This is a genomic window from Pseudomonas putida group bacterium ESBL64 (genome assembly GCF_045277175.1).
In the GTDB taxonomy this organism is placed as follows: Bacteria; Pseudomonadota; Gammaproteobacteria; order Pseudomonadales; family Pseudomonadaceae; genus Aquipseudomonas; species Aquipseudomonas alloputida.
In genome coordinates this window covers 2,347,596-2,404,973 of sequence record NZ_CP145799.1, presented here as the reverse complement: position 1 = coordinate 2,404,973, position 57,378 = coordinate 2,347,596, and the positions used below count along the sequence as shown (strand labels likewise).

Here is a 57,378-nt window from a genome sequence, read left to right as displayed (position 1 = left end):
ACCACTGTCAAACTGGCTCCACGACCTGGCCGTCGCCTTGGGGCTGATTCCACCACCCTTGCAGCCGGTGCCGATCCCGACTGATGAAGAGCAGCGCAAACGTCAACCGCGTCGGCGCTGATTAACGACAAAGGCCGCTTCACCCGAGTGGGTGCAGCGGCCTTTTTGTGTCTGCTGATTGTCTATTGCGTGTACTGGCCCTTTCGCGCGTGCAAGCCCGCTACAAACGAAAGGGCCGGTACAGCAGTCAGGCCAGCTTCACCGCCGCCACCGACTTGCGCGACACCAGGCTCACGCCCACAAAGCTCACCAGCCCTACTGCCAGGCTGTAGTAGATCGGGGTATTGGCCTCCAGCCCGTCCAGGAACATGAACAGCAGGGCGGTGGCAAAGCCCAGCGACATGCTGGCAATCGCGCCTGCGGTGGTCGCACGCTTCCAGAAGATCGCCCCGATCAACGGGATCAGCATGCCGCCGACCAGCAGGTTATAAGCCAGGGTCAGGGCGTTGATCACATCATTCACCACCAGCGCGATGCCCAGCACCACCAGGCCGGTGAGCAGGGTGAACAGGCGGCTGGTGCCCAGGCTCGACTGCTTGCCGCCACGCAGCTTGGGCAGCAGGTCTTCGGTCACGGTGGTCGAGGCAGCCAGCAGACCGGCGCTGGCGGTGGACATCATGGCCGCCAGGGCCGCGGCCATCAGCAGGCCACGAATGCCATCGGGCAGGGTGCTCTTGATCATCTCGGCAAAGGCGTTGTTCGGGTTGGCCAGGTCGGGCATCAGCACATGCGCAGCCATGCCGATCGCCGCACAGGCCAGGCCATACAGCACGCAATACACACCGGCGGTGGTGCCGGCTCGCTGACAGACCTTTTCGTCACGGGCGGTGAACACTCGCTGCCAGATGTCCTGGCCGATGAGGATGCCGAAGAAGTAGATCAGGAAGTAAGTGATGATGGTGTCCCAGCCAATGGTAGTCAGCTGGAAGCTGGCCGCTGGCAGTTTGGCCACCAGGGTGTCCCAACCACCGGCCTTGTACAGGCACACTGGCAGCAGGATGAACATCAGGCCGACGGTCTTGATCACGAACTGGACGATATCGGTCAGGGTCAGCGACCACATGCCGCCGATGGTCGAGTACAGCACTACCACGCCGCCGCCGAGCATCAGCGAAGCCCAGAACGGCAGGTCCAGCAGCACCTGCAGGACGGTGGCCATGGCCAGGGTCGAGGTGACCCCGATCATCAGCGCGTAAGCCAGCATGATGACGGCGCTGGCCTGGCGTGCGGTGGGGTTGTAGCGCTGTTCCAGTACCTGGGTCACGGTGAAGATGCGCAGGCGCAGCAGCGGTTTGGCGAGGAACAGGTTGATGGCGATGATGCCCAGGCCCAGGGCTGCGCACAGCCAGAAGCCGGAAATGCCGTGGACGTAGCCCAGGCGCACGGTGCCGACGGTGGAAGCGCCACCGAGTACGGTGGTGGCCATGGTGCCCATGTACAGCACCGGGCCGAGGTTGCGCCCGGCTACCAGGTAGTCTTCATGGGTTTTCGCGCGGCGCATGCCATACCAGCCAAGCCCGAGCATGCCGGCGGTGTAGATCATTACAACAATGATGTCCAAGGCCATTGGGGGTCTCCCGATTATCTTTATTATGGCGAGATCGACCGCGCGGGCGTTTGCACGGCGCCCGGCGGTCTTTTCTTGTGTTGGCGGGCCTCAGTGGCCCTCCCTCATGGCTCCTGCCGGGGTAGAGCGGTATTAGCGACGCACCACGCCAGGTAGCACGCACAGCATCTCGAACAGCAGGTTGGCACCGAGCAGCGAGGTGTTGCCGGTGGTGTCGTAAGGCGGGGAGACTTCGACAAGGTCACAGCCGATCAGGTCCAGGCCGTGGCAGCCGCGAATGATCTCCATCGCCTGGATGGTGGTCAAGCCGCCGATCTCCGGGGTTCCGGTACCGGGTGCCCAGGCCGGGTCGATGCCATCGATGTCGAAAGACAGGTAAACCGGGCCACCGCCGACTTTTTCCCGCACTTCGGCCATCAGTGGCTCCAGTGACTTGTGCCAGCACTCTTCGGCCTGGACCACGCGGAAGCCCTGGCGACGGCTCCAGTTGAAGTCATCGGCGGTGTAGCCCTGGGCGCGCAGGCCGATCTGCACCACGCGGTCACAGTCGAGCAGGCCTTCTTCCACGGCGCGGCGGAAGGTGGTGCCGTGGGCGATCTTCTCGCCGAACATGTGGTCGTTGACGTCGGCGTGGGCATCGATGTGTACCAGGCCGATCTTGCCGTGTTTCTTGTGCAGCGCACGCAGGATCGGCAGGGTGATGGTGTGATCGCCCCCCAGGGTCATGGGGATGACGTTGTGCTCGACGATCTCGTCATACGCTTCTTCGATGATGCGCACGGCGTCCAGCAGATTGAAGGTGTTGATTGCCACATCGCCGATATCGGCGACCGACAGCGAGTCGAACGGGGCGGCACCGGTCGCCATGTTGTACGGGCGGATCATCACCGATTCGGCGCGGATCTGCCGCGGGCCGAAGCGGGTGCCGGAGCGTAGCGAGGTACCGATATCCAGCGGTACGCCAATGAAGGCGGCATCCAGGCCTTCGGCGCTTTGCAGGTGGGGGAGGCGGAGCATGGTGGCGATGCCGCCGAAACGCGGCATTTCGTTGCCGCCCAGTGGTTGGTGGAGAGTCTTGTCCACGGTGGGCCTCATCAGTCGGTCGATTGTTGTGTTTGTTCGAACCTGTGCCGCCGCGCGCCATTCACGTTTGGTTTGCCGGCGGGCAGGGACATTTCGGCCAAGTCTGCTCAAGGGAGTACCGGGGAAGAATCGCTACCGACAAATACTTAGTTCAGGATTTTCTGAACTAAAGGCGGGTAGAGCAGTTAGACTGCGCGCACATACCCTTGTGGAACCGTTGCACCATGGCCTCGACCTTGCCCGACCTGAAACTGCTGCGCATCTTCATCAGCGTGGTGCGCCACCAGGGCTTTGCCAACGCCCAGCGCGAGCTGAACCTGTCGACCTCGGCCATCAGTACCTACATGAGCCAGCTGGAGGGCGCGTTGGGTATCGTGTTGTGCCACCGGGGTCGGGGTGGCTTCAGCCTGACCAGCAAGGGCGAGCTGTTCCATCAGGAAACCCTGCGCCTGCTGGCCGAGCTGGACGGTTTCGAGCAGTATGCCGCCGCCCTCAAGGGCGAACTGCGTGGCACCCTCAACCTTGGCGTGATCGACTCCACGGTCGGTGACCGCGCCTTGCCGCTGGCCGAAGCCATCGGCGCCTACAGCCAGGAGCACCCGGCGGTGCACCTGCACCTGTCGGTGTCCAGCCCCTACGAGCTGCAACTGGGTGTGCAGGACAACCGCCTGGACCTGGCCATCGGCGCGTTTTCTTCGCGGATGAGCGGCCTGCTCTACCAGCCGTTGTACCGCGAACAGCACTGGCTGTACTGCAGCAGCCGCCACCCGTTGTATGCCGAGCGGCGCATTCCCGAGCAGGTGGTGACCCAGCAGCGCATGGTCGGCCGTGGTTATTGGAGCCAGGCCGAACTGGCCCGGCATGGCTTCAAGCACAGTGCGGCGACGGTTGAAAGCATGGAGGCGCAGCTGATCCTGATCCTTTCCGGGGCCTATATCGGCTACTTGCCTGAACACTACGCCCAGGCCTGGGTCGACAAAGGTGACTTGCGTGTACTGTCGCCGTCGACCTTTGGTTACCAGGCCCCGTTCTCGCTGATCATTCGCCGCGGGCGCAGCCGCGAACCGCTGATCCAGACCTTCCGTGACCTGCTGAAAAGCCAGCTCAACGTGGGCTGAGATGCGACGCATTCATGCATTCCGTCGGGAGCGGGTTAAATTCCGGTAAACGCTGGCCGCTAACCTGATAGCGCTCTGCTACATATCAACTTGCGCTGATGATTTCCCCTTATTTCATCCTGCAAGGATCGCCCAAGATGCGCATGAATTTGCCCGTCACTGAGCACGAAAGAACCTTCCCCGGCGATCAACGCCTTATTTCCACGACTGACCTCGGCAGCCGAATCACCTACTGCAACGACGCCTTTGTGGCAATCAGCGGCTTTACCTACGACGAGCTGGTCGGCCAACCGCACAACCTGGTGCGCCACCCGGACATGCCGCCGGCGGTGTTTGGCCACATGTGGGAGACCATCAAGCAGGGCAAACCTTGGATGGGCATCGTCAAGAACCGGGCGAAGAACGGCGATTACTATTGGGTAAGCGCCTATGTCACGGCGATATACGAACAAGGCCGGATCAGTGGCTACGAGTCGGTGCGCTCGGTGCCCACGCGCGAGCAGATCCGCCGTGCCGAGGCACTGTATGCGCGTTTGCGTGATGGCCGCGGCCCAGTGCCGTGGGCTGCTCGCCTGGGGCACGGCCTGGGCCATGGCTGGCCACTGATCGGCGCAGGCCTGCTGTCGGCGGCGGGTTACCTTTGGCTGCCCCCCTATGCGGCGCTCGCGGTGCTGATGGCAAGTCTGCTGCTGGCTTGGTACTGGGTCGAGCACCGTCAGAACCAGGCCATTCGCCGCACGTTGGCTGAGCATCCCAAGGCCTTTACCAGTCCGTTGGTGGCGCTGACCTACAGCGACAACCCAGGCCTGCAGGGCCAGCTCGACCTGGCCATCATCAGCGAAGAAGCCCGCCTGCAAACGGCCCTGACCCGGCTGGTGGATGCCGGTGTCGGGGTAAAGTCGCGGGCGGCGCAGTCTTCCGACCTGTCCGATGCCCAGGCGCAGATGCTCGACCGGCAGCGCAGCGAGACCGACCAGTCCGCCACGGCGATCGCGCAGATGGCGGCAACCATCCAGCAGGTCACCCACAACGTGCAGAGCACGGCACACGCGGCAGGTGATGCCGACCAACTGGCGCAGCAGGGCAGCGAGCTGGCCCTGAAGAGCCTGCAAGCCATGGGCAGCATGAGCGACGCGGTCAATGACATTGGTCAGGCGGTCAACGCCTTGGCCGAGCAGACCCAGTCGATTGGCAGCGTGGTCGACGTGATCACTTCGATTGCCGAGCAGACCAACCTGCTGGCGCTTAACGCCGCCATTGAAGCGGCGCGCGCCGGTGAGCAAGGGCGGGGGTTCGCAGTGGTGGCTGATGAGGTGCGGTCGTTGGCGCAGCGTACCCGCGCGTCGACCGAAGAGATCCACCATATCATTGCCTCGTTGAGGGCCGGGGCGGAGCGAGCGGTGAGCACTGCCAGCCGGGGCGAGCAGATTTCCCGGGACAGTGTGCACAGTGTCGAGGCGGTGCAGGCGGCACTGAGCGGGATTGCCGTGGCGGTCAGCCGCATCACTGGCATGAGCCAGCAGATGGCCACGGCATCGGAGCAACAGAGCCATGTGGCTGAAGACATCAACCAGCAGATCGTGAGAATTGCCCAGCTGTGCGACCAGAGTGCCGGGCAAGCCAGGCAAGGCGCGGAAATCAGCCAGGACCTCGAGCGCATGGCGGAGTACCTGCATAGCCTGGCGGAAAGGTTCAACCGTTGAAATCGCGGGGCCCGCAAAGCGGGCCCCGGTTATGTGGCAAACTGTCCCCGCCAAGGAGACCGCCATGCCCAGACCCCGCTGCGAGCGCTGCCAGCGCCCGCTCGACCATTGCCTATGCCCACTGATCCCCGCGCTCGACAGCCGCACCCGTGTGATCCTGCTGCAGCACCCCAGTGAAACTGCCCATGCCCTGAACACGGCGCGCCTGGCTGCCCTTGGCCTGAACAATGCCGAGTTGCGGATTGGAGAGGTGTTCGATGACCTGCATGACTTGCTCGCCACCCCCGGATACCACCCGGTGCTGCTGTTCCCGGGTGATGACGCCCAGGTGCTCACAGCTTATGGCGAGGCGGGCGACAAACCTTTGCTGCTCATCGTACCCGATGGTACCTGGCGCAAGGCGCGCAAGCTGCTGTACCTGAACCCGTTGCTGGGGGGGCTGCCACGGGTGACGCTGGGGCAGGTGGCCGCTTCACGCTATCGGTTGCGCAAAGCGCCGGAGGCGGGTGCATTGTCGACGATCGAGGCGGTGGTCGGGGCATTGAACACGCTGGAGCAACCGGCCTGCTTCGATGCACTGCTGGCGCCGTTCGAGGCGTTGATCGAGGGGCAGATCAGGGCCATGGGCGTAGAGACTTTTCAGCGTAATCATGGCCGCGAATGAGGGTTGGGGGCTGCTTTGCAGCCCATTCGCAGCACAAAGCAGCCCCGCTACCTAAAACCCGCTCAACGCATCTCAGGCAGACGCGCTTCGGTGCGGACTTCGGTGGTCGCCAGCGCCTCTGGTGGCAACGAAATATGCTGTTTGCTCAGCAATTCACCCATGGTCGCCAGTACGCGGTAGCGCGAGAACTCTTCGGTATAACGCACCTCGGTGTAGCGACGGTCTGCGTTGTACAGCTCGTTCTCACTGTCGAGGACGTCCAGCAGGGTGCGCTGGCCCAGGCCGAACTGGTCCTGGTAGGCCGCGCGCACACGTTTGGTGGTCTCGGCGTATTCGCGCGCGGTCGGCAGCTGCTTGCTGGCGTTGTTCATGGCGTTCCACGCCAGGCTCAGGTTCTCGGTCAACTCACGCAGGGCGTTGTTGCGAATGTCCAGTGCCTGGTTGATCTTGTGCGCGTCGGACTGCAGGCGAGCCTTGTCGCTGCCACCGCGGAACAGGTTGTAGTTCATCTCCACGCCAGCTTGCCAGTCGTTGTTGTTGTGGCCTTTCTCGCCGCCGGTGTTGTTGTTGGCACCGGTTGCCAGAATGGCGTCGAAGCGCGGGTAGAAGGTCGACTTGCCCACTTCGTACTGCCGCTCGGCGGCGTTGACGTCAGCCTGGGCAGACTTGATGTACGGGTTGTTCTGGCGCATGCCGTCGCGGGCTTCGTCGAGGGTGCCTGGCACCTCGCCCCTGATGCTCTGCGGGCTTTCCAGCTCGTCCGGGGCGCGACCGATCACGCTGAAGAAGTTGGCCTCGGCATCGGCCAGGTCGACTTCGGCGGTGTCCAGGTTGTTTTCCGCCAGGGCGCGACGTGCGCGGGACTGGTCGAGGTCGGCGGTGCTGCCGACGCCGCGCTCGTTGCGCAGGCCAATCTGGTCGTTGACGCGCAGGTGAGCTTGCAGGTTGTTCTTGGCCAGCGTCACCAGTTCACGGCGTTTGAGCACTTCCAGGTAGACCTCGACTGCACGCAGGGCGACATCCTGGGCAACGGCCTGGGTGTAATAGGCGCGCGAGGTAGAGACCGCCTCGGTGCGGCCTACTTCATTCGCGGTGTTGAAGCCGTCGAAGATCATCTGCCGCAGGCGCAGTTCGGACTGGGTGTAGTTGAGGGTTTCCTTGTTGTGGTTACCCTCGGCACGGGTCGTGGCGTTGTCCGAGCGCTGGCGGCCGTAACCGGCAACCAGGTCCACGGAAGGGTAGTAGCCACCACGCGCGAACTTCACGTCTTCATCGGCCGACAGCTTGCTGTTACGGTTGGAGCTGACTTGTGGGTGGTAGTCCACGGCGCTTTGGACAGCCTCGGTAATCGACATCGCCTGTACGTTGGCACTCGCCAGGGCCAACAGTAAAGCACTGGTGATGGGGTTCAAAACGCGCATGGTACATCTCCCTGATCCTGGAATTGATCCTGCTGTTCGCCAAAAAAATGACGATAAACGTATCGCGTATAGTGTTGCAGGTTTTTAACAACACAGCTAAGTACATTCAACGCGATAGATAAGAAGATTTATTCATATCAAATTGCCATATAAGATCGTTGTTGTCTAATAAGTGTGTATTCAAGGGCACGGAACGAAGGCGGGAAATGCCTTGAAAACCCATGGATACAAGGCCTATGCGCAGTTCCAGAACTAATTCGGATAAAGAGGGTGTTGATTAGGCGAAAGCGATATTTGGCGACAAAATATTGTCACTTTGGCTTGTGCAGGGTTTTCAGGCTGAGAATGTACAGGGTGACCAATGCGGCACTGGTCAACATGAAGGTGCGCGCCCAGAACAGCGGCACCAGGTAGCACGACAGGCCAATGCTGGCCCACATGAGGCCGATGGCGTAGACCTTGCCCTTGAGGGGGATGCCTTCACCACTGAGGTAGTCACGGATCCATGGCCCCAGCTTGGGATGATGGACCAGCCAGTGATGGAAGCGCGGCGAGCTGCGGGCAAAGCAGGCCGCCGCCAAAAGCAGGAATGGGGTGGTGGGCAATACCGGCAGGAATATCCCCAGCACCCCCAGCGCGACGCTGAGCCAGCCAGTGGCCAGCAGCAGGTAGCGCACAGGTAGCTCAGTGGTGGCGTGGCTTGAGCAGCGCCGGTTTTTCGTCAGGGGCGTGCAGCAGCAGGAACAGTGCGCTCAGTGCCTCGGGGATTTGCACGATCATGTCATCCTGCAGGTTGGCGTTGCTGGCGATGTCGGCGAACTCTGGTTGTTCGTCGAACAAGCCCGAACCCACCATGATCGGCAGCAGCATTTCGCTGACTTCTTCCTCGGCGTTTTCGAACCACGCCTCTTCCCGCAGGAACACGCCTTCCATGAAACCGATGCACCAGCCGCGCAGGTCGGAATCGTCCGGCTCATCGGTCAGGTCGAGGTCGCAGGGCAGGTCGAATTCTTCGTCGCTGGCCAGCTGGCGGGCAATGTGCGCCTTGAGCGCCACCAGGGTGGCCTCGATCTCGGTGCGCTGGGCTTCGCTGGCGTAGTGCGGCTCCTCGGCGAACAGGGCGTCGATCCACTCGCGCTCGGGCACGTCCTCGGCGTTGATCGAAAGAGCGGTGAGGTAGCCGTGTGCGGCGACATAGTCCAGCGCTTCTTCGTGCAGCTCGTCGGCGTCGAGGAAGGCTTGCAGGCGGGTCAGTTGCTCGGCGAAGGACATTACAGGGCTACCTTGGGGAATAAACGATAACGAATTCTAGCACCTTGCAGCGGCAGCGGGGCAAAGGGAACGTCTATCGCCGCGGTGCATGTGCAGCGCGGTGCTGCGGTATACTCCGCGATTTTTCATCCAGGGGCAGGTTTTAACGGCTGCCTGGCAAAAACCGCTTACGCATTTGGCGTGTGCGGGGCGGGTTTTTCGTCCAGCCTTTATCCAGGATGGTACGGCGATTTGGAGTTGCACATGCTCGAACAGGCTCAGCGCGTTCTCAAGGACATCTTCGGCTACGACAGTTTCCGTGGGCGCCAGGCAGCGATCATCGAATGCGTGGCCAATGGCGGCGATGCCTTGGTACTGATGCCCACCGGTGGCGGCAAATCGCTGTGTTTCCAGGTGCCGGGGCTGCTGCGCCCGGGCCTGACGGTGGTGGTATCGCCACTGATCGCGCTGATGGACGACCAGGTCGCCACCCTTGACGAGCTGGGTGTGTCTGCGGCCGCCCTGAACTCTACCCTGACGGCGGAGCAGCAGCGTGAACTGGCCGGGCGCCTGCGCCGTGGTGAAGTCAAGATGCTGTACCTGGCGCCGGAACGCCTGGTGCAGCCGCGCATGCTCGACTTCCTGCGCGATCTGGACATCTCGCTGTTCGCCATTGACGAGGCCCACTGCGTTTCGCAATGGGGGCACGATTTCCGCCCAGAGTACCTGCAGCTGGGCCAGCTGGCCGAACTGTTTCCGCATGTGCCGCGCATTGCGCTTACCGCTACGGCCGACATGCGAACCCGCGAGGAGATCGTTCAGCGCCTGCACCTGCAGGGCGCCGAGCGCTTTCTGTCGAGTTTCGACCGGCCCAACATCTTCTACCGCATCGTGCCCAAGGAGGCACCGCGCAAGCAGTTGATGGCCTTCCTCGGCGAACGTCGTGGCAACGCAGGCATCGTCTACTGCCTGTCGCGCAAGAAGGTCGACGAAACCGCCGCCTTCCTCTGCAGTCAGGGGTTCCCTGCGCTGCCGTATCACGCCGGCCTGGCCGCCGAGACACGTGCGGCCAACCAGCACCGCTTTCTCAACGAGGAAGGGCTGATCATGGTCGCTACCATTGCTTTCGGCATGGGTATCGACAAGCCCAACGTGCGCTTCGTTGCTCACCTCGACCTGCCCAAATCGCTTGAGGCCTACTACCAGGAAACCGGCCGGGCCGGCCGTGACGGCCTGCCCTCCGATGCCTGGATGGCCTACGGGCTGCAGGACATGGTGATGCTCAAGCAGATGCTGCAGAACTCCGAAGGCGACGAGCGCCACAAGCGTATCGAGCAGCACAAGCTGGACGCCATGCTGGCGCTGTGCGAAGAAACGCGCTGCCGCCGCCAGTCGCTGCTGGCCTACTTCGACGAGACCCTCGAACAACCGTGCGGGCACTGCGACAACTGTGTCGACAACATCCAGACCTGGGACGCTACCGAGCCGGCCCGCCAGGCGCTGTCGGCGGTGTTCCGCACCGGCCAGCGCTATGGTGTTGGCCACCTGGTCGATGTGCTGTTGGGCAAGGACACCGAGAAGGTGCGCAATTTCGGCCACGAGAAGCTGTCGGTATTCGGCGTTGGCAAAGGCTTGGCCGAGGTGGAGTGGCGTTCACTGTTCCGTCAGCTGGTGGCGCGCGGCCTGGTCGATATCGACCTGGAAGGCTACGGCGGTCTGCGCCTGTCCGACAGCTGTCGGCCGCTGCTGCGCGGCGAGGTGACCTTGCAACTGCGCCGTGATCTCAAACCGCAGACCACGGCCAAAACCTCGTCGTCCAGCGGCGGCAGCCCGGCCAGCCAGCTGGTGCGTGCCGAAGAGCGCGATCTGTGGGAAGCGCTGCGTACCCTGCGCCGCAAGCTGGCCGAAGAACACAGTGTGCCACCCTACGTCATCTTCCCCGACTCGACACTGCTGGAGATGCTGCGCAGCCAGCCGGTCAGCCTCAGCGACATGGCCCAGGTCAGCGGTGTGGGGGCGCGCAAGCTGGAGCGCTACGGCCAGGCGTTCCTCGAAGTGCTGAACAGCAGCGGTGGCACCGACGAGGCACCGAAAGTGGTGCTCGACCTGCGCCACGAACTGGTCAGCCTGGCCCGTGCCGGCATGACCCCGGCGCAGATCGCCGGGCAGCTCAACTGCAGCGAGAAGAATGTGTATAGCCTGCTGGCCGAGGCGCTGGGCCGCCAGGAGCTGAGTCTGGACCAGGCCATCGACTTGCCGGAAGACCTGATGATGGAGGTGCAGGACGCCTTTCTTGATGGCGAGGGTGAGCTGCCACCGGTGTCGGCCATTGCCCCGCAGTTCGGGGCGCGGGTGCCGGAGGGCGTACTTTATTGCGTGCGCGCAGCGCTGGCGGCGGAATTCGAATTGTAAACGCATGCAGGATCGAAGGCAGAAGCGCCATCTGCTGACCTTTGTCATGCTTTTTGACGATTATCGAACGCGTAACCATGGCCGAGCCTTGCCTCGTGGGGCAGGGCATGGTTAGCTGCCTAATAATTAGATCTACTCCAATGAGTTCCTTATGCCCCTGAACGACAACCAACACCGCTTTGGCATGCAACTGGCCCAGATGTCCCGAGGTTGGCGTGCCGAGCTGGACCGCCGCCTGGCCGGGCTCAACCTGTCCCAGGCGCGCTGGCTGGTGTTGCTGCACCTGGCGCGCTTCGAAGACGCCCCGACCCAGCGTGAGCTGGCCCAGAGCGTAGGTGTCGAGGGCCCGACCCTGGCGCGTCTGCTCGACAGCCTGGAAGCGCAAGGGCTGGTGCGCCGGCAGGCGGTGCTGGAGGATCGGCGGGCGAAGAAGATCGTGCTGTGCCCGCCGGCCAAGCCGTTGATCGATCAGATCGAGACCATCGCCAACCAGCTGCGGGTAGAGCTGTTTACCGGCGTGGACGAGGCGGACTTGCAGGTCTGCATGCGCGTGCATGCCAAGATCCTGGCCAACCTCGAAAAGTCCTGAGCTCCCCCCATCGTTGCAGGTGCAGTGCAAGCCTCAGAAGGTGTGCCCAAGGTTCAGGTACACCGCCTGCTCATGCGCACTGTTGGCGCCGTAGCTGAAGTTCAGCGGCCCTAGAGGCGTCTCCAGCCCCAGGAAGATGCTCGCCGCATTGATGTACCCACTGTCGAATTCGTTGTCATTGTTCCACGCCCGCCCACGCTCCAGCGAGCCGCCGATGTACAGCGGGAAGTCCAGCGGCACATAGGCCCGTGGCGTCAGCCGGCGGTAATAGACCATGCGCAGCAGGCTCACGTTCTGCCCCGATACCGAGTCCTGGCGGAAGCCTGACAGCTCTCGCGCCCCGCCCATCACAAAGCTCGACGTCACCACTTCGGTGTCGTCCAGCGTGCGCCCGTAGCGCCCACCCAGTACGAACGTGTTCGGCCCGCTGCTGATGGCCTTGTCCAGGGTGAACAGCCACTGCCGGTAATCCTGGTCGGAGTCCAGCGACTTGTCGTATTTGCGCAAGGTCAGGCCGATATCCTCGCCATGGTGCGGGAAGTACACGTTATCGAGGGTGTCGAACGAGTACTTCAGCTCGTAGAAACCTTCGTTGAAACTGACTTTGGGCAGGTCCTGGTCGCCGATGCGCACCTCGGCTTCGCCCCAGGCCTTGCCCACGCCCAGGCGCACTTCACCGCTGTTGCCGATCTGCCGGCCTACGTTCAGGCCAAAGCCATAGCGTTCCAGGCGATACTCGGCGACCGGGTCGTTGTCCAGGGTGGCTTCGATGTTCTGCGAGCCCAGGTCCAGGTACGGCGCGATGAAGTAGCGTGAGCCCACATCCAGGGGTTGGTAGAACTCGCTGTACAGCGCTTGCTGGTCACCGATCTGGCCGCGGGTCAGCCATTCGGCGCCAAGGCTGTTGATGCCGTTGACCCGGTAGCTGGCGCCCAGGTTGAAAGCGCTGTCGCCGCGCAGGTCATCGGACAGGTTCAGGCCCAGGCGCAGGTAGTCCGTGCCGCCGCGTCGGCCCCGGGCGTTGATCACCAGGGTATTGTCGTTGCCCTTGTGCACCACGCGGTACTGCACCCTGTCGAAGTAGTCCAGGCCATACAGCGTACCCATGTCGGTCTGCAGGCGGCCCAGTTCCAGCGGTGCGTCGATCGGCTGGCGGATGTACGAGCGGATTACATCATCGCTGACCTTGGAGTCGTTTTCGATCCGGATTGCGGTGATTACCGGCGTGCGCTGGCGCGGCGAGCGGGCCACGGCCAGGCTGGCGTCGCCCTCGAGCTGGCGCAGGGTGGCCAGGCGTGGGTCAAGCAGGCGAGTGGCGCGGTAACCGGCGTCGATCATGTCGCGGGCACGGCCGAAGTCAGTCACGCCGAAGGCGGTCAGCGATGGCTGGATGAGGATGTCGTCGCGGTGCAGACTGGCCAGTTGTTCTTCGGAGTTGCGCCGGGTCATCAAAGTGATCGACTGATTCAGCACGTCGACCACCGTCAGTAATTGCTTGCGATCGCGCAGCGGGGTGCCGATGTCGACCACGATGGCCAGGTCCACGCCCATTTCGCGGGCCACATCCACCGGAATGTTGTCGACCATCCCGCCGTCCACCAGCAGGCGGCCGTCCAGTTCGACCGGGGCGAACACGGCGGGGATCGACATGCTGGCGCGGATTACCTGGGGCAGGTGACCCCGGCGGAACACGACTTTTTCGCCACTGGCGATGTCGGTGGCCACGGCGCGGAAGGGGATGGGCAGCTTGTCGAAGTCGCGGGTGTCGGCGGTATGCGCCAGTTTGCTTTCCAGTAGCAGTGACAAGTTCTGGCCCTGAATCACACCCAGCGGCAGGCCCATGCTGCCGTCGTCGCGAAAGCTGAGCTTCTGCTTGACCAGGAAGTCACGGTCATCCTGCTTGCGCCGGAACGGCACATCCTTGCGCGGCGGGGCGTCGGAGAGCGCCTGTTGCCAGTCAAGGGTAGTCGCGAGTTTTTCCAGCTCTTCGACACTGTAGCCCGAGGCGTACAGGCCGCCGACCACCGCGCCCATGCTGGTGCCGGCGATGGCGTCGATGCGCACACCCTGTTCCTCCAGTGCTTTGAGCACGCCGATGTGGGCCAGGCCACGGGCAGCACCGCCAGACAACACCAGGCCGACCTTGGGCCTGGCGGGTTCCGCAGCGATTGCCGTAAGCGAGGTGAGTGCGAGCAGAAAACAGAACAGCAGACGGCGCATCGTGACTCTCAAACCGTGGGCTAAAGACCGCTAGTATAAGCGGCCCCTTACCTGGAGATGTTTCACCATGGCTGACAACAAGCCGGAAATCGTCATCACCTATTGCACCCAGTGCCAGTGGCTGCTGCGTGCGGCCTGGCTGGCTCAGGAACTGCTCAGCACCTTTGCCGACGACCTAGGCCGGGTTGCGCTGGAGCCGGGCACCGGGGGTGTCTTCCGCATCACCTGCAATGGCGTGCAGATCTGGGAGCGCAAGGCCGACGGCGGTTTCCCCGAGGCGAAGGCACTGAAGCAGCGGGTGCGCGACCTGGTCGACCCGCAGCGTGACCTTGGTCACAACGACCGCTGATCAGGCGCCCTCGGTCAGTGGCCGCTGCCTGGGCGGCTGCTCGGCAGCCAGGCGGCTGGACAGCACGATGGCGAAGATGATCAGCGCGCCGCCCAGCAGCATGCGCACGGTAGGGGTTTCGGCGAACACTGCCCAGGCCACGGCAATGCCGTAGACCGGCTCCATGCCGAACACGACCGCAGCGGTGCGCGCCTTGATCACTGCCAGGCTGGCGACGAACAGGCTGTGCGCCACCCCCGTGCAGAAAATGCCGAGCAGGGCGATCCACAGCCAGTCCAGGGTCGCAACGTCGGCCAGGCCGGGCGCCGCGAACGGTAGCAGGCACAGGCCCACCACCAGGTTTTGCCACAGTGCGGCCTGCACTGCAGGCAAACGTCCGGAGCCGGCCCGGTTGGTCAGTGACAGCAGCGAGAACAGCAGGCCCGAGAGCAGTGCCCAGAGCAGGCCGCCGGTGGCTTCGCTGGCCAGGTCGAATGCCGGTGTAACCAGTATCAGGCCGATGCTGACCAGCACGACCAAGACGGCTTCGTTACGGTGGATACGCTCGCGGAACAGCAGGCTTTCGAGGATCACCGTAAAGGCCGGGAAGCTGGCGAAGCCGAGGGTGGCGATGGCTACGCCGCCCACTTTGACGGCGATGAAGAAGCTGACCCAGTGGCCGGCCAGCAGCACACCACCGAGCAGCAGGCGGCGCGTATCCTGGCGGCTCACGCGTTGCCAGCCCGGGCCGGCCAGGCTGGCGAACAGGGCCAGGGCGAGTACGGCGAAGGCGGCGCGACCGAAGACAATGATCGCCGGGCTGGCGCTGGCGGCCAGTTTGCCGAAGACGCCGGTAAGGCCGAAGAATAGCGCGCCAATGTGCAGTGCGCCGAGGGCGGTGCGGTGGTTCATGATGGGTCCTTGATGAAGATCTCTACAGGCAGTGCCGGCCCTTTCGCGGGTAAACCCGCTCCTACAGGTTGTGCCGGCCCTTTCGCGGGTAAACCCGCTCCTACAGGTTTTGCACAACCTTCAGGCGGGGGCATCCTGTAGGAGCGGGTTTACCCGCGAAAGGGCCGGTAAAGGCAAAGTGTAAAGCCTCAGGCAAACACATTCTGTCGCAAGACTGCTGTCAGTTATCGCCAGACTCTCGCCGCAAAGCCAAAGGTGTACACCCGAACGCCCGTAGCATCGCCGCTGAAAAGGCACTTTGCGAGCTATACCCCACCTGCGCCGCAATTTCGCCCATCGGCAGCACGGTCTGCACGATTAGCCGCCGCGCCTTGAGCAAACGCCGCTGGCGAATGTAGTCCATCGGAGTCATCCCGCACTCAGTGGTAAAGCGCGCATGCAGCCGGGCACTGGACAGCCCGGCGATGCGCGCCAGGTCAGCTACCTGCAGCGGGTAAGCCGCATGTTGCTCGATATGCGCATCGAAGGCGCTGTAGGGCAGGCGCTGGCTGGCGTGCACGCTGGCTGCCGCCGTGGCGTTGAGGCTGGCCAGCAGCAGTGCCGCGCCTTGACGGGCAATCAGTGGGTCGTGCACGGGGCTGGTCGCCAGCCAGTCCACCAGTTGCTGCTGGCGCTCATCCAGGCTCACGGCGGCGGGGCGGTCGAGCAGGCGGCGGCTGGCATCGGCATGCTCGCCCAGGTGCTCGCGCAGCCAAGGCTCCCCTGGCACATCAAGCACCAGGCAATCACTGCCGGCATCGCTGGCGCACGTGTGATGAGCACCCGCCGGGACCACGATCAGCCCCTGGCGATCGATGCCGGCGCCATGCCCCTGGACCTCGAACTCCAGGCGGCCGCGCAGGCCGAACACCAGTTGCGGGTGTTCGTGGCTATGGGCGATCAGGCTGTCGCGGTAATGGCGCAGCGAGAGGATCGGGCCGGCGGTCATGGGGGCTTCCTCGCAGGGCAGGCGCCCATTGTGCCTCAATCCCTGCACGCCATCACTCGTCACTGTTTTGCCATGGCGCTGTCATGTACGCCTGCCAGTCTCCAGCAAACTGCGCCGGAGCCTGCCCATGAGCCATGCCGAACTGTCCCGCCCCTCGCGCAAGCAACGCGTGCGTACCCTGTGGATCTCCGACGTGCACCTGGGTACCCGCGACTGCCAGGCCGAACACCTGTCGCAATTCCTCAAGGGCTACCAGGCTGACCGCGTCTACCTGGTGGGCGATATCATCGATGGCTGGAAACTGCGCGGCGGGATCTATTGGCCGCAAGCTCACACCAACGTGATCCGCCGGCTGCTGACCATGAGCAAGCGCGGTACCGAGGTGATCTACGTCACCGGCAACCATGACGAATTCCTGCGCCGCTACTCAAAGTTGATTCTGGGTAACATTCAGCTGGTAGACGAGGCCGAGCACCTGACGGCCGATGGCCGCCGACTGCTGGTGGTCCATGGCGATCAGTTCGATGTGATTACCCGTTACCACCGCTGGCTGGCGTTTCTGGGTGATCGCGCCTACGAATTCACCTTGGTGCTCAACCGCTGGCTCAACCACTGGCGAGCGCGGTATGGCTATGGTTACTGGTCGCTGTCGGCGTACCTCAAGCACAAGGTGAAAGGCGCGGTGAACTTCATCAGCGACTTCGAGAATGCCATTGCCCATGAATGCACCCGTCGTGGGTTTCATGGAGTGGTGTGCGGGCATATCCATCATGCCGAGATCCGCAAGGTGGGTGAGGTGGACTACCTCAATTGCGGGGACTGGGTGGAGTCGTGCACGGCGTTGATCGAGCATTGGGACGGCAGCGTCGAACTGTATCGGCTGGCCGAAGCGCAGGCCGTGGCGGCGTTGCGCGAGTCGGCTTAGGGGCCGAGGGCAGAGTGCCGCCAAGCGGCCTCGGACGCTTACAGCCTGAGCTTGCCCAGCAGGATATCCCGGAACATCACGAAATCCCCGGCCAGGCTGTACAGCGGATAGGTAAAAGTCGCTGGCCGATTCTTCTCGAAAAAAAAGTGCCCAACCCAGGCAAAGCCATAGCCGAACACCGGCACGGCCAGCAGCAGCAACCATTTGCCACTGCCAATGGTGTAGGCCAGCAGCGCTATCACCAGGCTGGTGCCGACGAAGTGCAGGCGGCGGCAGGTGGGGTTGCTGTGCTCCCCCAGATAGTACGGATAGAACTCGGCAAAACTGCGAAACTGCGCTGTGCTGTTCATGGCAGTGCTCCGGGATTAATACTTCTGGACAAGATACACGGCGTGGAGCCTGATTCGAGTCTAGAGTGACTGACGGGGCCTACCAGTGACAATAGGCGCCAAATGAGTATCCTTGGGGTTCACCGCAGGAGCGGTTGGTAAAAGAAGCCTGTCATGAGCGAAAGAACAACGTCAGCCAGTTGGGCATCAGGGATCGTGAAGGCACTTGAACTGGAAGGGCTGGATTGCAGAGCCATGTTCAAGCAATTGGGGTTGGACTTTGCCGCCCTCGACGACCCCGATGCACGTTTTCCGCAAGACTCCATGACCCGCCTCTGGCAGCTGGCGGTGGAGCTGTCGGGCAATGAGGCCATCGGCCTGAACATGGCACGGGTGGTCCGCCCGGCGTCGTTCCATGTGGTGGGCTATGCGTTGATGTCCAGCCGCACCCTGGCCGAGGGCTTCGAGCGCCTGGTGCGCTATCAGCGCATCATCGCCGAAAGCTCCGACCTCAGTTTCGTCCTCGGTCCCGAGGGTTATTCGCTGATTCTGACCGTGCACGGTGACCACCTGCCGCCAACCCGGCACAGCGCCGAAGCGTCGCTGGCCTGTGCGTTGGCGCTGTGCAAATGGCTCAGTGGCCGGCCGGTCCAGCCGCGGCGGGTACTGGTGCAGGGGCCGCAGCCGAAGAATGTCGAGCCTTACAAGGTGGCGTTCCATTCGCCGCTGGTGTTCGGCGCCCCACATGATGCACTGGTGTTCGAGCGGGCCGACATGGAGGCGCCGCTGCCGACCGCGAACGAGGCCATGGCGGTGCTGCACGACCGGTTTGCCGGCGAGTACCTGGCACGCTTCTCCGAAAGCCGGGTTAGCCACCGCGTACGCCAGGTGTTGTGCCGCATCCTGCCGCAGGGTGAGCCCAAGCGCGAAACCCTGGCCCAGGCCCTGCACCTGTCGCAGCGCACCTTGCAACGGCGGCTGCAGGAGGAAGGCACCAGCTTCCAGACCTTGCTTGACGACACCCGCCGCGAACTGGCCGAACAATACCTGGCCCAGCCGGGTATGACCTTGCTGGAAACCGCCTACCTGCTGGGCTTTGCCGACCCCAGCAACTTCTATCGGGCGTTTCGCCGCTGGTTCGATGCCACGCCCAGCGAGTACCGCGCCCGCCTGGGCGCGGAAGGCGAAGTGCTCAGTGACGCCAGAACGCCGGCATGCACAACACCAACACCGTGATGATTTCCAGGCGACCCAGCAGCATGCCGGCCGCCAGAATCCATTTGGCCGCGTCAGGCAGCGTGGCGTAGTTGCCCGACGGGCCGATCACTTCACCCAGGCCTGGGCCTACACCCGAAACCGTGCCGGCGGCACCGGTCAGCGCAGTCATCCAGTCCACGCCCAGCAGCGACAGCAGCAGCGCCAAGACACAAATGGTGATGGCGAAGAAGAACGAGAACGTCAGGATCGAACGCACGATGTCTTCATCGAGGCGATGACCGTTGTATTTTTGCTTGATCACCGCGCGCGGGTGAATCAGCTGGTTGAGGCTGGCCTTCAGCAGGATGTAGGCCACCTGGAAACGGAAAATCTTGATACCGCCGGCGGTCGAGCCAGAGCAGCCGCCAACGAAGCCCAGGTAGAAGAACAGCATCAGCGAGAAGTTGCCCCACAGGCTGTAGTCCCCCAGGGCGAAACCGGTGGTGGTGACCACAGAGGTCACATTCAGCGCCACGTGGCGCAGGGCGTCGAGCCAGTGCAGGTTGGTGCTGTACCAGTACCAGGTGCCCAGTACCAGCCAGGTGACCACCAGCATGCCCAGCAAGCCTTGTACCTGCTGGTCACGAATCAGCGCCTTGCGGTTGCCGCGCAGGGTGGCTACGTAAAGGGTGAACGGCAGGCTGCCCATGATCATCACCACCACCGCCACCCAGTGCACGGCCGGGATATCCCATTTTGCCAACGACTGGTCGGAGGTGGAGAACCCACCCGTAGAGATAGCCGACATGGCGTGGTTGATCGCATCGAACGGGCTCATGCCTGCCCACCAGAAGGCCAACGCACCAAGGATGGAGAAACCGACGTAAACCGCCACGATCGACTTGGCGACCATGTGCGAGCGCGGCATGACTTTTTCCGAGCGGTCGGACGATTCGGTCTGGAACAGGCGCATGCCGCCGATGCGCAGCAGCGGCAGGATCGCCACCGCCATGGCGATGAAACCGATACCGCCGAGCCAGTGCAGCATCGAGCGCCACATGAGGATGCCCGGTGACATGTTATCGAGCCCGCTGAGTACGGTAGCGCCAGTGGCGGTGATGCCTGACATGCTTTCGAAGAAGGCGTCGGTGTAGCTGATGTGCTGGGTCAGCAGGAACGGTAGCGCGGCGAATACGCACACCACCAGCCAGCTGCTGACGGTCAGCAGGTACATGTCGCGTGGGCGTAGGTGTACATGCTCCGGGCGCCCCTGCACCACCAGGGCCAGGCCGGCGATGAAGGTGATCAGGCTCGACCAGAGAAACGACGGCATGTCACCGGTGCGCTCGAAGATCACCAGGGTCGCCATGGGCACGGCCATGCCGACGGCCAGGGTAATCAGGAAGATGCCGATGATGAAACCAATGATCCTTAAGGTCGGCAACGCCATGTGATCTGCTCAGACTCGAAACGGAAGGGCGCCATTCTACCTATGGGTCTGGTGATGTAAACGCTAGAATGGCCGCACATTCAACTGCCAGGAGGGTAGCCGATGGAGGCTCTCGACGCATTGCTCAACCGTGTTTCCGTGCCACGCCTGACCGACCCGGCGCCCAATGCCGCCCAGCGCGAGGCGCTGTTCCAGGCTGCCCTGCGCGCCCCGGATCACGGCCAGCTGCGGCCGTGGCGTTTTCTTACCATCGAAGGCCAGGGCCGCGAGAAGCTGGGTGAGCTGTTCGCCGAAGCCGTGCAGCACAAGGGCGATGCCAGCCAGGCTGCACTGGACAAGGCCCGTGCGATGCCGCTGCGGGCGCCGTTGCTGATCGTGGTGGTGGCCAGGTTGCAGGACCACTTCAAGGTGCCCAAGTCCGAGCAGCGCCTGGCGGCGGGCTGTGCGGCGCACGGTATTCTGATTGCTGCGCACGCGCAGGGGATCGGCGCGGTGTGGCGTACCGGTGACATGGCCTTCGATGCCCATGTGCACAAGGGGTTGGGGTTGGCCGAGAACGAGGAGCTGATCGGCTACCTGTACGTCGGCACGCCGCTGACCGAGCCGCGGACAGCGCCGGTGCTGGAAACGGCTGATTTCGTCAGTGGCTGGGGTGAGTAACCTGGCCTTGGGCTGATTCAGGTATCAAGGCTTCCGGCCTTTTCGCGGGTGAAGCCGCTCCTACAACGGCATCCACATCCCCTGTAGGAGCGGGTTAACCCGCGAAGAGGCCAGGTACCTTTACACCCCATCAACTGCCTGTCGCTTCAGCCAGGGGCAACTCCAGCCTGGCCACAAACCCACCCTGTGGATGATTCTCCAGCACCAGGCTACCGCCATGGCGCTCCGCGGCCTTGCGCGCAATCGCCAGCCCCAGGCCATGCCCCGGTGCTTCCTGCCCTGGCGCGCGGAAGAACGGCTCACCCAGTTGCGCCAGGTGCTCCGCTGCCGCCCCAGGACCATGGTCACGCACGCTGATCACGATGCGGTCCTGCTCGCGTGCGGCGCTGACCTCGACCGGCTGGCCCGCCGGGTTGAAGCGCAGGGCATTGCGCAGCAGGTTGTCCACGGCACGCTCGATCAGCGTTGGCCAACCCTGCAAGCTCAACCCCGGCTGCGCCTCCAGGCGCACGTCCTGCTCCGGTGCGCTCAGCAGGGCGTCCTTGCGTACGCTGCCGAGCAAGGCATTGATGTCGACGGGTTCGGCATGAGCCTGTTCGGCATCCACTCGGGCCAGGGCGAGGATTTCGCTGATCAGGTCTTCCAGGCGGTCGCACTCGCGGGTCAGGCGTGGCCACAGCGCTTGCCGCTGCTCAGGCTCGGCGCGTTCGGCCAGGGCCAGGGCAATACGCAGCCTGGCCAGCGGCGAGCGCAGTTCGTGGGACACATCGCGTAGCAGCTGGCGCTGGCTGCCAATGGTGCTTTGCAGGCGCGCGCCCATCTTGTTGAAGTCCTTGGCCAGCACGCCAAACTCGTCGCGCCGCGCTGCCAGCCGTGCCAGGCTGTTCTGCTGATAGGTGGTCTGGCCCAGATCGTGTACGGCGCTGCGCAGGCGGCTTAACGGGCGGGTGATGGACAGCGTCACCAGCAGGCTGAACAGGGTCAGCACGACCAAGGCAATGCCCAGTGCGCTGAGCGGCCACAGCAGGCTCTCGCGGTGCCAGGCATCCAGCGCCGGGTGAGGAATGCGGTAGATCAGCAAGTAGGTTTCGCCGGTGTCGGGGCTGGTGTATTCCTCCGTCAGCCGGCGCCATGGCAAGCGCCGCTGGTCATTGTGCTGGCGCGCTTCGAAGGCTGCCGCACGGCGTGGAAAGGTACCGGGCACCACGGCCTCACCGCTATCGTCGAGCACCTGCACGTCGATCTTGTAGCGGTCCTTGCGTCGTTCCAGAAAGTGCTGGGCCGCCTCCAGGCCTTCCTGCTCATAGTGCTTGGCCCACTTGCTGGCCAGGGTATTCAGGCCCGGGTGGCGGCTGAGGATCCAGGCGTCCTGGTTGAGCATGTGCCCCAGCAGGATCGACAGGCCTGCGACCAGGGTGATGGCCAGCCAGAAACTGGCCAGGATGCGCCAGAACAGTGAACGCAAGTGCACCTCCTAAACGGGAAAAGCCCGGCCCGCAGTGATGCGGGCCGGGCACGGGGCGGACAGCTTACTGGGCCTTGGCGCCTTTTTCAGCTTTCCAGGCCTGGAACTCCTGCCACTCGGCTTTCTTGGCGGCGCGTTCTTTTTGCAGTTCATCGAACTTCTTCTGCTGGTCAGCCGTGAGCAACTTGCGCACTGCGCTGTCGGTCTTGTCGCGGTTGGCTTGCAGTTCATCCTTCATGGCTTTCTGGTCGGCGGCCGGCAGCTTGGACAGGTAGCGCTCGGTAATGTCGCGGCGCTGCTGCATTTGCTCGCCCATCAGCTTGCCGATCTGCTGGCGCTGATCGCGGCTCAGGTCCAGTTGGTGGAAAGGCGCATCACCGCGATGATGCGGGCCGTCGTGGCGCGGGCCGCCATCTGGCATGGCCATGGCTACGGTCGGCAAAGCGGCAGCGAACATCAGGGCGATAAGGGTCTTGCGCATGGTGTCTCTCCTTTCATAGGCCGGTGATTACCGGATGAGCACAGTCTAGGGAGATCACCGTCAAGCGCAGTCAGGGGATGGTAAAGGCAAAGTAAAGATGATGGGACGGTGCAGCCACGGCCTTGTGCCGCCAATGGGGCGCGCAGCGGCTCCGGCGTTTTTACAGGCAGTAGTAATAGCCACGGCTACGCAACGCCACAATGCGTGGCCGGCCATCGGCGTGGGGGCCGATCTTTTTGCGCAGGTTGCTGACATGCATGTCCAGGCTGCGGTCGTACAGGGTCAGCTTGCGGCCCAGGCCGATCTGCGCCAGTTCCTGTTTGTCCAGCGGCTCGCCGGGCTGGCGCAGCAGCGCTTCAAGAATACGGCTTTCGGACAGGGTCAGGGTCATTTCGCGGCCATCGATGCTGGCCACGCCCCGCGCAGGGCTGTAGACCAGGTCACCCAGCTCCATCTGGCTGGTTGTGGCGGTGGGGTGGCTGCGGCGCAGCACCGCGCGCAGGCGGGCAGTGAGCTCGCGCGGGTCGCAGGGTTTGGCCAGGTAGTCGTCGGCACCCAGTTCCAGGCCGAGAATGCGGTCCAGCGGCTCGCCGCGGGCTGACAGCATCAGCACCGGTAGCTCGGCATGCTCGCTGCGCAGCTGCTTGAGAAGCTCCAGGCCACTGCCGTCGGGCAACATCACATCCAGTACCACAGCAGCAGGGGCATGCTCGGCCAGGGCCAGGCGTGCGCTCTGCCCATCGTGGCAGGCACGCACGGAAAACCCTTCCTGGGTCAGCCAGCTGCCGAGCAGCTCGCACAGTTCCTGGTCATCATCAATCAGTAACAGCTCGCTCATGACTCACTCAATTCAACCATTGACGGCGGTTATTCGGCCCGCCAGTGGCAAAGATACCGCAGACTGATGGCCTGAGTATAACTGCTGGTGCCGCGTGGCCCTCTTCGCGGGTAAACCCGCTCCTACAGCGGGCTGTGTCCAACCACCGAGATGTGTCCACCACCAATCTGTGTAGGAGCGGGTTTACCCGCGAATACGGTAGCGGCAGCAACGGTGAACGGCGGATGGAGATTGGCCAGCAGGCCCGGCCCTTTCGCGGGTGAACCCGCTCCTACAAAGGGCTGTGTCCAACCGCCGACGTGTGTCCACCACCAATCTGTGTAGGAGCGGGTTTACCCGCGAATACGGTAGCGGCAGCAACGGTGAACAGCGTGTGGAGATTGGCCAGCAGGCCCGGCCCTTTCGCGGGTGAACCCGCTCCTACAAAGGGCTGTGTCCAACCGCCGACGTGTGTCCACCACCAATCTGTGTAGGAGCGGGTTTACCCGCGAATACGGTAGCGGCGGCAACGGTGAACGGCGGATGGAGATTGGCCAGCAGGCCCAGCCTCTTAGCGGGTGAACCCGCTCCTACGGGCGATGGCACAGATCCGAAGGTTTGTGTAGCGAAGAAGGCCGTGCCGTCTCAGGTCAAGGCAGCACTTGCTTGAACGGCTTGACCACAACCTTGTCGTACACGCCGGCAGCGATGTACGGGTCGGCATCGGCCCAGGTCTGCGCCGCCGCCAGCGATTCGAATTCGGCAACGATCAGGCTACCGCTGAAACCCGCTTCGCCCGGGTCGTTGCTGTCGATGGCCGGGTGCGGGCCGGCCAACACCACGCGGCCTTCGGCCTTGAGCTGCTGCAGGCGTTCGATGTGCGCCGGGCGGGCAGCCAGGCGCTTTTCCAGGGAGTTTGCGACGTCGCTGGCGATAATGGCGTAGAGCATGTCAATCCTTGGGTTTGGAGGTAGAAGGGTCATCGTGCAGGTGGCGCGACAGGTACACGCCTTGCGCCACCAGGAAGATCACGGTCATGCCCAGGCTGCCGAACACCTTGAAGTCCACCCAGAAGTCCTGGAAGGTAAAGGCGACGAACAGGTTGGCCGCGCCGCAGAACAGGAAGAAAGCGATCCAGGCCAGGTTCAGGCGCGTCCAGATGGCATCAGGCAGGGTCAGGGCGTGGCCCATGATGCGCTTGATCAGCACCCGATCGCCAATGAAGTGGCTGCCGGCAAAACCCAGGGCAAACAGCCAGTTCACGACAGGAGCCTTCCACTTGAGGAAGGTTTCGCTGTGAAAGGTCAGGGTCAGGCCACCGAACACCAGGCAGGCGATCAGCGTCAGCCACTGGCCCTTTTCCAGCTTGCGCTGGCGCAGGAACAGTGCGCCGTACACGACCAGCGAGCTGATGATCAGCATGGCCGTGGCGCTGTAGATGCCGCCAAATTCGAAGTGATGGCCGGCGACTTCCATGGGGCGCGGGTCGAGCTTGTAGACGATGAAGAACAGCAGCAGCGGGATGAAATCGATGAATTGTTTCACAATGGCAGCCAGAATCGGGATGTGACGGCATAATAACAAACATCGATTCCAGCGAAAGCGCTCCTCCATGAATGTTGATCTGCACTGTCACAGCACGGCCTCCGACGGCGCCCTGTCGCCTTCGGTACTGGTTGCCCGGGCCCATGAACACGGGGTGCAAGCGCTGGCGCTGACCGACCATGACACCCTCGAAGGCCTGCCCGAAGCGCGCCAGGCCTGCGTTGACCTGGGTATGCGCTGGGTCAGCGGTGTGGAGCTGTCTTGCACGTGGGGCGGCGCGACCATTCACGTGCTGGGCTATGATTTCCCGCTCGACGCACCGCCATTGCTGGCGGCGATTCAAGCGTTGCACCGCGGCCGCTGGCTGCGTGCCGAAGAAATCGACAAACGGCTGGCGGCCAAGGGCATGCCCGGCACGCTTGAAGGCGCGCGCGCCGTGCAGCACGAGCTGGGTGACAGCGGCAACGCCCCGGCGCGCCCGCATTTTGCCGAATATCTGGTGCGTGCCGGGCACGTCAAGGACCGTGGTGAAGCGTTTCGCAAGTGGCTGGGCGCCGGCAAGCTGGGCGACGTCAAGCAGCACTGGCCGACGCTCGACGAAACCGTTGCCACGCTGAGGCAGTCCAACGCCTGGGTGAGCCTGGCGCATCCCATGCACTACGACCTGACCCGCAGCAAGCGCAGGCGGCTGATTGCCGACTATATTCAGGCAGGAGGGCAGGCGCTTGAAGTGGTCAACGGGATGATGCCTGCCGAGCAAGTGGGCACTATGTCCATTCTTGCCCGTGAGTTCGGCCTGCTGGCAAGCGCTGGCAGTGACTTCCACGGCCCCGGCACCTGGGGCGAGATCGGTGCCTATCGGCCTTTGCCCGAGGATCTGCCACCTTTGTGGCGTCGATTCAGCCATGAACAGCCTTTGGCGCTATGAACAGGACGATTACGTGAGCCAATTTTTCCAGATTCATCCGGAGAACCCACAGGCGCGCCTGATAAAACAGGCCGTCGAGATCATCCGCAAGGGGGGCGTGGTGGTGTATCCGACGGACTCGGCCTATGCGCTGGGTTGCCAGATAGGCGACAAGTCGGCAATCGAGCGGGTGCGGCGCCTGCGCGGGCTGGACAAGACGCACAACTTCACCCTGATGTGCTGCGACATGTCGCAACTGGGGTTGTATGCCAAGGTCGACACCGGCACCTTCCGCATGCTGAAGGCGCATGTACCGGGGCCTTACACCTTCATTCTCAACGGCACGCGTGAAGTGCCGCGTCTGCTGTTGCACGATAAGCGTCGCACCATCGGGCTGCGTGTACCGGACCACGCCATCACCCTGGCCTTGCTGGCCGAGTTGGGCGAGCCACTGATGAGCGTCAGCCTGATCCTGCCGGGCGACAGCGAGCCGATGACCGACCCTTACGAGATCCGTGAACGGCTGGAGCACCATGTTGACCTGGTGATCGATGGCGGGTTCGGCGACCTCAAGGCGTCGACCATCATCGACCTGTCCGGCGACGAGCCGGAACTGATCCGCGAAGGTTGTGGCGACCCCACGCCGTTCCTGGTCAACGCGTGAGCCAGCTGGAAGCGCCTGAGGCGCCGGCCGAACGGGTCGAAGCGCCTCGGCAACTGCAGTTGGCGCTGGTCTATGGCGAAGCCCTGACCGAGCTGCCGCTGGACCTGTACATCCCGCCGGACGCCCTTGAAGTCATCCTCGAAGCGTTCGAAGGCCCGCTGGACCTGTTGCTGTACCTGATCCGCAAGCAGAATATCGACATCCTCGACATCCCTGTGGCCGAGATCACCCGGCAGTACATGGGCTATGTGGAGCTGATGAAAAGCGTGCGCCTTGAACTGGCTGCCGAATACCTGGTGATGGCTGCCATGCTGGCCGAGATCAAGTCACGCATGCTGCTGCCGCGTTCCGCCGACGTCGAGGAGGAGGAGGGTGACCCTCGCGCCGAGCTGATCCGCCGCCTGCAGGAGTACGAGCGCTTCAAGGCCGCCGCCGAGGGCATCGACGAATTGCCACGGGTCGGGCGCGAGGTGGTGGTGCCGCGCCTGGAAGCGCCGCAGGCCAAGGTACGCAAGCTGTTGCCTCAGGTCAGCCTGGAAGAGCTGCTGATGTCCATGGCCGAGGTGATGCGCCGCAACGACCTGTTCGAAAGCCATCAGATCACCCGTGAGACCTTGTCCACCCGCGAGCGCATGAGCCAGGTGCTGGAGCGTCTCAAGGGCGGTGCCTTTGTGCCGTTCATCGCGCTGTTTGCTGCCGAGGAGGGCAAGCTCGGTGTGGTGGTGACCTTCATGGCCATTCTCGAACTGGTGAAGGAATCGCTGATCGAACTTGTGCAGAATGAACCTTTCGCCGCCATTCACGTGCGGCTTCGCCCGGCGCCAGTTGAAGAACCCGATGAACCTGAATGAACCCCGCGACCTGGCGTCGCTGATCGAAGCCTTCTTGCTCGCTTCGGGCAAGCCGCAATCCCTTGAGCGCCTGTACGAGCTGTTCGAGGAAGCCGAGCGCCCCGAGCCCAAGGTGTTCAGGCAGGCCCTGGAGGTGCTGGGCAAGTCGTGCAATGGGCGTGCGTTCGAGCTCAAGGAGGTGGCCAGCGGCTATCGCCTGCAGATTCGCGAGGTTTATGCCCCTTGGGTCGGGCGCCTGTGGGAAGAGCGCCCGCAGCGCTATTCGCGAGCGCTGCTTGAGACACTGGCCCTGATTGCCTACCGCCAGCCGATCACCCGTGGTGAAATCGAGGACGTGCGGGGCGTTGCGGTGAACAGCAATATCATCAAGACCATGATGGAGCGCGAGTGGATTCGCGTGGTCGGCTACCGCGAAGTGCCCGGCCGGCCGGCGATGTTCGCCACCACCAAGGCGTTTCTCGATCATTTCAACCTCAAGAGCCTTGAGGACCTGCCGGCCTTGGCCGAGCTGCGCGAAATGGAACCAGCGCCGCAACTTGACCCGGATGATGCGCCGGTGCCTGCGCACCTGCAGGCGTTGGCGGATGCCAGCCTTGGGGAAGAGGAGGTTGGTGAGCCGAGAGAGGAGACCAGCTTCCGTAGCTTGTTGGTGGAGCTGGATGCCATGGAAGACGGTTTGAAAACCGATTTTGATGATTTGCGGGGAGAAGAGCCTGAGCCTCCGATGGAGGAGGAGATCAAGGCGCAGCCCTGATTGATCTGTTGCCTGTGCTGCCCGCGAAGCGGCCAGCACAAAGCCCATTGGGCAGAAAATCATGCCCAGCCCCACAAAACCCTCTACCCTCCAGTGCGTTCCCCTGATGAACCGCGTATGATGCGCGGCCTTTTGGCGCGTTCGTCGCCAGAAACCTGTTTTCATTCCTACACCGGGAGGTGCCCAGATGAGTGAGCAAGACCTGAAAGAAACCGAAATCACCCCGCCATCCGGCGAAAAGCTGCAGAAAGTGCTGGCGCGCATTGGCGTGGGCTCGCGGCGTGATGTCGAGGCCTGGATCAGCCAGGGTCGCATCAAGGTCAACGGCGTCGAGGCCACCCTTGGCCAGCGCGTAGACCTGCACGACGCCATCGCCGTGGACGGCAAGCTGATCAAGCGCGAGGAGGCCGCCGAGGCCACCCGCCGGGTGATCATGTACAACAAGCCCGACGGCGAAATCTGCACCCGTGACGACCCGGAAGGGCGCCCGACCGTGTTTGACCGTTTGCCACGGCCAAAAGAAGGCCGCTGGATCAACATCGGCCGCCTCGACATCAACACCACTGGCTTGCTGCTGTTCACCACCGACGGTGAGCTGGCCAACCGCCTCATGCACCCGTCCTATGAGATGGACCGTGAGTACGCGGTACGTGTGCGTGGTGAAGTCGACGACGAGATGATCGAGCGCCTGAAAGCCGGCGTAATGCTGGAAGACGGCCCGGCCAAGTTCACCGATATCCAGAAGGCACCGGGTGGCGAAGGCTTCAACCACTGGTACCACTGCGTGGTGATGGAAGGTCGTAACCGTGAGGTGCGTCGCCTGTGGGAATCCCAGGGCATGGTGGTCAGCCGCCTGAAGCGTGTGCGTTTCGGCCCGGTGTTCCTCAATTCGGACCTGCCGATGGGCCGCTGGCGCGAAATGACCCAGGGCGAAATCGACATCCTCGCCGCCGAAGTAGGCCTGCAGCCGGTCGCGCTGCCAGCCATGAAGCTCAAGGCCAAGGACAAGATGGAGCGCCTGCAGCGCAAGTCGACCCGCCCGCTGGGCCGTGGCGAACGCGTGCGCAACTTGCGCCCGGCCCACGAAGGTGCCGCTACTGGCGAACGGCCGGCGCGTCAGCCGCGTGAAGAAGCGCCGCGTAAACCCACCCGTGGCAGCACGGTGGCTGAGCGCCCGAGCGAGATGCGCAAGCGTCCGGGCAAGCCTGATGGCGACAAGCCGGCAGGCCGTGGTCGCGGCAAGCCGCGTGGCTGATAAGCCAGTGTGGTCATCAAGGAACCAGCCTTCGGGCTGGTTTTTTTATGCCTGCGCGAATGTGGACCAAGCCCAAGATATTGAACAAAAAGAATTTTTCGGACGACTGGCAAGTTCTTGAACCGCCTTGTAAAGAAATCTGTACGAATGTGGCCGTTTTCAGTCCGCATTTCAGATCAAGCCCGATCGTGTAAACAAACCTTGCCGGCGCCCCTGTGCCAAAGCCGTCGCCATGGCGCCAGCCACCCTTGCCCAAACCCCCGTCCCCACGGTGTTATAGCCGCCATTGCCTTGTGCAGGAGCCCGTCCAAAGAGCCGGGCTGACAAAACAACAAATGGAGGCGCCATGTACGCCGATCACTTCGCCTTTGAAGGCCTGAACCACAGGAACGCTGCGTTTTTTCCCGAGGAAACGATGCAACGCGTTGACGCCTGCGCGTTTGCAGGGGTATACAGTGCGCCGCGTTTTACCTGTGACCCTCTTGCGTACCGCGCACTCTTGATCACGCCTGGTTGACCTGCTCCGGCGGCACCTGAGGTCAAGAAACCCAAGGTAACCACCTTGCCCATTCCGCTGCGCCACGAGCGCGGTGGGTCCGATTCCGTCACAGATAAAAACAATGCAGGTGACTTCGTTCATGAGTGGACAAAACATGCATTCAGGCGAGCTAAAGCGGGGCCTGAAGAACCGCCATATCCAGTTGATCGCCCTCGGCGGTGCGATTGGTACCGGCCTGTTCCTCGGCTCGGCTGGCGTGATGAAATCCGCCGGCCCGTCGATGATTCTTGGCTACGCCATCTGCGGCTTCATCGCCTTCATGATCATGCGCCAGCTGGGTGAAATGATCGTCGAAGAGCCGGTGGCCGGCTCGTTCAGCCATTTCGCCCACACCTACTGGGGTGGTTTCGCCGGCTTCCTGTCGGGCTGGAACTGCTGGGTGCTGTATATCCTGGTGGGTATGTCGGAGCTTTCGGCGGTCGGCAAGTATGTTCACTACTGGTGGCCGGAGATCCCCACCTGGGTCACGGCGGCAGCCTTCTTCGTGCTGATCAACGCCATCAACCTGATGAACGTGAAGTTCTTCGGTGAAGCCGAATTCTGGTTCGCCATCATCAAAGTGGTCGCCATCGTCAGCATGATCGGCCTGGGTGCCTACCTGCTGACCAGCGGCAGCGGCGGCCCTGAAGCCACCGTGGCCAACCTGTGGACACACGGCGGCTTCTTCCCCAACGGTGTCAGCGGGCTGGTAATGGCCTTGGCTTTCATCATGTTTTCCTTTGGTGGCCTGGAAATGCTCGGTTTCACCGCCGCCGAGGCCGACAAGCCAAAGACCGTGATCCCCAAAGCGATCAATCAGGTCATCTACCGCATCCTGATTTTCTATGTCGGTGCGTTGGTGGTGCTGCTGTCGCTGACCCCGTGGGACAACCTGGTCGCCAGCATCGACGCCTCGGGTGGCAGCTACGGCAGCAGCCCGTTCGTGCAAGTGTTCTCGCTGCTGGGCAGTGACGTGGCTGCCAACCTGCTGAACTTCGTGGTGCTGACTGCGGCGCTGTCGGTGTACAACAGCGGCACCTACTGCAACGCCCGCATGCTGCTGGGTATGGCCGAGCAGGGCGATGCCCCGGCGTCGCTGGCCAAGGTCGACAAGCGGGGCGTGCCAGTGCGTTCGATCCTGGTGTCGGCTGCCGTGACCTTCGTCGCCGTGCTGCTGAACTACCTGATGCCGCAAAACGCGCTGGAACTGCTGATGTCGCTGGTCGTGGCCACCCTGGTGATCAACTGGGCGATGATCAGCTACTCGCACCTGAAGTTCCGTCAGCACCTCGACCGTACCGGCCAGAAGCCGCTGTTCAAGGCACTGTGGTACCCGTACGGCAACTATGTGGTGCTGGCTTTCGTGGTGCTGATTCTGGGCATCATGCTGATGATCCCGGGCATCCAGGTGTCGGTGTATGCGATCCCGGTGTGGCTGCTCGCGATGTTGGTGGTGTACATGGTCAAGTCGCGTCGCCAGGTGAATGCGGGCGGTGCTGTTGAGACTGTGGCCAAGTAAGGCGCCATAAGCGGTATGCGAAAACCCGGAGTCAGGTGGCTGGCTTCGGGTTTTTGTTGTCTGTACGGGCCCTTTCGCGGGTGAACCCGCTCCTACAACGACCTGGTATGCCTGAGGCTTGCGTAACCCTTGTAGGCGCGGGTTTACCCGCGAATACGGTAGCGGCGGCAACGGTGAGCGGCAGGTGAAGATTGGCCAGCGGGCCGGCCCTTTCGCGGGTGAACCCGCTCCTACAACGACCTGGTATGCCTGAGGTTTGCGTAACCCTTGTAGGAGCGGGTTTACCCGCGAATACGGTAGCGGCGGCAACGGTGAGCGGCAGGTGAAGATTGGCCAGCAGGCCCGGCCCTTTCGCGGGTGAACCCGCTCCTACAGGTGCAGCGTTGCCCTCAGGTCAGGTGATCCCGCCAACAATCAGATCTGCTCCAGCAACCACCCCCTGAATGCCCGCAGCGACGGCAGTGCCTCATTCCTCGGCGGGTAGATCAGGTAATAACTACGCTGGCTGGCAAACGCCACACCCGGGCTGTACAGCTCGCCCTTGGCCAGTTCCTCCTCCACCAATATGCGCGGCACCAGCCCGATCCCGATCCCGGCACGTACCGCCTGGATCAGGTGCGAGGTCAGCTCGAAACTCGGCCCCAGCCGCATCGCCCGATGCGGCAAGCCATGATGGGAAAACCACTCGCCCCACGCATGCGGGTTGTTGGCCACATTCAGCAGCACCTCTTCACTGATCCGCGCCGGGCTCCAGCCTTGGCTGCCGACGCCGGCCTCCGGCGGCAAGATCACCACCAGCTCCTCGGCATGCAGGCGATGGCAGACAAGCCCCGGCAAGTCGTGGCTGGCCACGCCGATGGCGGCATCGATTTCGCTGGTGTCGAAGTTGATGGTTTCAATGCGTGAATGAATGTGCACCAGCATGCCTGGGTGAGCGCTGTAGAACGCATGCAGCCTCGGCAACAGCCATTTTGAACCGAAGGTTGGCAGGGTAGCCAGGCGCAAGGTGCCTACCCCCGACTGATAGGCCAGTGCCTGCAAGGTGGCGCTGCGGATGCGCCCCAGTGCCTCGCTCAGCTCGCGCTGGTACAGGCGGCCGACATCGGTCAGCTGCACCTGGCGCCCCTCGCGGCGGAACAGGGTCAGGCCCAACTGCTGCTCCAAGGCTTGCACCTGGCGGCTGACCGCGCTTTGGGTCAGCGACAGTTCGGCGGCGGCACGGGTGTAGCTTTCATGCCGGGCGGCGGCCTCGAAAGCCAGCAGCAGTGACATGGATGGGGTCAGGTGGCGGTAATTCATTCATAAAAGTCATTGATAGCGGCAGGATTATCCGTTTGCCCCTGACGCGAAACTACAGGAACATTGGCCTATACGTCATCCCTGCATGCCTCAACCCATGCCGGGGCGACAGGGATCCCGTGATTTAGCCAATATCAAGAGGCCATCCTTCGATGATCGCCCAGCTGTCCACCGTTGCACCGAGCGCCAATTACCCCGAATTCCTCGAAGCCCTGCGCAACAGCGGCTTCCGTGGCCAGATCAGTGCCGACTACGCAACCCGCACGGTACTGGCCACCGACAACTCGATCTACCAGCGCTTGCCGCAGGCGGCGGTGTTCCCGCTGGATGCCGACGATGTGGCGCGGGTCGCCACGCTGATGGGTGAACCGCGCTTCCAGCAGGTCAAGCTGACCCCCCGCGGTGGTGGCACCGGCACCAACGGCCAGTCGCTGACCGACGGTATCGTCGTCGACCTGTCGCGGCACATGAACAACATTCTCGAAATCAACGTGCAAGAGCGCTGGGTGCGGGTACAGGCCGGCACGGTCAAGGACCAGCTCAATGCTGCGCTCAAGCCGCACGGGCTGTTCTTCGCCCCTGAGCTGTCCACCTCCAACCGCGCCACGGTCGGCGGCATGATCAACACGGATGCCAGTGGCCAGGGCAGTTGCACCTACGGCAAAACCCGCGACCATGTGCTGGAGCTGCACAGCGTGCTGCTCGGTGGCGAACGCCTGCACAGCCTGCCGATCGACGATGCTGCGCTGGAGCAGGCCTGCGCCGCGCCGGGCCGGGTCGGCGAGGTGTACCGCATGGCCCGGGAAATTCAGGAAACCCAGGCCGAACTGATTGAAACCACCTTTCCCAAGCTCAACCGTTGCCTGACCGGCTACGACCTGGCGCACCTGCGCGACGAGCAGGGCCGCTTCAACCTCAACAGCGTGCTGTGCGGCGCCGAGGGCTCGCTGGGCTACGTGGTCGAAGCCAAGCTCAACGTGCTGCCGATTCCCAAATATGCGGTGCTGGTCAATGTACGCTACACCAGCTTCATGGATGCGCTGCGTGATGCCAACGCGCTGATGGCGCACAAGCCGCTGTCGATCGAGACGGTCGACTCCAAGGTGCTGATGCTGGCGATGAAGGACATCGTCTGGCACAGCGTTGCCGAGTATTTCCCGGCGGACCCCGAGCGCCCCACGCTGGGCATCAACCTGGTGGAGTTCTGCGGCGACGAGCCGGCCGAGGTCAACGCCAAGGTGCAGGCGTTCATCCAGCACCTGCAAAGCGACACCAGCGTCGAGCGCCTGGGCCACACCTTGGCCGAAGGCGCCGAGGCAGTCACCCGCGTCTATACCATGCGCAAGCGTTCGGTGGGCCTGCTGGGCAACGTCGAAGGCGAAGTGCGCCCGCAGCCGTTCGTGGAGGACACCGCGGTACCGCCAGAGCAGTTGGCCGACTACATCGCCGACTTCCGCGCACTGCTCGATGGCTACGGCCTGGCCTACGGCATGTTTGGCCACGTCGATGCCGGCGTGCTGCACGTGCGCCCGGCACTGGACATGAAAGACCCGGCGCAGGCCGCGCTGGTCAAGCCGATTTCCGACGCCGTTGCCGCGCTGACCAAGCGCTATGGCGGCCTGCTGTGGGGTGAGCACGGCAAGGGCCTGCGCTCGGAATACGTGCCCGAGTACTTCGGTGAGCTGTACCCGGCGTTGCAGCGCCTGAAGGGCGCCTTTGACCCGCACAACCAGCTCAACCCGGGCAAGATCTGCACGCCACTGGGAAGCGCCGAGGGCCTGACCCCGGTCGATGGCGTGACCCTGCGCGGCGACCTTGACCGTACCATTGACGAGCGCGTATGGCAGGACTTCCCCAGCGCCGTGCACTGCAACGGCAATGGCGCCTGTTACAACTATGACCCCAACGACGCCATGTGCCCGTCGTGGAAGGCTACCCGCGAACGCCAGCATTCGCCCAAGGGCCGCGCCTCGCTGATGCGCGAGTGGCTGCGCCTGCAGGGCGAGGCGAACATCGATGTGCTGGCTGCGGCGCGCAACAAGGTGTCGTGGCTCAAGGGCCTGCCGGCGCGTCTGCGCAACAACCGCGCGCGCAACCAGGGCCAGGAAGACTTCTCCCATGAAGTGTACGACGCCATGGCTGGCTGCCTGGCGTGCAAGTCGTGCGCCGGGCAGTGCCCGATCAAGGTCAATGTGCCGGACTTCCGCTCGCGCTTCCTCGAGCTGTACCACGGTCGCTACCAGCGCCCGCTGCGTGACTACCTGATCGGCTCGCTCGAGTTCACCATCCCCTACCTGGCGCACGCACCGGGGCTGTACAACGCGGTGATGGGTTCGAAGTGGGTGAGCCAACTGCTGGCCGACAAGGTGGGCATGGTCGACAGCCCGCTGATCAGCCGCTTCAACTTCCAGGCTACCCTGACCCGTTGCCGCGTTGGCATGGCCACGGTGCCGGCCCTGCGCGAGCTGACCCCGGCCCAGCGCGAGCGCAGCATCGTGCTGGTGCAGGACGCCTTCACCCGCTACTTCGAAACACCGCTGCTGTCGGCCTTCATCGACCTTGCCCACCGCCTGGGTCACCGGGTATTCCTGGCGCCGTACAGCGCCAACGGCAAGCCGTTGCACGTACAGGGTTTCCTTGGCGCGTTTGCCAAGGCAGCGATCCGCAACGCCACGCAGCTCAAGGCCCTGGCCGATTGCGGTGTGCCGCTGGTGGGGCTGGACCCGGCGATGACGCTGGTGTATCGCCAGGAGTATCAAAAAGTGCCAGGCCTGGAGGGTTGCCCGCAGGTGCTGCTGCCGCAGGAGTGGTTGATGGATGTGCTGCCCGAGCAGGCGCCTACCGCACCGGGCAGCTTCCGCCTGATGGCGCACTGCACCGAGAAGACCAACGTGCCGGCCAGCACCCGGCAGTGGGAGCAGGTGTTCGCCCGTCTGGGGTTGAAGCTGGTGACCGAGGCCACGGGTTGCTGCGGTATGTCCGGTACCTATGGGCACGAAGCTCGCAACCAGGAAACGTCTCGGACCATATTCGAGCAGAGCTGGGCGACCAAGCTGGACAAGGACGGGGAGCCGCTGGCGACCGGTTATTCGTGCCGTAGCCAGGTCAAGCGCATGACCGAGCGGAAGATGCGTCACCCGCTTGAGGTGGTGTTGCAGTACGCTCAGCGCTAAGTTTGAGGCCTTTTGGGGCTGCTTTGCAGCCCTTCGCGGGTGAACCCGCTCCTACGGGGGGATCGTGCACGCCAGGCTGGCGCGTCAACCCTGCAGGGGCGGGGTGGGCCGCGAAGAGGCCGGCACCGGCTTTCAGGCTGCTGTTGTACGGTCCCTGTCCCGACGCCCCTGGCGGTACAAATAGAGGCTCAATACCAACCCACACGCTGCCGCAGCCGCCGCGAACAGAAACATCGAAGCGAAGCCGAACCCCGCCGCCACCGCACCGACCAATGGCCCGGTCACCCCCAGTGACAAGTCGATGAACAGCGAATACGCCCCCACCGCTGCCCCGCGGTTAGCTGCCGACACTTGGTTCACCGCCTCCACGCCCAATGCCGGAAACACCAGCGAGAAACCAAACCCACTCAGTGCAGCCCCCGCCAAGGCCAGTTCGGCGTTGGGTGCCAGCCACAGCATCAACAGCCCAAGCGTTTCCACCGACAGGCAGGCGATCGCCACCCTGAAGCCACCGATGCGATTGATCAGGTTGCCAAAGAGCAGCCGTGCGCTGATGAAACTGGCGCCGAACAGGCTCAGGGTCAGCGCCGCATTGGCCCAGCCACGGCTTGCGTAGTAAAGGGTGATGAAGGTGGCGATGGTGCCAAAGCCGATCGAGCCCAGGGCAAGCCCCGAGCCATGCGGAAATACCTTGCCCAGCACCCGCAGGAACGGCAGGCGTACACCGCTGACGATGGGGGCGGCCTGCTTGGGCCAGGCCAGTAGCAAACCGAGTATGCACAGCAGGATGATGCTCACACCCATGCTCCACAGCCCGAGGCCTTTGACCATCAGCACGCCCAGTGGGGCGCCGATGGCCAGCGCACCGTAGCTGGCGATGCCGTTCCAGGAGATGACCTTGGCCGTGTTTGCGGCACCCACCCGGCCAATGCCCCAGCCGATCGCACCCGAGCCTACCAGGCTTTCGGCGCTGCCCAGCACCAGGCGACCGACCAGCAGGCAAGCCAGGCTCAGCCAAGGTAGGTGAGTGAGGAAGGCGCAGGCCAGCATGAATACCCCGCTGAGCCCGCAGCCAGCCAGTCCGTACATGACCGCCTTCTTGCTGCCGTGGTTGTCGATGATGCGGCTGGCGCCAGGGCGGCTGAGCAGCGTCGCGAGGTACTGCACGCTGATCACCAGGCCGGCGACCACGGCACTGAAACCCAGGTCGTTGTGCACATAGCCGGGCAACACGGCCAAGGGGATGCCGATGTTCAGGTAGCCGATGAAGGTGAACAGGACGATGGAGACGACTTGCCCAGTGACGGCAAGGGATGTGGGACTGCGTGCTGGCATTGGGGATCCGTTGCTGCGGTAAGGATGGCAGTGTGTGCCGCCATCTTAACCACAGCAAGGGTGTTTGCGGGCGAAGCTGTCAGGCTGTAGTCAGTTGGTGTAATCGAGCATCCAGGTCACACTGAACTCGGCTTTCGGGTAATCCAGCCGCAAGCGCGGCAGGACGAAGCCGCCACAGGAGCGACAGGAGTCGAGCAGTGTGAAGACATCGATACGCTCGACCTCGGTGTGGCGGTGAAGCAGTCTGCGGTTCAGCGCGCTGGCGATGTGTCGTTCGGCATCGAGATGCCGCTTATGGACGCGCGTCCACAGGAAATCTGCGCGCCGCAGGATTGGCAGCTCGGTAAACCGCGGGTCTGGTGGGAAAAACTGGTTAACCTGGCGTGCATCGACGTAGTCCACGGCCGGTGTGAGGCGGGGCGTCGGGATGATATGCAATGCGCGCCGGCCAGGGCTGCCTGATAGGGCGAAGAACACCACGCGGCTATGGTCCCTTAGCGTGACACTGGCAAAGGCCAGGTTGACTGGATACAGGTGCTGACGCAAGGCGGCCATCGCGTTGTCGTCCAGCGACTGTGCACCTGCTGTCGGTGTGTAAGGGTGAGTGGCGCCGCGCGCGGGTAGCAGATCGTCCAGTATGCCTAGCATGTGTTGGCGGTCTGCGGCGCTGGTGCCGTGGAATTGCCTCCAGATCGGGATTATCTCCCGGTTCAATGCTGCGATGCCGCGACTGGCGGGGCCCGCCAAAGCGTCCTGGGCCGCGCTCTGCGTGAGGATGTTGCGCGCGTATTCCGGGAGCAGGCGCGACTCCATGGCTTCGATGAACTGCAGGAATCGCGAGGGGTGGCGGAGTTGCCATGTTCGCCCTTGTTCTATCCAGTCGCGCAGCAATCTGACCACGTTATCGACATCGCGCTGCAGGTTGGGGCGTTCGGCGACGATGCGGTAGGTTTCGCTGATTTCCAGGTACCGCTCGATGGCCTCGTGGTCGGTGATTCTCTCGAACCTGCGACGCAGCCCTCTGGGCGGATGTGGCAGCGAAGCTGGCAGTGCCGGGGCATCCAGCAGCCTTGTCTGCCATGCCCAGGGCTGATGGGGGGCGCCATAAAAAATCCCCAGATCGGCCTCGACGATCAACCACTGCTCACCGCGCCAGTCGATCAATGCGCCGCGCAGGGTGCGGCGGTCGGGGATGGTCCGTGCCAGCCCGCCCAGGCGCACGGGAGGGCAGTAGTCGGTAATCTGCCTGACTTGCTCGATCGGCATGTCCGCAGGCAAGCCAAAGCGTAGTTCAGGCGATGGGTCGACCACGATGCGCCTGTGGTACACGGGAGGCGAGATGACGCCAAGGCGTAACTGGGTTTCTTCGACGGGCAAGGCTTTCAATCGCCTGGGGTGATTAGGGGCGTGTACGACGACCTTGCCCTCGCGCACCATGACCTGCGCCCAGATGTCGAAGCGTGTGTGCTGGGGGCGATAACGAATCGGTACCGGCTCGATCCGCACGGTTTGGAAGGCGTGACTGACGTGTTGTCCGAATACGGGTGTGCCGGCGTCATTGGGCAAGGGCGAGAAGTTCAGGGCCATTTGCGCTTCGCCGCCGGTGTAAGGCGGCGGCACCTCGGTGGGTGGCTGGCCGAGTAGCGGCTCATGCGCAACCCGACGTAGCAGCCCCGAGGTGTTCGGTGTTTGAAGGCGATAGGCGGCGCCATGAATGATTGCATCGACCGTGGCATTGTCGCGGGGGATCAGTGTGGCTGTTTCGGGTAGCTCGCGTGGCACCGGACCATGGCTGTCGGGTATCTGGTCAAGTAGCACGGCATCGGGCGTCTGGCCCGGCAGTACCCTTCGCTGCGTCATGAGTTCCCGGGATTCGGGGGCGACCGTCGTCAGTTCGGGCGCGCTGCGCCAGCGCTTGGGCGGGGTAAGGCGCTCGCTGAAGTCGGGCGTGACGGGGATGCTGCTCCAGCGTCGGGCGGCGCGCGCGGCGTTCAGGCGTGCGGTGTTGGCGCTTTGGCCCAGCACGCCGGGAAGCTTGGCCAATGGTTTGAAGGCCCGTCCACCAAGCGTGACTGCCGCGCCTTTCAGCGCGGCGATGTCCAGGACACAAGCCAGTGCATCGCTGCCATCCTCTGGGTTCAGGCAACTCAAGCCCGGTATCAGGTTGGAAAACAACCGTTGCAAGTAGCGCCCAGTGCTCACGGACTGGCGCCTGGCCAGGAATTGTTCATGCGGGGTAGCGCCTTTGCCCAGTGCATGCAAAGCATCCCGATTGCCCAAGGCGATATCGCTGGCGTAATGCCTGGCCAGTGAGTCGAGGCGATCTTGCGTGGGGGCGATGAGCACTTGTCGCAAGGCGGGAAAGTCGGCAGCGATCCACGGCAGTTGTGATTGGTTGTATTCGCTGTAGAGCAGCGTCAATTGCTCGGCCAGGCGCGTCGGCGCTGTGTGGGCAATGAAGTGCGCTTGCCAGTGCAGCCGTTCGGGGAACAGCTCGTAAAGCCAATCGCCCTCTGTGCCCGGGGCATGTACGACGAAACCCTGGGTGGCCGTCTGCATGTGCCAGTCCGCTCTGGGGCTGGAGCCGTACTCAGGTCGGTTATCGTGGCCCACGTAGATCGGCCAGGTCACGGCATAGGCGGTCCAGGGGCCATCACGCAGGCGGTCCTTGATATCTTCCGGCAGGTGGCTCAAGCAGCGGTGCAGGATAGCTTGATAGACGTTGGTGGCACGCTGTTCCCAAGCGCCGAAGGCCACTTCATACCAGGCGGTCACGTCCGGCAGGCGGGGATTGCTTCGGTAGCCTGCGCCATGGTCAAGGTACATCAGCAGGTGCACTTGGCCATCCGCGTTGCGCGACTCGGGCGCTATCCGGCTCTGGAGCAACTGACGACGCGCCTCCTCGAAGCGGTCCGGGAGATCATTGAGGCTTTCAACGTCCCTGACCGCCAGGTAGCGATGCAACGCCAATTGCCATTGCTGGTGCGACCAGGGCGGGGGGAGTTCGAATGATCCGCGCAAGGGGGCCCACACCGCCAGCGTCTTGCGCAGTGCTTCTTCGGGAGCTGGGTCATCCTCGTGCAGGGCCTGGCGCATGACCTGTTCTGCGTTGTCGAAGGTCATCGGTTGCTGGCGGGCGCTGAGTATCAGGGCTCCCTGGCGGATGCTGGCCCAGCGCAGGTCGGGTTCGAAGCTGAAATCGGCCGGGTAGCCACTGAGCAGTAGTTCGGGCGCGAAGCGGCGCATCAGCAGTTCGCCGGCCAGTTGCGCAATCGCCGGGGTGCAGGCGAGACGGATTTGCACACTGTTGATCAGGTCAAGGCGGATTTCCTCGACGGGGAGCGTGGCATTGTCCGGGCTGAACAGCTCGAAAGCCATGATCAGCCCCGGCTGGCGGTCATCGGGTGGGTACAACACGTCGATCAAGGTTTGTTCGGCCAAGGCCAAGTGATCGGAGCTGGCATCCCATTCTGCCGAGGCGGCCAGTTCGCCGGCCCATCGGGTGAACATGGACGAATGCAGCACGGCGTCGAGCGCTTGAGCGGCTGGCGCATTCAATGCCGGGCCTGGGAGAAACGCCTTTCCATTTTGATCAGGGGTTATGCCTGCCTCCCGTTCGCGGGCAGTGGGCGGGCGGTAACGCCTGCCTTGTGCATAGACTGTCGCACCGAGGGCGTTGAACAGGTGGACGGCAAGGTGAACACCGGCTGGAGGCTTCAGCAGGTGTCTGGCCAGTGTGGGGAGATCCAGGTAGTTGTCCAGCACCAGTGGACGGGAGGCCGATCGTGGGGGCTGAGGGGGAGTTGGCAAACTGGGGTACAGCAGCAAGGCGGCCGCTACGAAGCAGTCACGCTGGGTCAGGCACACCCGCCGAGCCCAGAGTGCCTGGGCAAGGCTGCAACTGGCATAGGGCCATGGATTGGGCAGGCCTTCGTTCAACCCGGCGATCAGTGAGGCATCGGTTGCCGTGATCACGATATGGGCCAGTTTTACCTGCAAGGTCGCCACCAGGTTCGCCTCTACTTGGCTGCCGGCGGGGCGTCGCAGGGTGCGGTTGAAGTGCTCACGCGCCGGTTCACGGGCGAAAGCTTCGGTCAGCTGCTGGTGCAGGTCATGATCGCTCAGGTCGACGGGGAACAGGTCTGTGAAGCCCAGTGCCTGGTTGAAATGTTCGCGCAGCGATGTGGCCAGGTCCATTGGACCGGACAGGTCGCTGTGCAGGCGCACGCTTTCGGCGTCCAGGGTGTCTATCCGGGCGAGTAGGTCGGCGGCGTCAGTGATGGATGACATGGCTCTGCCTCTTTGCGGTTGGAGGCACGAGTCTGTGTAGGGAAGGGGCGGGGCAGGTGGTAGTGGGTTGTTACAACGTTGATTTTAGACGGTGTGAAAACGTGATGACGGGGGTAGCCCGCAGGTCAGCCGTTTTCACACAGTCGGGGATGCGCAGTTATTCCTGGTCAGCGCTGGATTGATCGTCACCATCCTGCTCGGCGGCAGCTGCCGGTTCGGCGTGAACGGTCACGGATGGCTCTTCTGGGTTCAGGCTTGGGAAGGGAAGATTCGGGATTTCATGCATCTCGTCGTTCCTCGCAAGTGTGAGTGAAAAGTCTGCGCCAGGCGCGTTTGTGGCTTCAAAAAGCTGGGGCAGGATACACAAGTCTGGATGACAGTTTGGTTTTTTTCCCGGTCGTTTGTCGGTTTTGCGGGCGAACAGCGCACAGATGCCCCATGAAAAAAGGGGCCTCTGGCCCCTTCGTTCTGGTGATTACTTCCGGCCTTCAGCCGTTTCCGCCACCTTGTCAGTGCGTGCGCACATGATGAAGTCGTTGCGGTGCAGGCCTTTGATCGAGTGGCTCCACCAGGTCACGGTGACCTTGCCCCATTCAGTCAGCAGCCCTGGGTGGTGGCCTTCGGCCTCGGCGATTTCGCCCACGGCATTGGTGAATGCCAGGGCGTGCTTGAAGTTCTTGAACAGGAACACGCGCTCCAGCTCCATGTGGCCGTCACGTACTTCGATGTTCCAGTCCGGGATTTCGCGGATCAGCTCAGCCAGCTCTTCGTCGGTGACTTTCGGTGCGTCGGCGCGGCAGGCTTCGCAATGGGCTTGGTTCAAGGCATTCATGAGGTGTTTTCCGGTTCGAGTTGTTATCGGCAAGGTCGCTCAGGCAGCGACCTTGGGTGGAAATTTCGGTGCGTGCAGACCCAGCTGCATGGCTTTATGGACCATGCCCATGATGTCCTCGTGGGCCAGGTCGAACAGGCGCTTCATGTTCGGCAGCACGAAATACACCGGTTGCAGAATGTCGATGCGGTAGGGCGTACGCATGGCCTCGATCGGGTCGAAGGCTTGGTGCTCAGGCTCGTCAGACAGACTGTAGACGGTCTCTTTCGGCGACGAGAGGATGCCGCCACCATAGATTTTGCGGCCTTGCGCGGTTTCCATCAGGCCAAACTCGATGGTCATCCAGTACAAGCGCGCCAGGTACACACGTTGTTCCTTGGTCGCGGCGAGGCCGAGCTTGCCGTAGGTGTGGGTGAACTCGGCGAACCAGGGATTGGTCAGCAGCGGGCAGTGGCCGAAGATCTCGTGGAAAATATCCGGCTCTTGCAGGTAGTCCAGCTCTTCCGGGGTGCGGATGAAAGTGGCGACCGGAAAGCGCTTGCTGGCCAGCAATTCAAAGAAGGTCTGGAAGGGGATCAGCGCCGGTACCCGGGCAACCTGCCAGCCGGTGGTGGCACCCAGCACCTTGTTGATCTCGCCCAATTGCGGAATGCGGTCATGCGGCAATTTCAGCTGGTCGATGCCGTCCAGGTATTCCTGGCACGCACGGCCTTCGATCACTTTCAGCTGGCGGGTGATCAGGGTGTTCCACACCGCATGCTCTTGCTGCGGGTAATCGATAAAACCATGCGCATCGGGCTCGCGTGCCACGTATTGCGTCTGTTTCATGAGGCTCTCCTGGTGAGGGCTTTTCTTGTTATGTGCAGGACATGCCTAAAGGAATATCCCTTCGCCAGCGGTTTTGCACGGGGGTGGGCCTCGGCCGCGAAGGGTGCTGACGTGGGTTTTCGTAACGATAATTTTACAAAACTCGGCAAGTGTCGGAAAATTCGAGGCATCTGGTTGATAGAAACCCGGTTTTTGTCAGCTTATCTTTACGACTTTTCCGCGCGGTGTTGAAAAACATCAGCGCTTCGAGAGCCCTCATGCGTATCAAAGTCCATTGCCAGAACCGCATTGGCATCCTGCGCGACATCCTCAACCTGCTGGTGGAGTACGGCATCAACGTGCTGCGCGGTGAGGTTGGCGGTGACCATGGCAACGCCATCTACCTGCACTGCCCGAACCTGATCAACCTACAATTTCAGGCCCTGCGGCCGAAGTTCGAGGCGATTGCCGGGGTGTTCGGCGTAAAGCGTGTGGGCCTGATGCCCAGCGAACGCCGGCACATGGAGCTGAATGCGTTGCTGGGGGCGCTGGACTTCCCGGTGCTGTCGATCGACATGGGCGGCAGCATCGTTGCGGCCAACCGTGCTGCCGCGCAGTTGCTTGGCGTGCGGGTTGATGAGGTGCCGGGCATGCCGCTGGCGCGCTACGTAGAAGACTTCGATCTACCGGAGCTGGTGCGGGCCAACAAGTCGCGCATCAACGGCTTGCGCATCAAAGTCAAAGGCGATGTGTTCCTGGCCGATATCGCACCGCTGCAGTCCGAGCACGATGACAGCGAGGCGCTGGCCGGCGCGGTGCTTACCCTGCACCGCGCCGACCGAATCGGCGAGCGTATCTACAATGTGCGCAAGCAAGAGCTGCGTGGCTTCGACAGCATCTTCCAGAGCTCGCGGGTGATGGCTGCCGTGGTGCGTGAAGCGCGGCGCATGGCGCCGCTGGATGCACCGTTGCTGATCGAGGGCGAAACCGGTACGGGCAAGGAGTTGCTGGCGCGTGCCTGCCATTTGGCCAGTCCGCGTGGACAGTCGCCGCTGATGGCGCTCAACTGCGCCGGGTTGCCCGAGTCGATGGCCGAGACCGAGCTGTTCGGTTACGGCCCAGGGGCATTCGAAGGGGCACGGGCCGAAGGCAAGCTGGGGCTGCTGGAGTTGACTGCAGGCGGCACGCTGTTCCTTGATGGGGTAGGGGAGATGAGCCCGCGCTTGCAGGTAAAGCTGTTGCGCTTTCTGCAGGACGGCTGCTTCCGTCGGGTAGGTAGCGATGAAGAGGTCTACCTGGATGTGCGGGTGATTTGTGCAACCCAGGTGGATTTGTCCGAGTTGTGTGCCCGTGGTGAGTTTCGCCAGGACCTGTATCACCGGCTCAATGTACTGTCGCTGCACATTCCGCCTTTGCGCGAATGCATGGATGGTCTGGAGGGGTTGGTGCAGCATTTTCTCGATCAGGCCAGTCGACAGATTGGCTGCGCCATGCCGCGCCTGGCACCGGCGGCAATGGACAAACTTGGGCAGTACCACTGGCCAGGTAATGTAAGGCAGTTGGAAAACGTTTTGTTCCAGGCGGTTTCGTTATGTGACGGCGGCGTGGTTAAAAGCGAGCATATCCGCTTGCCGGATTATGGCGTGCGGCAACCGTTGGGTGAGTTTTCGCTGGAAGGGGATCTTTCGCAGATAGTAGGGCGCTTTGAAAAGGCGGTGCTGGAAAGTTTGATAGGTGAGTTTCCCAGTAGTCGGGCCTTGGGCAAAAGACTGGGTGTTTCGCACACGACAATTGCCAACAAGTTGAGGGATTACTCGCTTAACAAGTCGGCGGATTAGTTGTTGGGCAAAGAACCTGGGACTGCGTTGCAGTCCTTTCGCGACACAAAGCCGCTCCCACAGGTAATACGCTGTGCTCTGGCTGAGCGCATTACCTGTGGGAGCGGCCTTGTGTCGCGATAGGGGCCCGCAGGGCCCCCGATTCCAAGGTATCAGCCGTTAGAGCAGCCGTTCCCCATCACGCGGTATTCGAGAATGTGCTTCTGGCCCTGGGAGTCCTCGTAGGTCATGCGGGCGGGCACGACTTCGCACACATTGGGCACTTCGCTCATGGAAATGACGCGAGCAATGTCCAGGTGCTGCGAGTAACTGTACTGTTCAACCGGAATCTGCTCGGCATCTTTGGCTTCGCCGGCCATTGCCGCGCCGCAAAGACTGCCAAGTACCAATACCAGTAAAGCTTTCATTTTCTATTTACCTGTCTAAGGTCGTGAGGGGGCACGCGGCGCTTATGGCGCCGCGAGTACAGCGAGTGTTAACTATCGGGATTAGAGGGGGATTAACGTTTGCCTTCGTGGGGGCTGTTACCAGTTGTTAATCGCCTTGCCGTTGCTGGCGAGGTGAATTTTATGGCGGTGGCCAATGCTGAAACAGTGGGTGTTTTGATAAAGTGTTTTGACAGAATCTGTAACAATCCTGTGGCAAACCCCTCGTTTTTTCGTCGGCAAGGCTGTAATGCCCGCGCCAGAGCGTTTTGCCGGAACGGGTGTACCAAATTACTACCAACGTCGAATGGCTTTTGTCGCTCTGGTACAGTTACAAACGGTTCCATACAAAAACAACTATTACACCGAGGTAACACAGATGAGTGCGGCTCCACTGTATCCCGTTCGTCCCGAGGTTGCGGCCACTACCCTGACCGACGAGGCCACCTACAAGGCCATGTACCAGCAATCGGTGATCAACCCGGACGGCTTCTGGCGCGAGCAGGCCCAGCGTATCGACTGGATCAAGCCGTTCACCAAGGTCAAGCAGACCTCCTTCGACGACCACCATGTCGATATCAAATGGTTCGCCGACGGCACTCTGAACGTTTCCTCCAACTGCCTGGACCGCCACCTTGAAGAGCGCGGTGACCAGTTGGCCATCATCTGGGAAGGTGACGACCCTTCCGAGCACCGCAACATCACTTACCGCGAGTTGCACGAGCAGGTCTGCAAGTTCGCCAACGCCCTGCGTGGCCAGGATGTGCACCGCGGTGACGTGGTCACCATCTATATGCCGATGATCCCCGAAGCGGTGGTCGCCATGCTGGCCTGTGCACGCATTGGTGCGATTCACTCGGTGGTGTTCGGCGGCTTCTCGCCCGAGGCGCTGGCTGGCCGTATCATCGACTGCAAGTCCAAGGTGGTGATCACGGCCGACGAAGGCGTGCGTGGTGGCCGCCGCACACCGCTCAAGGCCAACGTCGACCTGGCGCTGACCAACCCTGAAACCAGCAGCGTGCAGAAAATCATCGTGTGCAAGCGCACCGGTGGCGACATTGCCTGGCACCAGCACCGCGACATCTGGTACGAAGACCTGATGAAAGTCGCCTCCAGCCACTGCGCACCCAAGGAAATGGGCGCTGAAGAGGCGCTGTTCATCCTTTATACCTCCGGCTCCACCGGCAAGCCGAAGGGCGTGCTGCACACCACGGGCGGTTACCTGGTTTACGCCGCGCTGACCCATGAACGCGTATTCGATTACCGCCCGGGCGAGGTGTACTGGTGCACCGCCGACGTCGGTTGGGTCACAGGCCACAGCTATATCGTCTACGGCCCGCTGGCCAACGGCGCTACCACCTTGCTGTTCGAGGGCGTGCCGAACTACCCGGACATTACCCGCGTATCGAAGATCGTCGACAAGCACAAGGTCAACATCCTCTACACAGCGCCAACTGCCATTCGCGCCATGATGGCTGAAGGGCAGGCAGCTGTTGAGGGCGCCGACGGTTCAAGCCTGCGTCTGCTGGGGTCGGTGGGTGAGCCAATCAACCCTGAGGCCTGGAACTGGTACTACAAGACCGTCGGCAAGGAGCGTTGCCCGATCGTCGACACCTGGTGGCAGACCGAGACCGGCGGCATCCTGATCAGCCCGCTGCCTGGCGCCACCGGCCTCAAGCCGGGTTCGGCAACCCGTCCGTTCTTCGGTGTGGTACCTGCCCTGGTCGATAACCTGGGCAACCTGATCGACGGTGCTGCCGAAGGCAACCTGGTAATCCTCGACTCCTGGCCGGGTCAGTCGCGTTCGCTGTACGGCGACCATGACCGCTTCGTCGACACCTACTTCAAGACCTTCCGTGGCATGTATTTCACCGGCGACGGTGCGCGCCGCGACGAGGACGGCTACTACTGGATCACCGGCCGTGTGGATGACGTGCTCAACGTGTCCGGCCACCGCATGGGTACTGCCGAGATCGAAAGCGCCATGGTTGCGCATTCGAAGGTTGCCGAGGCCGCAGTGGTTGGCGTGCCGCATGACATCAAAGGGCAGGGCATTTATGTGTATGTCACCCTCAATGCCGGCATCGAGGCCAGCGAGCAATTGCGCCTGGAGCTGAAGAACTGGGTACGCAAGGAGATTGGCCCGATTGCCTCGCCGGATGTGATCCAGTGGGCGCCAGGGCTGCCGAAGACCCGCTCGGGCAAGATCATGCGCCGCATCCTGCGCAAGATTGCGACCGGTGAATACGACGCCCTGGGCGATATCTCGACCTTGGCCGACCCAGGTGTGGTGCAGCACCTGATCGATACCCACAAGGCGATGAACCTGGCTTCGGCCTAATTCCCTCCCCGGCAATACCCCCTGTAGGAGCGGGCTTGCCCGCGAATGCGTCAGTTCAGGCTAAGCTGTCTCCTGACCTCATGCATTCGCGGGCAAGCCCGCTATTGCATTGTTACCCGACAATCATCGGTTACTGTTCTGTCACCGGCCCCGCACAGGTTCGGGGCGCCAGGAAACAATTCCGGCCCGTTTCGGTGCATCGGGGACAGCATTTTGTGCATCAAGGCACGCTGCACTTGCCGTCGTACAAGGGTTTGCCAATAATAGGCCCAGGAATTGCTAGGTCTATAGGTTCTATTTCTTGCGCCATTGCATATTCTGCACTGGCTGTCAACATCGCCCGCGGCGGTTTCAAGCGCTTCTATAAGTAGTTGTCGCTTTGAAGAAATATCGACTACCGGGCTGTCGTTAAAATGCCACTCACTCGCTCGTGGTATGCGGCCTTGGTCGAACCCTGCGCGGCTCGCGTTGTACTCATTCGCATATCGGGCAGCCGTTACCTGCCTTGTATTGCCCCGTACCGATGGAGTTACCTGATGAAGAAGCTCGCACTGCTTGGCGCCCTGGCGCTGTCTGTGTTTTCCCTGGTGTCGCAGGCTGCTGAAAAACCGCTGAAAATCGGCATCGAAGCGGCCTACCCACCCTTCGCCTTCAAGCAACCTGACGGCAGCATTGCCGGCTTTGACTACGATATCGGCAACGCGCTGTGCGAAGAGATGAAAACCAAGTGTACCTGGGTCGAGCAGGAGTTCGACGGCCTGATCCCGGCGCTGAAAGTGCGCAAGATCGACGCCATCCTGTCGTCCATGTCGATCACCGATGACCGCAAGAAGTCGGTCGACTTCACCAAACGCTACTACCTGACTCCGGCGCGCCTGGTCATGAAGGACGGCACCACCGTCAGCGACAGCCTGGACGAACTGAAAGGCAAGAAGATCGGCGTGCAGCGCGGCTCCATTCACGACCGCTTCGCCAAGGAAGTGCTGGGCGCCAAAGGTGCCACCGTGGTGCCTTACGGCACCCAGAACGAAATCTACCTGGACGTCGCAGCTGGCCGCCTCGACGGCACCGTGGCTGACGCCACCCTGCTGGAAGACGGCTTCCTCAAGACTGACGCCGGCAAGGGCTTCGCGTTCGTAGGCCCGGCCTTCACCGACGCCAAGTACTTCGGTGACGGTATCGGTATTGCCGTACGCAAGGGTGACAAGGCCAATGTCGACCGCATCAACGCGGCGATCGACGCCATCCGTGCCAACGGCAAGTACAAAGAAATCGAAAGCAAGTACTTCAATTTCGACATCTACGGTCCAGACTCGAAGTAAGACGTCGGGTTTCACCTGTGCAATGGTGCAAACAGCAGAGGCTCTGAGGTTTGCACCATTTTTCATTCTCTAGGTCGAGGACCTCATCATGTTGAAAGGCTACGGGGCAGTCATCCTCGACGGGGCGTGGCTGACGCTACAGCTCGCCCTGTCGTCGATGGCCCTGGCCATCGTGCTCGGCCTGATCGGTGTGGCGCTGCGTTTGTCGCCAGTGCGCTGGCTGGCCTGGCTGGGCGATCTGTATTCCACGGTGATCCGTGGTATTCCGGACCTGGTCCTGATCCTGCTGATCTTCTACGGCGGGCAAGACATCATCAACCGGGTGGCGCCGCTGCTCGGCTATGAAGACTATATCGATCTGAATCCGCTGGTTGCGGGTATCGGTACCCTGGGCTTCATCTTTGGCGCCTACCTCTCGGAAACCTTCCGTGGGGCCTTCCTGGGCATTCCCAAAGGCCAGGCTGAGGCGGGCGTGGCGTATGGCATGAGCCCCCGCCAAGTGTTCTTCCGCATCCAGGTGCCGCAAATGATTCGCCTGGCCATTCCGGGCTTCACCAACAACTGGCTGGTGCTGACCAAGGCCACTGCGCTGATTTCGGTTGTCGGCCTGCAGGACATGATGTTCAAGGCCAAGCAGGCGGCTGACGCCACCCGCGAACCCTTCACCTTCTTCCTGGCAGTGGCGGCGCTGTACCTGGTGCTGACCAGTGTTTCGCTGCTGGCCCTGAAGTATCTGGAGCGCCGCTACTCGGTGGGCGTCAAGGTGGCTGAACTATGATCTTCGACTACAACGTCGTCTGGGAAGCGCTGCCGATGTACTTCGGCGGCCTGCTGACCACCCTGAAACTGCTGGCGATTTCGCTTTTCTTCGGCCTGTTGGCAGCCATTCCGCTGGGCCTGATGCGGGTATCCAGGCAGCCGGTGGTCAACCTTGCTGCATGGCTGTACACCTACGTCATCCGTGGCACGCCGATGCTGGTGCAGCTGTTCCTGATCTACTACGGCCTGGCCCAGTTCGAGGCGGTGCGCGAGAGTATCTTCTGGCCGCTGCTGTCCAGCGCTACCTTCTGCGCCTGCCTGGCGTTCGGCATCAATACCAGTGCCTATACCGCCGAAATCATTGCCGGCAGCCTCAAGGCGACGCCGCATGGCGAGATCGAAGCTGCCAAGGCCATGGGGATGTCGCGCATGAAAATGTACCGCCGCATCCTGCTGCCTTCGGCACTGCGTCGGGCACTGCCGCAGTACAGCAATGAAGTGATCATGATGCTGCAGACCACCAGCCTGGCGTCGATCGTCACCCTGATCGACATCACCGGTGCTGCGCGCACGGTCAATGCCCAGTACTACCTGCCTTTCGAGGCCTATATCACGGCGGGCGTGTTCTACCTGTGCCTGACCTTCATCCTGGTGCGCCTGTTCAAGATGGCCGAACGCCGCTGGCTCGGCTACCTGGCGCCGCGCAAGCACTGACCGCTTTGTGAGAATCGACAGCATGTACAAACTCGAAGTCCAAGACCTGCACAAGCGCTACGGCAGCCACGAAGTGCTCAAGGGCGTGTCGCTGGCGGCCAAGGCCGGCGACGTCATCAGCATCATCGGCTCCAGCGGTTCGGGCAAGTCGACCTTCCTGCGCTGCATCAACCTGCTGGAGCAGCCGCACGCCGGCAAGATCCTGCTCAACAACGAAGAGCTGAAGCTGGTGGCCGGCAAGGATGGTGCGTTGAAGGCCGCCGACCCGCGTCAATTGCAGCGTATGCGCTCACGCCTGTCGATGGTGTTCCAGCACTTCAACCTGTGGTCGCACATGACTGCGCTTGAGAACATCATCGAAGCGCCAGTGCACGTGCTGGGCGTGAACAAGAAGGAAGCCCTGGAAAAGGCCGAGCACTACCTGGCCAAGGTGGGGGTTGCCCATCGCAAGGATGCCTTCCCCGGGCATATGTCGGGGGGTGAGCAACAACGTGTGGCAATTGCCCGGGCATTGGCCATGGAGCCGGAGGTCATGCTGTTCGACGAGCCGACCTCGGCGCTCGACCCTGAGCTGGTGGGTGATGTGCTGAAGGTGATGCAGGCGCTGGCCCAGGAAGGTCGGACCATGGTGGTGGTGACCCACGAAATGGGCTTTGCCCGCGAGGTGTCCAACCAGCTGGTGTTTCTGCACAAAGGCCTGGTGGAAGAAACCGGCTGCCCGCGTGAAGTGCTGGCCAATCCGCAGTCGGAGCGCCTGCAGCAGTTCCTCTCCGGCAGCCTGAAGTAAAAGCTGCATTTTTGCACCAGAATAGGGCATGCTGCGCGGCGAGCGCAGCCTGACCCGGCGCACAGACTCGAACGACCTCAGGTTTCGGACCGTACCCTATGACCACCCAGCGAATCGGTTTTCTCATCTGGCCCAGCACCAGGCCTTTGACCCTGGCGTTGGCCGAGGAAGTGTTGCTGGTGGCGCAGCGTGTGCATCCGGATGTGGTCTACGAGTTGGTCTTCCTGCAGGCCGAGCCTGCGCAGGAAGGCGCCTGGCGGCTGCCGGGCGAGCCGTGGACCGGCCGCCTGGAGGGCTGCCACAAGCTCTTTCTGCTGGCCGACGAGCCGCCTGCGGCGATGGGGGCTGCCTTTTCAGCGGCGCTCAAGCAACTGGCGCGCAGTGGTTGCCTGATCGGTGGCTTGTCGGCCGGTGTGTATCCGCTGGCCATGCTGGGCCTGCTCGATGGGTACCGGGCAGCCGTGCACTGGCGCTGGCAGGATGACTTTGCCGAACGCTTCCCCAAGGTGATTGCCACCAGCCACCTGTTCGACTGGGATCGCGACCGACTGACCGCCTGCGGCGGTATGGCCGTGACCGACCTGCTGCTGGCGGTGCTGGCGCGCGATCACGGGGCGGAGCTGGCCGGGGCGGTATCGGAAGAGCTGGTGGTAGAACGCATCCGCGAGGGTGGCGAGCGCCAGCGTATTCCGCTGCAGAACCGCCTGGGCTCGAGTCACCCCAAGCTGACTCAGGCCGTGTTGCTGATGGAAGCCAACATCGAAGAGCCGCTGACCACCGACGAAATCGCCCAGCATGTGTGCGTGTCACGTCGGCAGTTGGAGCGTATCTTCAAGCAGTACCTGAACCGTGTGCCCAGCCAGTACTACCTGGAGTTGCGGTTGAACAAGGCGCGGCAGATGCTGATGCAGACCAGCAAGTCGATCATCCAGATCGGGCTGTCCTGTGGCTTCTCCTCGGGGCCGCATTTTTCCAGTGCCTACCGTAACTTCTTTGGTGCAACGCCGCGGGAAGACCGGAACCAGCGTCGCAGCAGCAGCCCGTTTGAATTGAGCTCGGCGCCGGCTGAAAAAGGCTGAGATTTCGGGTGGGTTCGGGGTGTATGCCTTGGGGGTGGTGTTGGGGTGCAAATCGAGCGCCGCCCACGCGGCGCTTCGCGGGTAAACCCGCTCCTACGTTTGTTTCGGGCCAGTTATGCCTGTGGCATTTGCGCGCGAACGCCTTGGCGCACACCTCGATATCCCGTCGAACAAACAAGGCGGTCGCGCGCGCCAGGCACAGGAGGGACTGGCCCGAAACAAACGTAGGAGCGGGTTTACCCGCGAAGCGCCGCGCGGGCGGCGCTCGATCTCCCCGCCAACACCTCAACATCGCCGTACATCCTGCCCCCTCACAAACCTGTGTGAACACCCGTTCACCCAGCCCCCTCTCTCCCGTACACTGCGCGATTGCGACAGTGTTTGTCGCATTGCCGAAAGCCTTGTCAAAACTGGGTTTTGCGCTGTAACAAGTTGTCGCTTGGCCGCAAGGACAGGCGCGGATCAGTCCTTACAATCCCCCCATCGCTCGCCACTTCCAGGCCAGCGTTCCTCTTCAGGAGACTCAGATGTCCGTTGAGCAAGCCCCGGTGCAACGTGCCGATTTCGACCAGGTGATGGTCCCCAACTATTCTCCGGCGGCCTTCATTCCTGTGCGAGGCGAGGGTTCCCGCGTCTGGGACCAGTCGGGTCGCGAGTTGATCGACTTTGCCGGCGGCATCGCGGTCAATGCCCTGGGCCACTGCCACCCGGCACTGGTCAAGGCCCTGACTGAACAGGCCAACACCCTCTGGCACGTCTCCAACGTGTTCACCAACGAGCCGGCCCTGCGCCTGGCCCACAAGCTGGTGGACGCCACCTTTGCCGACCGCGCGTTCTTCTGCAACTCCGGCGCCGAGTCCAACGAGGCCGCTTTCAAGCTGGCCCGTCGTGTGGCTCATGACCGCTTCGGTCCGCAAAAGCACGAAATCATCGCCACCGTGAACAGCTTCCACGGTCGCACCCTGTTTACCGTCAGCGTGGGTGGCCAGCCGAAGTACTCCGATGGCTTTGGCCCGAAGATCACCGGTATCAGCCATGTGCCGTACAACGACCTGGAAGCGTTGAAGGCACAGATTTCCGACAAGACCTGCGCCGTGGTGATCGAGCCGATCCAGGGCGAGAGCGGCGTGGTGCCGGCCGACAAGGCCTACCTGGAAGGCGCGCGCAAGCTGTGTGACGAGCACAATGCGCTGCTGATCTTCGACGAAGTGCAGACTGGCGTGGGCCGTACCGGCTCGCTGTATGCCTACCAGCACTACGGCGTGACCCCGGACATTCTGACCAGTGCCAAGAGCCTGGGCGGCGGCTTCCCGATTGGCGCCATGCTGACCACCACCGAGCTGGCCAAGCACCTGGCCGTTGGCACCCACGGCACCACCTATGGCGGCAACCCGCTGGGCTGCGCCGTTGCCTGCGCGGTGCTGGATGTGGTCAATACCCCGGAAACCCTGGCCGGTATCAAGGCTAAGCACGAGCGCTTCAAAACCCGCCTGGAACAGATCGGCCAGCAGTACAACCTGTTCAGCCAGGTGCGTGGCGTCGGCTTGCTGCTGGGCTGTGTCTTGACCGAGGCCTGGCAAGGCAAGGCCAAGGACGTGCTCAATGCTGCCGAGAAAGAAGGCGTGATGGTGCTGCAGGCCGGCCCGGACGTGGTCCGCTTCGCGCCAAGCCTGGTGGTTGAAGACGCTGACATCGACGAAGGCCTGGACCGCTTCGAACGCGCTGTGGCCACACTGACCAAAGGCTGATCCGCCAGCGGTCCTTTCGCCGGTCCCGGCGCAGCCTCAACCCGAGGCTACGCCGGGCCGGCGATACCCGATTCCAGTGCAGGTGCCTGGGTGCCTGCCGTTTTTCCGTGCCGACGTGAATGGCCCGTATTCCAAAGGAGTGACACCATGCTGGTGATGCGCCCCGCGCAAATGGCTGATCTGAACGACGTGCAGCGCATGGCTGCAGACAGCCCCATTGGTGTCACCTCGCTGCCGGACGACACTGCTCGTCTGGGCGACAAGATTGCCGCCTCTGAGACATCCTTCGCCGCCGAGGTCAGCTTCAACGGTGAAGAGAGTTACTTTTTCGTGCTCGAAGACAGTGAAACAGGCAAGTTGGCCGGCTGCTCGGCCATCGTCGCTTCGGCCGGGTACTCCGAGCCGTTCTACAGTTTTCGTAACGAAACATTCGTGCACGCCTCACGCGAGCTGAAGATACACAACAAGATCCATGTGCTGTCGCTGTGCCACGATCTGACCGGCAACAGCCTGCTGACCAGCTTCTATGTGGCGCCGGAGTTGGTGAACAGTGGCTGGGCCGAGCTCAACTCGCGCGGCCGACTGCTGTTCATGGCTGCGCACCCGGAGCGCTTTGCCGATTCGGTGGTGACCGAAATCGTCGGCTTCAGCGACGAGCAGGGTGAATCGCCGTTCTGGGATGCCATCGGCCGCAACTTCTTCGACCTCAACTATGCCGACGCCGAGCGCCTGTGCGGCCTGAAGAGCCGTACCTTTCTCGCCGAGCTGATGCCCCACTACCCGATCTACGTGCCGTTGTTGCCAGACCTGGCGCAGGAAGCCATGGGCCAGGTACATCCGCGGGCGCAGATCACCTTCGACATACTCATGCGCGAAGGCTTCGAGACCGAGCACTACATCGACATCTTCGACGGCGGCCCGACCCTGCATGCGCGCACCTCTGGCATCCGCTCGATCGCCCAGAGCCGGGTGGTGCCGGTGAAGATCGAAGAGGCCCCGGCCAAAGGCGGTCGCCCGTACCTGGTGTGCAACGGCCTGTTGCAGGACTACCGCGCGGTGTTGCTGGACCTGGACTGGGTGCCTGGCAAGCCGGTCAGCCTGAGCGTGGCAGCAGCCGACGCGCTGGGCGTGGGCGAGGGCGCCAGCGTGCGCCTGGTCGCGGTTTGAGGTCTGGCAACAGACGTTTCGGGATTGATGCGTTAGCAGAGTTTCGCGCCGGCCGATGCCGCCGCACAAGGAGATAGCATGATCGTTCGTCCTGTACGCAGCAGCGATTTGCCTGCGTTGATCGAATTGGCACGCAGCACCGGCACCACCGGGCTGACCACGCTGCCGGCCAACGAAGAGCGCCTGGGGCATCGCGTTGGTTGGGCGGAAAAAAGCTTTCGTGGCGAAGCCGAGCGTGGCGACACCGATTACCTGTTCGTGCTGGAAAACGACGAAGGTCTGGTGGTGGGTATCAGTGCCATCGCCGGCGCCGTCGGCCTGCGTGAGCCTTGGTACAACTACCGGGTCGGCCTGACTGTCAGCGCCTCGCAGGAGCTGAAGATCTACCGCGAAATCCCGACGCTGTTCCTGGCCAACGACCTGACCGGCAACTCCGAGCTGTGCTCGCTGTTCCTGCGTAGCGACTACCGCTCGGGCCTCAATGGCCGCCTGCTGTCGCGTGCGCGCATGCTGTTCATTGCCGAGTTCCCCGAGCTGTTCGGCAAGAAGATCATTGCCGAAATGCGCGGCATGTCTGACGAGCAGGGCCGTTCGCCGTTCTGGGAAAGCCTGGGCCGGCATTTTTTCAAGATGGAGTTCAGCCAGGCCGATTACCTCACCGGCGTGGGCAACAAGTCGTTCATCGCCGAACTGATGCCCAAGTTCCCGCTGTACACCTGCTTCCTGTCCGAAGCGGCGCGCAGTGTGATCGGCCGTGTGCACAAAGACACCGAGCCGGCGCTGGCCATGCTCAAGCAGGAAGGCTTCAACTACCAGGGCTACGTCGACATCTTCGATGCCGGCCCGGCCATCGAGTGTGACACTGCCAAGATCCGCGCCGTGCGCGAGAGCCAGACCCTGGTGCTGGCGGTAGGTACGCCAGGCGATGACGCGACCCCTTTCATCATCCACAACCGCAAGCGCGACGATTGCCGCATCACTGCTGCACCTGCACGGTTGGCCGCCGGCACCCTGGTGGTCGACCCATTGACCGCCAAGCGCCTGCGCATGGGCGTCGGCGACAATGTCCGCGCGGTGCCGCTGTCGGCCAGCCGGGAGGCCCAGTAAATGACCACGCATTACATCGCAGGCAATTGGCAGGCCGGCCAGGGCGAAACCCTGCAGTCGCTCAACCCGGTGACCCAGGCCGTGATCTGGCAAGGGCAGGGCGCTGACGCCAGCCAGGTCGACGCTGCCGTGCAGGCCGCGCGGCAGGCCTTTCCGGCCTGGGCGCAATTGAGCCTGGAGGCACGTATCGATGTGCTGGAGAAGTTTGCCGCGCAGCTGAAAGTGCATGCCGAAGCCATGGCCCAGTGCATTGGCGAGGAAACCGGGAAGCCGCTGTGGGAATCTGCGACTGAAGTCACCAGCATGATCAACAAGGTGGCGATTTCGGTACAGAGCTACCGCGAGCGCACCGGCGAAAAGAGTGGTCCGCTGGCCGATGCCACGGCTGTTCTGCGGCACAAGCCTCACGGCGTCGTGGCGGTGTTCGGCCCTTACAACTTCCCCGGGCACCTGCCCAATGGCCATATCGTGCCGGCGCTGCTGGCAGGCAACTGCGTGGTGTTCAAGCCCAGCGAGCTCACCCCCAAGGTCGCTGAGCTTACCGTCAACTGCTGGATTGCTGCCGGCCTGCCGGCGGGTGTGCTGAACCTGGTGCAGGGCGCACGTGAAACCGGTGTGGCGCTGGCCGCCAACCCAGGTATCGATGGCCTGTTCTTCACCGGCTCCAGCCGCACCGGCAACC

50 protein-coding genes (2 of these 50 running past the window's edge) are annotated in these 57,378 nt (G+C 62.7%); 28 read left to right on the top strand and 22 right to left on the bottom strand.

The features are described from left to right. Positions 1-121, top strand: the 3' portion of a protein-coding gene (locus V6093_RS10910; RefSeq protein WP_009683677.1) for a PA1414 family protein. It extends 8 nt beyond the left edge of the window; only the last 121 of its 129 coding nucleotides appear in the window; its start codon lies off the left edge, out of view; its stop codon occupies positions 119-121. 126 nt (positions 122-247) lie between these two features. Here the strand turns inward: V6093_RS10910 and V6093_RS10905 are convergent, their stop codons facing one another. Together V6093_RS10905 and speB are read right to left on the bottom strand one after the other, a co-directional pair. After that, positions 248-1,627 carry a sodium:solute symporter gene (locus V6093_RS10905; protein ID WP_047604227.1) on the bottom strand — a complete coding sequence of 460 codons (1,380 nt, stop codon included), beginning with the start codon at positions 1,625-1,627 and terminating at the stop codon, positions 248-250. A gap of 132 nt (positions 1,628-1,759) precedes the next feature. Further along, positions 1,760-2,710: an agmatinase gene (gene speB / locus V6093_RS10900; protein WP_003254586.1), complete on the bottom strand. Its 951-nt coding sequence runs from the start codon at positions 2,708-2,710 to the stop codon at positions 1,760-1,762. Positions 2,711-2,934: 224 nt separating this feature from the next. Between speB and V6093_RS10895 the strand changes: the two genes are divergently transcribed. The 3 genes from V6093_RS10895 (at position 2,935) to V6093_RS10885 (ending at position 6,195) form a co-directional block, all read left to right on the top strand. After that, entirely contained in the window at positions 2,935-3,828 is an 894-nt protein-coding gene (locus V6093_RS10895) for a LysR family transcriptional regulator (RefSeq protein WP_003254585.1), read from the top strand. 137 nt (positions 3,829-3,965) lie between these two features. Continuing rightward, positions 3,966-5,531, top strand: a complete 1,566-nt coding sequence (locus V6093_RS10890; RefSeq protein WP_004576874.1) for a PAS domain-containing methyl-accepting chemotaxis protein — start codon at positions 3,966-3,968, stop codon at positions 5,529-5,531. A gap of 64 nt (positions 5,532-5,595) precedes the next feature. Continuing rightward, positions 5,596-6,195, top strand: a complete 600-nt coding sequence (locus V6093_RS10885) for a tRNA-uridine aminocarboxypropyltransferase (RefSeq protein WP_003254580.1) — start codon at positions 5,596-5,598, stop codon at positions 6,193-6,195. A gap of 62 nt (positions 6,196-6,257) precedes the next feature. On the opposite strand, the gene V6093_RS10880 is transcribed toward V6093_RS10885, so the two are convergent. From V6093_RS10880 to V6093_RS10870, 3 genes are all read right to left on the bottom strand, one after another. Further along, a complete protein-coding gene (locus V6093_RS10880; RefSeq protein ID WP_232862621.1) occupies positions 6,258-7,616 on the bottom strand; it encodes a TolC family outer membrane protein in 1,359 nt (452 codons plus the stop codon). Between the two features lie 311 nt (positions 7,617-7,927). Next, positions 7,928-8,293 carry a YbaN family protein gene (locus tag V6093_RS10875; protein ID WP_010955201.1) on the bottom strand — a complete coding sequence of 122 codons (366 nt, stop codon included), beginning with the start codon at positions 8,291-8,293 and terminating at the stop codon, positions 7,928-7,930. A 7-nt stretch (positions 8,294-8,300) separates the two neighbouring features. Further along, positions 8,301-8,888 (bottom strand): YecA family protein, encoded by a 588-nt coding sequence (locus V6093_RS10870; RefSeq protein ID WP_010955200.1) that lies wholly within the window; start codon positions 8,886-8,888, stop codon positions 8,301-8,303. Positions 8,889-9,131: 243 nt separating this feature from the next. On the opposite strand from V6093_RS10870, the gene recQ reads away from it, so the two are divergent. Both recQ and V6093_RS10860 read left to right on the top strand, forming a co-directional pair. Beyond that, positions 9,132-11,279: a DNA helicase RecQ gene (recQ, locus tag V6093_RS10865; protein ID WP_003254576.1), complete on the top strand. Its 2,148-nt coding sequence runs from the start codon at positions 9,132-9,134 to the stop codon at positions 11,277-11,279. 151 nt (positions 11,280-11,430) lie between these two features. Continuing rightward, a complete protein-coding gene (locus V6093_RS10860; RefSeq protein WP_003254575.1) occupies positions 11,431-11,868 on the top strand; it encodes a MarR family transcriptional regulator in 438 nt (145 codons plus the stop codon). Between the two features lie 33 nt (positions 11,869-11,901). On the opposite strand, the gene V6093_RS10855 is transcribed toward V6093_RS10860, so the two are convergent. Further along, positions 11,902-14,088: a patatin-like phospholipase family protein gene (locus tag V6093_RS10855; RefSeq protein WP_003254573.1), complete on the bottom strand. Its 2,187-nt coding sequence runs from the start codon at positions 14,086-14,088 to the stop codon at positions 11,902-11,904. A 67-nt stretch (positions 14,089-14,155) separates the two neighbouring features. Here V6093_RS10855 and V6093_RS10850 point away from each other — a divergent pair, with 67 nt between their 5' ends. Continuing rightward, positions 14,156-14,437 carry a SelT/SelW/SelH family protein gene (locus tag V6093_RS10850; RefSeq protein WP_003254571.1) on the top strand — a complete coding sequence of 94 codons (282 nt, stop codon included), beginning with the start codon at positions 14,156-14,158 and terminating at the stop codon, positions 14,435-14,437. Here V6093_RS10850 and V6093_RS10845 read toward each other — a convergent pair whose 3' ends face one another. Continuing rightward, positions 14,438-15,328, bottom strand: a complete 891-nt coding sequence (locus V6093_RS10845; protein ID WP_003254570.1) for a DMT family transporter — start codon at positions 15,326-15,328, stop codon at positions 14,438-14,440. 220 nt (positions 15,329-15,548) lie between these two features. Beyond that, the gene (locus V6093_RS10840) at positions 15,549-16,316 is read right to left on the bottom strand and encodes an AraC family transcriptional regulator (RefSeq protein ID WP_003254568.1); all 768 of its coding nucleotides are present in this window, start codon (positions 16,314-16,316) and stop codon (positions 15,549-15,551) included. Positions 16,317-16,443: 127 nt separating this feature from the next. Here V6093_RS10840 and V6093_RS10835 point away from each other — a divergent pair, with 127 nt between their 5' ends. Next, positions 16,444-17,241, top strand: coding sequence for a UDP-2,3-diacylglucosamine diphosphatase (locus tag V6093_RS10835; RefSeq protein WP_108078476.1), 798 nt, complete (start codon positions 16,444-16,446; stop codon positions 17,239-17,241). Positions 17,242-17,279: 38 nt separating this feature from the next. Here V6093_RS10835 and V6093_RS10830 read toward each other — a convergent pair whose 3' ends face one another. Next, positions 17,280-17,591 carry a DUF962 domain-containing protein gene (locus tag V6093_RS10830; protein ID WP_003254563.1) on the bottom strand — a complete coding sequence of 104 codons (312 nt, stop codon included), beginning with the start codon at positions 17,589-17,591 and terminating at the stop codon, positions 17,280-17,282. A 153-nt stretch (positions 17,592-17,744) separates the two neighbouring features. Here V6093_RS10830 and V6093_RS10825 point away from each other — a divergent pair, with 153 nt between their 5' ends. Beyond that, on the top strand, positions 17,745-18,806 hold the full coding sequence (locus tag V6093_RS10825) for an AraC family transcriptional regulator (protein WP_010955193.1): 1,062 nt from the start codon (positions 17,745-17,747) through the stop codon (positions 18,804-18,806). On the opposite strand, the gene V6093_RS10820 is transcribed toward V6093_RS10825, so the two are convergent. Further along, entirely contained in the window at positions 18,763-20,217 is a 1,455-nt protein-coding gene (locus V6093_RS10820) for a TrkH family potassium uptake protein (RefSeq protein WP_004576878.1), read from the bottom strand. The two genes, V6093_RS10825 and V6093_RS10820, sit on opposite strands and share 44 nt — an antisense overlap. Before the next feature lie 102 nt (positions 20,218-20,319). On the opposite strand from V6093_RS10820, the gene V6093_RS10815 reads away from it, so the two are divergent. Further along, positions 20,320-20,877 (top strand): NAD(P)H nitroreductase, encoded by a 558-nt coding sequence (locus V6093_RS10815; protein ID WP_003254557.1) that lies wholly within the window; start codon positions 20,320-20,322, stop codon positions 20,875-20,877. Between the two features lie 130 nt (positions 20,878-21,007). Here V6093_RS10815 and V6093_RS10810 read toward each other — a convergent pair whose 3' ends face one another. From V6093_RS10810 to V6093_RS10790, 5 genes are all read right to left on the bottom strand, one after another. Further along, on the bottom strand, positions 21,008-22,348 hold the full coding sequence (locus tag V6093_RS10810) for a HAMP domain-containing sensor histidine kinase (RefSeq protein ID WP_012051566.1): 1,341 nt from the start codon (positions 22,346-22,348) through the stop codon (positions 21,008-21,010). A gap of 58 nt (positions 22,349-22,406) precedes the next feature. Next, complete coding sequence (locus tag V6093_RS10805) at positions 22,407-22,823, bottom strand: Spy/CpxP family protein refolding chaperone (protein WP_003254553.1); 417 nt, start codon at positions 22,821-22,823, stop codon at positions 22,407-22,409. Between the two features lie 160 nt (positions 22,824-22,983). After that, positions 22,984-23,661 carry a response regulator transcription factor gene (locus V6093_RS10800; RefSeq protein ID WP_003254551.1) on the bottom strand — a complete coding sequence of 226 codons (678 nt, stop codon included), beginning with the start codon at positions 23,659-23,661 and terminating at the stop codon, positions 22,984-22,986. A 629-nt stretch (positions 23,662-24,290) separates the two neighbouring features. Further along, complete coding sequence (locus V6093_RS10795) at positions 24,291-24,590, bottom strand: YciI family protein (protein WP_003254549.1); 300 nt, start codon at positions 24,588-24,590, stop codon at positions 24,291-24,293. A 1-nt stretch (position 24,591) separates the two neighbouring features. Further along, on the bottom strand, positions 24,592-25,185 hold the full coding sequence (locus tag V6093_RS10790) for a septation protein A (protein ID WP_010955188.1): 594 nt from the start codon (positions 25,183-25,185) through the stop codon (positions 24,592-24,594). Between the two features lie 67 nt (positions 25,186-25,252). On the opposite strand from V6093_RS10790, the gene V6093_RS10785 reads away from it, so the two are divergent. From V6093_RS10785 to V6093_RS10760, 6 genes are all read left to right on the top strand, one after another. After that, complete coding sequence (locus V6093_RS10785; RefSeq protein ID WP_003254545.1) at positions 25,253-26,113, top strand: PHP domain-containing protein; 861 nt, start codon at positions 25,253-25,255, stop codon at positions 26,111-26,113. Positions 26,114-26,126: 13 nt separating this feature from the next. After that, positions 26,127-26,756 carry an L-threonylcarbamoyladenylate synthase gene (locus tag V6093_RS10780; RefSeq protein WP_003254544.1) on the top strand — a complete coding sequence of 210 codons (630 nt, stop codon included), beginning with the start codon at positions 26,127-26,129 and terminating at the stop codon, positions 26,754-26,756. A 110-nt stretch (positions 26,757-26,866) separates the two neighbouring features. Beyond that, complete coding sequence (locus V6093_RS10775; RefSeq protein ID WP_162470266.1) at positions 26,867-27,607, top strand: ScpA family protein; 741 nt, start codon at positions 26,867-26,869, stop codon at positions 27,605-27,607. Beyond that, the gene (gene scpB / locus V6093_RS10770; RefSeq protein WP_108078348.1) at positions 27,594-28,361 is read left to right on the top strand and encodes an SMC-Scp complex subunit ScpB; all 768 of its coding nucleotides are present in this window, start codon (positions 27,594-27,596) and stop codon (positions 28,359-28,361) included. Before V6093_RS10775 ends, scpB begins: the two co-directional genes overlap by 14 nt. Positions 28,362-28,548: 187 nt before the next feature. Then, positions 28,549-29,616, top strand: a complete 1,068-nt coding sequence (rluB, locus tag V6093_RS10765) for a 23S rRNA pseudouridine(2605) synthase RluB (RefSeq protein WP_003254539.1) — start codon at positions 28,549-28,551, stop codon at positions 29,614-29,616. A 638-nt stretch (positions 29,617-30,254) separates the two neighbouring features. Then, the gene (locus V6093_RS10760) at positions 30,255-31,673 is read left to right on the top strand and encodes an amino acid permease (protein ID WP_010955183.1); all 1,419 of its coding nucleotides are present in this window, start codon (positions 30,255-30,257) and stop codon (positions 31,671-31,673) included. A gap of 414 nt (positions 31,674-32,087) precedes the next feature. Here V6093_RS10760 and V6093_RS10755 read toward each other — a convergent pair whose 3' ends face one another. Beyond that, positions 32,088-32,972, bottom strand: a complete 885-nt coding sequence (locus V6093_RS10755) for a LysR substrate-binding domain-containing protein (RefSeq protein WP_003254537.1) — start codon at positions 32,970-32,972, stop codon at positions 32,088-32,090. A gap of 152 nt (positions 32,973-33,124) precedes the next feature. Here V6093_RS10755 and V6093_RS10750 point away from each other — a divergent pair, with 152 nt between their 5' ends. Next, on the top strand, positions 33,125-36,145 hold the full coding sequence (locus tag V6093_RS10750) for an FAD-binding and (Fe-S)-binding domain-containing protein (protein ID WP_004575994.1): 3,021 nt from the start codon (positions 33,125-33,127) through the stop codon (positions 36,143-36,145). A gap of 132 nt (positions 36,146-36,277) precedes the next feature. Here V6093_RS10750 and V6093_RS10745 read toward each other — a convergent pair whose 3' ends face one another. From V6093_RS10745 to phhA, 5 genes are all read right to left on the bottom strand, one after another. Further along, positions 36,278-37,480, bottom strand: coding sequence for an MFS transporter (locus tag V6093_RS10745; protein WP_003254535.1), 1,203 nt, complete (start codon positions 37,478-37,480; stop codon positions 36,278-36,280). A 90-nt stretch (positions 37,481-37,570) separates the two neighbouring features. Next, positions 37,571-41,770 (bottom strand): deaminase domain-containing protein, encoded by a 4,200-nt coding sequence (locus tag V6093_RS10740; protein WP_406669790.1) that lies wholly within the window; start codon positions 41,768-41,770, stop codon positions 37,571-37,573. 157 nt (positions 41,771-41,927) lie between these two features. Next, a complete protein-coding gene (locus V6093_RS10735) occupies positions 41,928-42,056 on the bottom strand; it encodes a hypothetical protein (RefSeq protein WP_003254533.1) in 129 nt (42 codons plus the stop codon). Positions 42,057-42,245: 189 nt separating this feature from the next. Beyond that, positions 42,246-42,602 carry a 4a-hydroxytetrahydrobiopterin dehydratase gene (locus V6093_RS10730; protein ID WP_003254532.1) on the bottom strand — a complete coding sequence of 119 codons (357 nt, stop codon included), beginning with the start codon at positions 42,600-42,602 and terminating at the stop codon, positions 42,246-42,248. A gap of 39 nt (positions 42,603-42,641) precedes the next feature. Further along, positions 42,642-43,430: a phenylalanine 4-monooxygenase gene (gene phhA / locus V6093_RS10725; protein ID WP_003254528.1), complete on the bottom strand. Its 789-nt coding sequence runs from the start codon at positions 43,428-43,430 to the stop codon at positions 42,642-42,644. Between the two features lie 257 nt (positions 43,431-43,687). Between phhA and V6093_RS10720 the strand changes: the two genes are divergently transcribed. Next, positions 43,688-45,247, top strand: a complete 1,560-nt coding sequence (locus tag V6093_RS10720) for a sigma-54-dependent transcriptional regulator (protein WP_012051576.1) — start codon at positions 43,688-43,690, stop codon at positions 45,245-45,247. Between the two features lie 152 nt (positions 45,248-45,399). Here the strand turns inward: V6093_RS10720 and V6093_RS10715 are convergent, their stop codons facing one another. Then, complete coding sequence (locus tag V6093_RS10715) at positions 45,400-45,654, bottom strand: DUF2790 domain-containing protein (RefSeq protein WP_003254526.1); 255 nt, start codon at positions 45,652-45,654, stop codon at positions 45,400-45,402. Positions 45,655-46,051: 397 nt separating this feature from the next. Here V6093_RS10715 and acs point away from each other — a divergent pair, with 397 nt between their 5' ends. The 10 genes from acs to astD all read left to right on the top strand — a co-directional run. Beyond that, on the top strand, positions 46,052-48,013 hold the full coding sequence (acs, locus tag V6093_RS10710; RefSeq protein WP_003254525.1) for an acetate--CoA ligase: 1,962 nt from the start codon (positions 46,052-46,054) through the stop codon (positions 48,011-48,013). A 536-nt stretch (positions 48,014-48,549) separates the two neighbouring features. Beyond that, positions 48,550-49,335 carry an ABC transporter substrate-binding protein gene (locus tag V6093_RS10705; RefSeq protein ID WP_003254524.1) on the top strand — a complete coding sequence of 262 codons (786 nt, stop codon included), beginning with the start codon at positions 48,550-48,552 and terminating at the stop codon, positions 49,333-49,335. 88 nt (positions 49,336-49,423) lie between these two features. Continuing rightward, entirely contained in the window at positions 49,424-50,113 is a 690-nt protein-coding gene (locus V6093_RS10700) for an ABC transporter permease (protein ID WP_014861201.1), read from the top strand. Then, entirely contained in the window at positions 50,110-50,808 is a 699-nt protein-coding gene (locus V6093_RS10695) for an ABC transporter permease (protein ID WP_003254520.1), read from the top strand. The genes V6093_RS10700 and V6093_RS10695 overlap by 4 nt, the downstream gene beginning before the upstream one ends. A gap of 22 nt (positions 50,809-50,830) precedes the next feature. After that, positions 50,831-51,595 (top strand): ABC transporter ATP-binding protein, encoded by a 765-nt coding sequence (locus V6093_RS10690; RefSeq protein ID WP_003254518.1) that lies wholly within the window; start codon positions 50,831-50,833, stop codon positions 51,593-51,595. 98 nt (positions 51,596-51,693) lie between these two features. Next, a complete protein-coding gene (gene argR / locus V6093_RS10685) occupies positions 51,694-52,674 on the top strand; it encodes a transcriptional regulator ArgR (protein ID WP_004576734.1) in 981 nt (326 codons plus the stop codon). 527 nt (positions 52,675-53,201) lie between these two features. Further along, positions 53,202-54,422, top strand: a complete 1,221-nt coding sequence (locus V6093_RS10680; RefSeq protein ID WP_003254516.1) for an aspartate aminotransferase family protein — start codon at positions 53,202-53,204, stop codon at positions 54,420-54,422. 147 nt (positions 54,423-54,569) lie between these two features. After that, positions 54,570-55,589 carry an arginine/ornithine succinyltransferase subunit alpha gene (gene aruF / locus V6093_RS10675; protein ID WP_012051578.1) on the top strand — a complete coding sequence of 340 codons (1,020 nt, stop codon included), beginning with the start codon at positions 54,570-54,572 and terminating at the stop codon, positions 55,587-55,589. 78 nt (positions 55,590-55,667) lie between these two features. Then, positions 55,668-56,696, top strand: coding sequence for an arginine N-succinyltransferase (gene astA / locus V6093_RS10670; RefSeq protein WP_003254513.1), 1,029 nt, complete (start codon positions 55,668-55,670; stop codon positions 56,694-56,696). Beyond that, positions 56,697-57,378: the 5' portion of a succinylglutamate-semialdehyde dehydrogenase gene (gene astD / locus V6093_RS10665; protein ID WP_004577069.1), read on the top strand. 782 nt of this gene lie beyond the right edge of the window; 682 of the gene's 1,464 nt are visible here — the first part of the coding sequence; its start codon is at positions 56,697-56,699; its stop codon lies off the right edge, out of view.

Coding starts and splice junctions, on each gene's coding strand:
- V6093_RS10885 (WP_003254580.1), top strand. CDS start 5,596: ATGCCCAGACCCCGCTGCGAGCGCTGCCAGCGCCCGCTCGACCATTGC.
- V6093_RS10825 (WP_010955193.1), top strand. CDS start 17,745: ATGAGCGAAAGAACAACGTCAGCCAGTTGGGCATCAGGGATCGTGAAG.
- V6093_RS10720 (WP_012051576.1), top strand. CDS start 43,688: ATGCGTATCAAAGTCCATTGCCAGAACCGCATTGGCATCCTGCGCGAC.
- V6093_RS10880 (WP_232862621.1), bottom strand. CDS start 7,616: ATGCGCGTTTTGAACCCCATCACCAGTGCTTTACTGTTGGCCCTGGCG.
- V6093_RS10705 (WP_003254524.1), top strand. CDS start 48,550: ATGAAGAAGCTCGCACTGCTTGGCGCCCTGGCGCTGTCTGTGTTTTCC.
- V6093_RS10830 (WP_003254563.1), bottom strand. CDS start 17,591: ATGAACAGCACAGCGCAGTTTCGCAGTTTTGCCGAGTTCTATCCGTAC.
- V6093_RS10750 (WP_004575994.1), top strand. CDS start 33,125: ATGATCGCCCAGCTGTCCACCGTTGCACCGAGCGCCAATTACCCCGAA.
- V6093_RS10800 (WP_003254551.1), bottom strand. CDS start 23,661: ATGAGCGAGCTGTTACTGATTGATGATGACCAGGAACTGTGCGAGCTG.
- aruF (WP_012051578.1), top strand. CDS start 54,570: ATGCTGGTGATGCGCCCCGCGCAAATGGCTGATCTGAACGACGTGCAG.
- V6093_RS10905 (WP_047604227.1), bottom strand. CDS start 1,627: ATGGCCTTGGACATCATTGTTGTAATGATCTACACCGCCGGCATGCTC.
- V6093_RS10815 (WP_003254557.1), top strand. CDS start 20,320: ATGGAGGCTCTCGACGCATTGCTCAACCGTGTTTCCGTGCCACGCCTG.
- V6093_RS10855 (WP_003254573.1), bottom strand. CDS start 14,088: ATGCGCCGTCTGCTGTTCTGTTTTCTGCTCGCACTCACCTCGCTTACG.
- V6093_RS10795 (WP_003254549.1), bottom strand. CDS start 24,590: ATGCTCTACGCCATTATCGCCAGCGACGTCGCAAACTCCCTGGAAAAG.
- V6093_RS10840 (WP_003254568.1), bottom strand. CDS start 16,316: ATGACCGCCGGCCCGATCCTCTCGCTGCGCCATTACCGCGACAGCCTG.
- argR (WP_004576734.1), top strand. CDS start 51,694: ATGACCACCCAGCGAATCGGTTTTCTCATCTGGCCCAGCACCAGGCCT.
- V6093_RS10700 (WP_014861201.1), top strand. CDS start 49,424: ATGTTGAAAGGCTACGGGGCAGTCATCCTCGACGGGGCGTGGCTGACG.
- V6093_RS10740 (WP_406669790.1), bottom strand. CDS start 41,770: ATGTCATCCATCACTGACGCCGCCGACCTACTCGCCCGGATAGACACC.
- V6093_RS10735 (WP_003254533.1), bottom strand. CDS start 42,056: ATGCATGAAATCCCGAATCTTCCCTTCCCAAGCCTGAACCCAGAAGAG.
- V6093_RS10690 (WP_003254518.1), top strand. CDS start 50,831: ATGTACAAACTCGAAGTCCAAGACCTGCACAAGCGCTACGGCAGCCAC.
- V6093_RS10895 (WP_003254585.1), top strand. CDS start 2,935: ATGGCCTCGACCTTGCCCGACCTGAAACTGCTGCGCATCTTCATCAGC.
- V6093_RS10745 (WP_003254535.1), bottom strand. CDS start 37,480: ATGCCAGCACGCAGTCCCACATCCCTTGCCGTCACTGGGCAAGTCGTC.
- rluB (WP_003254539.1), top strand. CDS start 28,549: ATGAGTGAGCAAGACCTGAAAGAAACCGAAATCACCCCGCCATCCGGC.
- recQ (WP_003254576.1), top strand. CDS start 9,132: ATGCTCGAACAGGCTCAGCGCGTTCTCAAGGACATCTTCGGCTACGAC.
- V6093_RS10730 (WP_003254532.1), bottom strand. CDS start 42,602: ATGAATGCCTTGAACCAAGCCCATTGCGAAGCCTGCCGCGCCGACGCA.
- astA (WP_003254513.1), top strand. CDS start 55,668: ATGATCGTTCGTCCTGTACGCAGCAGCGATTTGCCTGCGTTGATCGAA.
- V6093_RS10890 (WP_004576874.1), top strand. CDS start 3,966: ATGCGCATGAATTTGCCCGTCACTGAGCACGAAAGAACCTTCCCCGGC.
- V6093_RS10715 (WP_003254526.1), bottom strand. CDS start 45,654: ATGAAAGCTTTACTGGTATTGGTACTTGGCAGTCTTTGCGGCGCGGCA.
- V6093_RS10760 (WP_010955183.1), top strand. CDS start 30,255: ATGAGTGGACAAAACATGCATTCAGGCGAGCTAAAGCGGGGCCTGAAG.
- V6093_RS10820 (WP_004576878.1), bottom strand. CDS start 20,217: ATGGCGTTGCCGACCTTAAGGATCATTGGTTTCATCATCGGCATCTTC.
- V6093_RS10695 (WP_003254520.1), top strand. CDS start 50,110: ATGATCTTCGACTACAACGTCGTCTGGGAAGCGCTGCCGATGTACTTC.
- acs (WP_003254525.1), top strand. CDS start 46,052: ATGAGTGCGGCTCCACTGTATCCCGTTCGTCCCGAGGTTGCGGCCACT.
- V6093_RS10845 (WP_003254570.1), bottom strand. CDS start 15,328: ATGAACCACCGCACCGCCCTCGGCGCACTGCACATTGGCGCGCTATTC.
- V6093_RS10680 (WP_003254516.1), top strand. CDS start 53,202: ATGTCCGTTGAGCAAGCCCCGGTGCAACGTGCCGATTTCGACCAGGTG.
- phhA (WP_003254528.1), bottom strand. CDS start 43,430: ATGAAACAGACGCAATACGTGGCACGCGAGCCCGATGCGCATGGTTTT.
- V6093_RS10870 (WP_010955200.1), bottom strand. CDS start 8,888: ATGTCCTTCGCCGAGCAACTGACCCGCCTGCAAGCCTTCCTCGACGCC.
- V6093_RS10755 (WP_003254537.1), bottom strand. CDS start 32,972: ATGAATTACCGCCACCTGACCCCATCCATGTCACTGCTGCTGGCTTTC.
- V6093_RS10835 (WP_108078476.1), top strand. CDS start 16,444: ATGAGCCATGCCGAACTGTCCCGCCCCTCGCGCAAGCAACGCGTGCGT.
- V6093_RS10850 (WP_003254571.1), top strand. CDS start 14,156: ATGGCTGACAACAAGCCGGAAATCGTCATCACCTATTGCACCCAGTGC.
- scpB (WP_108078348.1), top strand. CDS start 27,594: ATGAACCTGAATGAACCCCGCGACCTGGCGTCGCTGATCGAAGCCTTC.
- V6093_RS10785 (WP_003254545.1), top strand. CDS start 25,253: ATGAATGTTGATCTGCACTGTCACAGCACGGCCTCCGACGGCGCCCTG.
- V6093_RS10860 (WP_003254575.1), top strand. CDS start 11,431: ATGCCCCTGAACGACAACCAACACCGCTTTGGCATGCAACTGGCCCAG.
- V6093_RS10805 (WP_003254553.1), bottom strand. CDS start 22,823: ATGCGCAAGACCCTTATCGCCCTGATGTTCGCTGCCGCTTTGCCGACC.